Below are 57125 nucleotides of genomic sequence, written 5' to 3' on the forward strand. Positions count from 1 at the left end.
AAAAGGGTTTATGTTGAAGTGAAAAGAAAAAGAATGCCAGAAGAAGAGCACCGAATAATTTATAGAGAAAAGAAATTTTATATTGCAGATGTTTTTCCAAAAGAAGCAGAAGAAGGGTTAAAAAAAATCATAAATGGTTTAATACAGACAAAAATAATTCCCAAATTTAACTCGGTTGGTGCTACAGATAAAAACAGCAGAATTTTAATTTTAGATTACGAAGAAGGTCAAGGAACGGATCTTAAATTTGGTAGAGAAGCTACCTTAAAGGAAATTTTAGGTGAAGAATTCTTTAATAAATTAGAAAATAACTATCGAATTACTATTTGGCCCAGGAGATATTTTTAAGTAAATATTAGTATTTAGTATAAAATATATATTTTTATTAGTTATTCTCGAAAAATTTTTGAGTAAAAATTTTGAAATCTAATTCAAAAATCGGGACGAAGCACGGAGAGTGACCGATTTTCCAAACCACCAAAAGAAAAGTCGAGGAATTAATAAATAAAAATTATGTTATTTGATCCAGAAAACATTTTAAAAGGAAGAATGGCTGAAAGTTTGGTTGAGGAGTTGCTAAAGCAATGTGGTAATAAAGTTTATCGTTTTGGCTATGAAGCGGTTTTACAGAACTTAACACAATTAGAAGATCAATTTGATAGAAAAAGCGAAGTTGGACAAAGAATTAGATCAATTCCTGATTTTATTGTTATAAGACAAAAAAAGATTTTTCTGGTTGAAGTAAAATTCCGTGGCAGTCCTACAATTTATAATGAGGATTTAAAGATGTTGAATCTTATTGAGAAGTTTTGGCGGGCAAAAATAATTTGGGTAACTGTCACTAAACCATATTTTCGAATTTCAGTCGCACCGTATTTTAACAAAAAAGGTGAACTCAACGCGATGCCCTTAGAGGCAGATTCTGATTTAGGAATCATGCCAGAGATTTTAAAACAATTTAACGAATTAGTAGAAAAATATTATTGTTAACTCAAGGGTGGCGGAGAAATTATTTGTTCATGAGTAGAAATAATTTAAATTTCAAATGGGTAAGATACGCTAACATTCTTGAGAATGTGAGAATGTTGTCTTTGGCGAAAATTGAAAATTGGAGAAAATTAAATTAAAATTAACTAACCGTTAATTTTTGATTTTATGGAAAATTTTGAAATTTGCATTAGAGCAATTATTCAAAACAAAGGAAAAATTTTAATTTGCCAATACAAAGAAAAAGGATATTATTTTTTTCCGGGCGGGCATTTGGAATTTGGAGAAAAAATTGAAAAAGCACTTTCAAGAGAAATTAAAGAAGAACTCAATTTAAAGATTAAAAAATTTTCCCTCATTGGGTTAGTGGATAATATATATAAAGAAGATAAACAAAAACATCATGAAATTAATTTAGTATTTGATGTTAAGGTTGATAAAATCAACCTAAAGAGTAGGGAAGATCATATTATTTTTTATTTCTTTGATAAAATTAAATTTAAAAGAGAAAAAATTTTCCCCATTGCTTTACAAAAGGCAATTTTAAAGTGGATTAAAGATAAAAAATTTTTCTGGGCAAGTCAATATTACAAAAAGTCCTTTTTGATGAAAAATAAAACTTGAGGAAATGATTAAAAAACAATAAAATTAAAAGAATTTAATTTATCAAAAAGTCAAAAAAGTTTAAATAAAAATTAAAAAATATGGAACAAGTAAAAAATAATCAGTTTTTAGTTAAACCTGCTTTAATTTTGGGGATTTGTTTTTTGCTTGGTTTTTTTGCTTTATCTTTGGCCCTCTACCAAACCAGACAAGAAAAAGATATGCTTTCTGTTACAGGCTCAGCAAAACAGAAAGTGATTTCAGATGTGGTTAAATGGAAGAGTGAGTTTACTAATCAAGTTTTAATTTCAGAACTTGCTCAGGGATACAATAAAATGAAAAACGATGAAAAAATGGTGGTGGATTTTTTGAAAGAAAACGGGGTTAAGGAAGGGGAAATGACAATTTTACCGGTTTTTGCTACCGAAGTTTGGAGACCTGAGGGAGGAGGGCCTCGGCAATATCTTTTGCGTCAAACAGTAGAAATAAATTCAAATGATGTACAAAAAATTACCGAACTTTCAAAAAATGTACAAAAAATTGTTGACAAAGGAGTAGTGTTTTCCACAATTTCTCTAGAATATTATTATTCAAAACTCCCAGATTTGAGAATTAGTTTACTTTCTTTGGCAGTAGAGGATGCAAAAAAGAGAGCAGAACAGATTGGAAGGGCTAGCGGGAAGAAGGTTGGTTCAATTAAGTCAGCCACCATGGGTGTAGTGCAGGTTTTAGCACCAAATTCAGTAGAAATTTCAGATTATGGAACTTATGATACAGGAAGTATTGAAAAAGAAGTAATGGTAACAGTAAAAGCAACTTTTCAACTAGAGTAAGATTTACTTTTATAATGTTTAAATATTTTGTTTTAGGAATTTTGCAGGGGATTTTTGAGTGGCTTCCTATTTCAAGCGAGGGGATTGTTTCATTATTCGGTAGTTTTTTAATTAAAGGATTCAATCCCGTTGATATAGCTCTTTTTTTACATCTTGGCACATTGTTGGCTTGCATTTTTTATTTTTGGAAAGATTTAAAAGAAATTATTTTTTTAAAAAACAAAACAATGTTTCAATTTTTAGCAATTTCTACTATTGTTTCATTAGCGATTGGCTTTCCTTTATATAAAATAGTGAGAGAGATGGCCTTAGGAAATTTTTTGTTAATATTGGTTGGTTTTGGTTTACTTTTTACGGCCTATTTTCATCAAAAAAAAGTTTTTTTTGAACTTGATTTTAAAAGGTTAGCTCTCTTGTCTGGTATTTTACAAGGATTAGCGGTAATTCCTGGACTTTCAAGGTCTGGGGCAACTATTTTTGCTCTTTCCTTTTCTAAATTAAAACCCGATGAAATTTTAAAAATTTCTTATTTGATGTCTATTCCAGTAGTGCTCCTTTCCAGCCTTTACTTATTTTTAGAAAACAAAAGTATCATTGTAGAATCTTGGCCAGCCTTAATTTCTAGTTTTATAATAGGCCTTTTAACTTTAAAAATTTTAATTTCTTTTTCCAAAAAAATAAATTTTTCTAAATTTGCTCTTCTTTTTGCTATTCTTTGTTTTTTGGGTGCGATCATAAATTTCATCCTTTAATTTTTTAAAAGAAAGAGTGTAAAAAAAATTAAAAGAAAATTTTTATGCGGATTTGGGATGTGCCAATAGATTGTTTGTGTCGTAATCATCTTTTAGGCGAACATAGAGAATTACATGCCATTTGGAATATTTTGATAAAAAAGAAAAAGGGGTTTTCCAAACATCCAGAAACATTAAGGTGGCGAGGAAAATTAAAGGCTCTTTACCTTAAACACGAAGCAATAGTTAGAGAGATGAAAAAACGAGGTTATCAACATCGATCATCTTTAAATAAAAAATTAGCCAAAGGTAAAGCTCAGCAATATGAATTTTGGCAGTCCAAGGAAGCACAAAAGATAATTTTAAAAAGAAAGTGTCGGCAGTGCGGAGTCTAAAAAGTTATCCACAGGGCTAATTTGACAAATAGTTTATTGCGATTAAAATCTAAATAGGAATGATTACTAATAAAAAAGAAAAGTTAACCTCGCAAAAAAAATTGATTTTAGATTACTTGAGATCAGTTAAGACTCACCCTTCGGCTAAAGAGATTTTTAAGACGATAAGAAAAAAATTGCCTCGCATTAGTTTAAGTACCGTCTATCGAATTTTAAATAATTTGAAAGAAAAAAATCAAATTTTTGAAATTCCGATTGAGACAAGCCGTTTTGATGGCGACCTTTCTCCTCATGCACATTTTATTTGCCAAAAGTGTCGGAAAATCTTTGATATTTTTGAAAAATTACCATCTTTAAGAATAAAGAAAATAAAAATTGGTTTCGTAAAAAATTATCAAATTTATTTTTATGGCCTCTGTCAAAAATGTCAAAAATAAAAATTATTGTTGGGACTGTAAAAAAGAAATTAAGTTTAAGGAAAAAGAGATAAAAAATGGGCGAATGCTGACTTATGAAACTGGCAGAGAAAAAGTAACTATTTTTAAATGTAATGATTGTTTTTCAAAAAGCAAGGAATTAAAAAATTTTCAAACCTGCGAAGTTTATTCAAGAGTCGTTGGTTATTTAAGACCAGTCCAACAATGGAATATTGGTAAGCAAAAAGAATTCGAAGAAAGAAAAGAATTCAATCAAAGGTCGAAAATTAAAAATTAAAAATTAAAAATTAAAAATTTATGCCTATGAAAGATCCATTAACTGTTTCTGATCCTAAACCAGTTAAGAAAGGATCAAAAACTTATGAAAATTTATGGAAAGCATTTGCTGGCGAGGCGCAGGCAAGAAATAAATATACTTACTTTGCTAAAATTGCTCGAGAACAGGGGATGCACCATATAGCAGGAATTTTTGAAGAAACCGCCAATCATGAATTAGAGCATGCGAAAATGATCTGGAAATTGTTAGGTGAATGGTCGGAGACAAAGGAAAATTTGAAAAAGGCGATTGAAGGAGAGAATTACGAGCACACGACAATGTATCCGGAATTTAAAAAAGTAGCCAAAGATGAGGGTTTTGAAGATGCAGTCAAATTTTTCACTGAAGTGGCTGAGGTTGAGGAACAACATGAAAAAAGATATAAAAGATTGTTGGAAGAATTAGAAAAAGGAATGGTTTTCAAAAAAGAAGAAAAGGTGATGTGGGTTTGTCGAAATTGTGGCTACCTTCACTGGGGAACCGAGGCGCCAAAAGAATGTCCGAACTGTCGACATCCGCAAAGTTACTTTGAGGTTAGGTGTCAGTATTAAAGTAAAAAATATGGTCCAATTAAAACAGATTTATCGTTGTTCAATTTGCGGCAATGTTGTTGAAGTATTGCATGCTAGTGTTGGCCAATTAGTTTGCTGCGGAAAGCCAATGGAACTATTGATAGAGAAAACGAAAGATATAGGAGCAGAGAAGCACGTGCCGATTATTGAAAAGAAAGAGGGTGGAATAAAGGTCAGAGTTGGTTCTATTCCTCATCCGATGGAAGAGAAGCACTATCTTGAATGGATAGAATTAGTGGTTGACGGAAAGAGTTTTCGTCAGTTTCTCCATCCCGATCAAAAGGCCGAAGCTGAATTTTTAGTAAAAGTTGAAGAAGGAAGTAAAATTTTTGCTAGAGAATATTGTAATCTTCACGGTCTTTGGAAGGGGTTTGAGAGTTAGTCTTGTCTTCAAATTAGCCCAGATAATTTATTTTAGGGTGAAAGTTTGATTACTACACTAATTTTTCCTATTTTTTAAAGATGATTTATTTAATATAAAATGAAAGATAATATGGGAAAGATTAGTAAAAAAAGAAGAAAATTTTTAATCAAACTTAAGCAAGCAAGAAAAAAGAAAATCAGAAAATTACAGGAGAAATATATACTTGCTAAAAATGAAACCGAAAGAGAAAAAATAATTGAAAAAGCATTGAAGATAAACCCTTTTTTGACGAGAGAAGAATTTCTTGCTCAAATCGGGCAGAAAAATTAAGTCGATCTTTCATCAAAGGTTTTATCATAGAAGGCTCCGGCCTTTTTGTTTTTCATATCCAAAAGTTTAATTAAAAATAATATTTTTGATTGACGGATTAAACAAAAAATGATAGAATGATTAAAATGGCAAGTAATAATTTAAAAATTTCTGTTGTTTTGCCTTGTTTGAATGAAGAAAAAACCATCGGTGTTTGTTTGGAAAAAATAAAAAAGGCATTTGAAAAATATCATTTGGATGGCGAGATTATTGTTGTTGACAACGGTTCGACCGATCGGTCAGGAGAGATTGCTAAAAATTTAGGAGCAATTGTTGTTTTTGAGCCGAAAAGGGGATATGGTAATGCCTATCATCGAGGCATCGCCATGGCCAAAGGTGATTTTATTATTATTGGTGATGCTGATAATACTTATGATTTCGGCGAAATTGATAAATTTATTGGACCACTGAAAGAAGGTTATGATTTGGTCATAGGTAATCGTTTTTCCGGGTTAATGAAAAAAAGAGCGATGGGGTTTTGGTCAAGAATTGGTAACCCAATTTTATCTAGCCTTTTGCGTCTATTTTTTCGAACAAAAATTCATGATGCTCACTGTGGAATGAGGGCTTTTACTAGAACAGCCTATGATAAATTGAATTTACAAACTACTGGGATGGAGTATGCTTCAGAAATGATTGTCAAAGCCATTTGGCAAAATTTAAAAATAAAAGAAGTACCGATTACTTATTATCCGCGAGTAGGCGAGTCAAAACTTTCTCCTTGGCGCGATGGTTGGCGTCATTTAAAATTTATGTTAATTTATGCTCCTAATTGGCTTTTTCTTGGGCCCGGGATATTTTTATTTTCCATTGGCCTGTTTCTTTTAATAGCGATGACTTTTGGTGAATTAAGGATTGGCAAAGTAATTTTGCACCTTCATCCGATGTTCTTAGGCGCGCTTTTGGTTTTGCTAGGCTATCAAGTTTTTTCTTTTGGTCTTTTAACTAAACTTTACGCTTATTCACAAAAATTAATGCCGCGCAGTAAATTAGTTGATTTTTATCTAAAATATTTTTCTTTGGAAAAATTAATTTTTATTGGTCTGTTATTTTTTTTTGTCGGCCTAGGTTTAGGCATCTCTGTTTATCTTATTTGGGCGCGCGGTGGTTTTGGGGCTTTGTTTGAAGTGAGAAAATCACTAACCTCGATTACTTTAATGATTCTGGGAATGCAAATTATTTTTACTGGTTTCTTTTATCATATTTTAAGAATCGGTCTGAAGGGACACGAATAAATTCAAAAAAATGATTCCATTATCTTTTATTTTTCTTTTCTTAAAGTTATTATTGGTTGTTTTTGTTATTATTTTACTTCTAACCTTTTCGCTGCCATTTTTTGGTGGCGTACCTTATGTACCAACCCCAGAAAAAAGAGTCAAAAAAATGTTAGAATTGGCTCAATTGAAACAAGGTGAAAAGTTAGTTGATTTAGGTTCGGGCGATGGCCGGATCTTAATTGAGGCGGCGAGAATAGGAGCGGAGGCTGTTGGTTATGAAATTGATCCTTTATTAGTTTTGACAAGTAAGAAACTGATAAAAAAGGAAGGATTAGAAAATAAAATAAAAATTTATCGAAAAAGTTTTTGGCAGGCCGATTTAAAAGATGCTGACGTGGTGACCTTTTATGGTATCACGGGTATTATGGGGCGGATGGAAAAAAAATTATTAAGAGAATTAAAGCCAGGCGCTCGTGTTTGTTCTTATGTTTTTGCTTTTCCGCGATGGGAGCCGGTTCGTTACGAATCAGGAATTTTTTTATATCAAAAATCTTAAATTTTAAAAAAGTTATCCACAAATTAATTTTTTTTGACTTATTTTTTATTTTTTTTATAATTACAAAATGATTAAACAATTTAGCCAAAATTTAGCCAAAGAGAAAAAACTTTCTTGATTTACCAAAAAAATTTTCTGACTTTAAAAAATTAAAAATAGTTATCATCAGTTTTCCTTTTGAAAAAAACGTCAAGTTATCTTAAAGGTTCAAAACTTGGACCGGAAAAAATTATTGAAACTTCTTCACAAGTTGAATTATGGGATGAAGAATTGTAGTTTGCGCCTTATCAAATTGGTATTTCTACTCTCAAAATTCAACCATCTAAAGGCCATTTTCAGGCATTAAAGCAATTAGAAAATATTGTTACTAAAATTATTGATGATTCTAAGTTGCCCATTGTTTTAGGCGGTGAACATTCAATAACTTTAGGTTCGTTAAAGGCATTGATTAAAAAAACAAAAAAATTAACCATCTGTCAATTTGATACTCACGCTGACTTAAGAGAAAGTTGGTTGGGCTCAAAATTATCTCATGCGGCAGTCATGCACCGTTGTTTAGAAGTTGATAAAGAAATTAATTTAGTCCAGATTGGCATCAGAAATATTTCTGAAGAAGAATTGCCGTTTCTTGAAAAGAATAAAAGAAGAATCAAAACTTTTTGGGCTAAAGATAAAAAAATTGGTCAACTAAAGAAATTATAAAATTTTGTCAAGAAAATATTTTTTTAACTTTTGATTTTGATGTTTTAGATCTTTCCATTATGCCAGCAGTTGGTACACCAGAATCAAATGGATTAGAATGGAACGAAGTTTTAAGATTATTTAAATCCTTTTCTCAAAAGAGAAAAGTAGTCGGTATTGATTTCGTTGAATTGTGTTCTATAAACAAATTAGTGGCACCAGATTTCTTAGCCGCTAAATTGATTTATAAATTTATCTCTTATTTAGTTAAATTTCAACGCCTATGAAGGAACTTAAAAAATTTCTTACCAAAAAAGTTAGAGCTATTAAAATTAAAACACCAAAAAAAATTTCTCAGCTTTTAGAAGAAATGAAGAGAACCGGTTTTCAGGGGCGAAAATTAGCCGAAGTGACAGAAATTTGGGAGAAAATGATTAAAGACAAAAACGTAACCATTTTCTTTGGCTATACTGGTTCGCTTTCCACTACCGGACAGTGGAAAATTATTAATTGGTTGATAGAGAATCATTTTATTGATGTCCTTGTTTCTACTGGGGCAAACATTTCTGAGGATATTGTTGGGGCAATGGGAAAGAATTATTGGCAAGGCCATCATTTGGTTCAAGATGATTTACTTTTCAAAGTCGGTCTAAATCGTTATTATGACGTTTATGGTCGCGAAGACGATTATCTGGAAATGACAGAGTTGATTGCTGATTTTATAATGACACTCAAAGAGAAATATAACTATTCCTCTCGAGAATTTTTATTTCTCTTTGGTCAATGGCTTTGGCAAAAAGGAATCAAAAGTATTGTTGCCACCGCCGCCAAGAATAAAGTACCGGTTTTTTGTCCGGCTATTGTTGATAGTCCCTATGGTGATGCTGGCCTGCTGGCTAAAAGTCGAGGCTTTAATCTTATTCTTGACAATATGAAAGATTATTTTGAGTTTATGAAATTAGCTGAGCAGACTAAAGAGACGGCGGTTATCTATATCGGTGGTGGCGTACCTAAGGACTTTATTCAACTTTTAGCCGTGACAAGTGATCTCTTATATAAAGATAAAAATATTCCTGGTAAAAAGGGCAGGAAACGTCTTTTAACTAATGAGAGTTATTATCCTCATAAATATGCTATTCAAATTACTACTGATTCGCCGCAATGGGGAGGGCTTTCAGGGGCGACTTTAGACGAAGGTGTTTCTTGGGGTAAAGAATTACCTGCGGAGGGAAATTATGCCCAATGCTATTGTGACGCAACAATTGCTTTACCAATTATTGCTCAGGCTTTAGCTGAGAGAAAATTAAAAAGGAAAGGAAGAATTTTAACTTTTGAAGACTAATTGTATGGTCTTTATTGTTAAAGCTAATGGCCAGAGACAAGAATTTTCACTAGAAAAAGTGAGAAGAAGTTGCCTCAGGGCCGGTGCTTCTCCAACTTTGGCTCAAGAGATTAGCCGGAAAATTTCTCATCAGGTCAGAAATGGTATGACGACATTGGAAATTAGACGATTAATTTTTCGTTATTTAAATAAAGAAGAACCAAAAACAGCCTCTCTTTATTCTCTAAAGGAAGCAATTTTTCGTTTAGGACCGCAAGGTTTTTATTTTGAAAAAATAGTCGCCGAAATTTTTCAGCGAGAAGGTTACCAAGTAGAAATAGATAAAATTTTTTCGGGAGCCTGTGTTGAACACGAGATTGATATTACGGCAAAAAAAGAACAAGAAAAATTAATGATTGAGTGTAAATTTCATCATCAGCCAGGCCTTTATACAGAATTAAAAGATGTGCTTTATGTCTGGGCAAGGTTTTTAGATTTAAAAGAAGGGGGTTGCGATTTTACTCAACCAGTTTTAGTTTCCAACACAAAATTTTCTGAATCAGTAAAAAAATACGCCCTTTGTAAGAATTTTCCTTTAATTGGCTGGTCCTACCCAGAAGAAAAAAATCTTCAATATTTTATTGAGAAATATCAACTTTACCCAATTACTGTACTCAGACGATTAGAAAAATATTATCAGGAAAAACTTCTGCGCTACGGCATTGTTTCTTGTCAAGATTTATTAAAAATTGAACCAAGAAAACTGCAAAGAGAAACTGGTCTTGATGTGAAAAAAATCAACATCCTCCGGTCAGAAGTTCTGTCACTAATCCGATAATAAGATACGAATTGACGAATATATGCGAATGTTACTGATGGCGAAGGGGTAATATTAACTGGATGCATTGTCTTTTAAAGTAAAATAAAAATAGACAAAAAAGAGTTATAAACTTAATAAAAACTATACTCTTCTTGTCTAATTTTTATTATGATAAGATAATCCTATAGACTTATTTTATTTGTATTTAATTTTAATTTATAAGGAATTTGGGTTATTACGAAAATCTACGAAAATACGAAAGATGCGGCAAGTAATCAAGATTTTTATTATCTTTCTTCTACCCTTTCTTCTCTATTTTCTATTCTTTCTAAGACCATGTTTAGCTTTAGATTCAGATAACGATCGGGTGAGTGATGAAGACGAGACAAAGGTTTATTATACTAATCCATTCAACCATGATACCGATGGCGACGGCTATGATGACTATACGGAAATAAAAAATGGTTATTCGCCACATCAATTAAAATTGAAAATGAGTCAAACAGACCTTGATCAGGATGGTTTAAGTGATAAACAAGAAAGACTATTAGGTACAGATTTAGGCAATGGTGATACTGATAACGATGGTTATCAAGACGGCGAAGAAATTTTTTCCGGCCACGATCCAAAAAATCCAAAAAGAGGAGCACGGATGAGTGGGAAAATTATTGAAATCAGTATTCAAGATCAGTTGCTGCGTTATAGAATCGGTAAAGTTATTTTAGGCGAATACAGGGTTTCAACTGGCTCCGTTCGATATCCTACGCCTTTAGGTGAATTTTTAATCGATAAAAAAGAAAAAAGGGCTTATTCAAAAAAATGGCGACTTTGGATGCCCTATTTTTTATCAATGAAAAATGGTTTGTTTGGTATTCATGAATTACCAGAATGGTCAGACGGAAGAAAAGAAGGTGAAAATCATCTCGGGCAAAGAGTTTCTCATGGCTGTATTCGCTTAGGTGTTGGTCCAGCTAAAAAAATTTATGACTGGGCTGATGTCGGGACAAAAGTTATAATTAAAAAACATTGGCCATAAAGCCTTGCCAATTTTCCAATCATTTGATAATTTAAAGAAAGAGACTGTATTGAAGCAGGTCAACCAGTCATGTTGGTGAAAAATGTTGTTGAGGGTTAAAAAGAGTTCATGCTTGTGAAATGAATTCTTGAGGAAGCGAATATCCTTTTCTGATTTCGTTAAGTTTTATTGCCTTGCTTGCGGTAATAGAATTTGTGATTATCTTAGGAATTCATATAATCGTCCCCAAGACCGCAACAGGTAAGAAGATGAATTTATTAAGTTTATTAATTTAAATTTATGACAAAAGTAACAATTATTATCATTCTCATCTTTCTTATTCTTTTTGGCTTATTTTTTTTAAAACCAGTTTTAGCGCAAGAGATTTTTCCTGAGGAGCTAGAAGTGAAAACACCACTGGTTTTGCCAGACAGCAATATTTATTTTTTCAAAGATTTTTTTCGACAATTGAGATTAGTCTTTACTTTTTCACCCATAAAGAGAGCGGAATTAAGACTGAGAATGGCAAATGAAAAGTTAATAGAGGTTAAAAAATTGACTGAGAAAGAGACAAAACAGGAATTCATTGAAAGGGCCCTAACGAGTTATCAGCAGGAATTAGAAAAATTAAAAAATCAGATTGAGAAATTACCTGAAAGCGAAAAGGAGAAATTTTTAGAAAAATATGTTCGTCAGAGTTTAAAACAACAAATGGTTTTGGAAAACATTGCTTCGCAAGTTAAGGGTGAAGTTTATGAAAAAATTTTAGTCAACCGGGAGAAACACTTAGAGAGGTTTAAAGAAGTGATGGAAAAGATTCAAAACAAAGAGATGGTTCAAGAAAAAATTCGTCAGGCAGTTTTAGATGTCTTTTATGTTTCACCACCTCGAGCGATAAAAATTTTAGAGTCAATCGAAGAAATAAAAGAAAATTTGCCGGAAGAATTGAAAGAAAAAATTGAAGAGATAAAAATAGAAATGATCAAAAAAGCCAAAGAGACATTTCAGGTTTTTCCAACCAAAACTCAAGTGCAAAAAATTGAAGAACAGCTCAGAACCTTTGCCAATCCTTTAATGGCGCAAAAAATTATTGAAGAAATAAAAGAAAAAGATGTGGTCGTACCACCAGAAGAGGTGAGAATTTTGCCCCAAGAGATTCTTCAAGAGAAGTTAACTCCTTTATCCGAAGAAAAACAGATTGAAGTTTTAGAAAAAATAGTTAATCAGAGAATTCAACATTTAGAAAAATTAGAGGAGATTAAAGAAAAGTTAGAAAAATTACCTGAATCAGCCCAAGCTTCAGGGGTGTTAAAAAAAGTTATTGAGAGGCAGATGGAAAAATTAGAAAAAAAGATAGAGAAAATTGAAGGTCTACCCGAGACTATTCGCGATCAATTAAAAGAAGAATTAAAGGCAAGTCCAAAAATCAGAAAAGAAATAATGAAAAGAGTGCCGGGGGTAATGGAAAAACTTGAATCAAAAATAGAATCTAAAGAAATCGAAATAAAACCACCCTTAGAGGCGTCTCGGCAAGCCAGGCTTTCTGGTTTTTGTGGTTGGGCAACTTATGCCTTATGTAAGACTAATGAAGATTGTTTAAGTGGCGGTTGTTCTCATCAAATCTGTCATGGAAAAAATGAGGAGAGGACGATTACTACTTGTGAGTGGCGAGATTGTTATAAAGCTGAGGCTTATGGCCTGAAATGTGGTTGTTTTCAAGGAAAATGTCAGTGGGGAAAATAATTTTAGAAATTAGAGCCTAGAGAATAGAAAAATAGTATTTTCTATTATGTTTCAGCTATCTGAAAAAGAGATCCAAACGAAAATCATTTTGTCTAACGAAAAAATTTTGGCTCAGTTTGGCATAGCCAAAACCTATGTTCATTTTTGGATTGTTTTAGGAGTTTTGATTTTAATTATTTCGATGCTTATATCTTTATTTTTTATTTCTGATTTTTGGCTGGCCATTCTTTTAGGTTTAGCCATCATTGGCTATGCCTTTTATTTGTCGTTGGCTTATTTTTATTTTTTAACCGATCAGAGGATAATTTTTTATTACCGATTTTTCCATACTCATTTAGTTTCAATTAATTACAAAGATATTACAGATCTTAATGTCCGAGAAAGTTTTTTTGAAAAGATATTTTTTGATTCAGGTAATTTAGTCATCAACACAGCTGGCACACCACAGGAAGAAATCATTTTTTTGCATATTGCTCAACCCCACTTGATTAAAAGAAAGATAGAAGAAATAAAATTAAAAGATGAAAAATCTTTCTAAAATTGGGGTCTTAGGTGGGGCCTTCAATCCACCTCATTGTGGTCATTTATTAATTGCCAAAAAGGCAATCAAAGAATTAGGGTTGAAAAAAATCATTTTGATGGTAACTGGCAAGCCCGCCCTCAAAAAGAATGATTTGGCACCAATCAAAGAAAGAATGGCTATGGCCAAAATTTTAACTTCTTATAATCATCGCTTAGAAATTTCAGATCTGGAGGTGAAAAAAGCAAAAAAGGGAAAAACCTCTTATACTACCGAGACGATTCGAGACTTACAGAAAAAATATCCATTAACGGAAATTTATTGGCTGATTGGCGAAGATTCTTTACAAGAAATACTCCAGGGAAAATGGCGGGGGGGTTTGTCAATATTTAATCAGGCAAAGTTTATTGTTTTTCAGAGACCTGGCATTAAAGTTAAAATTCCCAAAAATATTTTCAAAAAAATAAAAAATATTAAATTAAAGGTTTCTATTTCTTCCACTGAAATCAGAGAAAAAATTAAAAATGGTAAAGATGTTTCTAAAATGGTACCAAAAAAAATTTTAGGATACATTAAAAAGAAAAAACTTTATTTATGAAAATTCCAAAACATTTAAAAATTGATAAGCAAAGAGCACGGAAGATGATTAAAGATAAAGTCAAAGAAATAAGGAATTATTTTAAAAAATCTGGTTTTAAAAAGGGGGTGATCGGTCTTTCTGGTGGTCTTGATTCGGCCCTTGCTTGTTATTTAGCTGTCCGGGCATTAGAGGCAAAAAATGTTTATGTGGTGATGATGCCTTATTATGGAATCAGCGATAAAAATTCAATCATTGATGCCTTAAAGTTGATTGAGAATTTAAAGATCCCAAAAAAGAATATTTTACTCTTGCCAGTCAATAAACCAGTCGAAGCATCTTGGCAGATTCTTAAAAAATATAAAGGGAAAGAAAAAATCAGAAAAGGTAATTTAATGGCCCGTGAAAGAATGAAAATTTTATTTGACTTGTCACAAGTTTTCAATGCTATGGTCGTTGGTACCGAAGATAGAACTGAAGAAGAACTAGGTTATTATACTTTATGGGGGGACGAGGCTTCGGGCATTGAACCAATTAGGAATTTGTGGAAAACACAAGTTTCTCAATTAGCCAGTCATTGCAAAGAGATTCCTAAAGAAATTTTAAACAAAGAACCTTCGCCAGGACTTTGGAAAAATCATTCGGCTAAAAACGAACTAGGCTTTTCTCACCTCGAAGCTGATATTGTTTTATCAGCCTTCAAAGACTTAAAAATGAAGCCGATAGAGATTAATAGAAAATTTGAAATTTCAAAGAAAAAAATTGATTTAATTTTGAAACGCACAGAGGTGGGTCAAATAAAAAAAACAATACCATATATTTTAAAAAAATAATCTCCAATACCAATTCTACGGATGACATTTAAATAGTACGAATCGAAATTTGAAAAAGATGAATGAAAATAAAGAAGAACAAAGAGAGAAAATGATAAGACAAATTCGAGATCAAGAAGTGGAGAAAATTTTAGCTATGACAAAAGAAGAGAGAAAGGGTTTAATTGATGCTTGTTTAGAATATCAAAAAAAAGAAGCAGTAGGAGCTAGTTTAGGAAGAATAGAAGTCTTAGCAGTTGATTCTAGCCATCCAAGTTTATACAGAGTCAAAGGTGGATTTGGAGAACATGGTTTAGGGGGATTAGAAGTTCAACAAGCAATTATTCGGAAAGAAGGGTGGAGGGGATACGAGGAAGAGGGTTGAAGAATTTTACACGGCATAGTTAATAAGATTGAAGGATTTCAATCGAAAATTATTAGAATGAATATTCGGCCAACAGTTTTAAAAGACGAAAGAGAAAAAAAGATTGTATAGAAAGGATAAAAAAAGTTTGGTTATGCCTTAAAGAAAAAGAACTAGACTGGATTTTAATTGACTCTGATGGGAATCCTTTTGAAGAATATCTCAGAGAAAAATAGAATTTTAACATCACATTATGAAGAAAATTCCTTACTCAGAAGCAAAAAAAAGAATTGAAAAATTAAAAAAAGAAATTCAACATCATGATTATTTATATTATGTTTTAGATCAGCCAGAAATTTCTGATGCCGCTTATGATTCGTTAAAAAGAGAATTGCTTGAATTGGAAAAGCAGTTTCCAGATTTAGTTACACCTGATTCACCAAGCCAAAGAGTAGGTGGACAACCGTTAGAAAAATTTGAAAAATTTAAACACAAAATTCCGATGCTTTCTCTTCAAGATGCAATGGACAAAAAGGAATTGGAGGATTGGGAGAAGAGAATTAAAAAATTATTAACCCCAAGCGAAAGGTTAGATTATTTTGCCGAATTAAAAATGGATGGTCTAGCCGTGACTTTGATTTATAAAGACGGTGTTTTTTATAAAGGAGCAACGAGAGGAGATGGTTATATCGGTGAAGATGTAACTCAGAATTTAAAAACCATTAAGACTATCCCTTTGAAATTAAGAATAGAAGATTTAGAGAAATTTTTAAAGAAAAAAATTAAAGATAAAGAGATCGAAATCAGGGGTGAAGTTTTTATGAGCAAAGGGGCATTTTTAGAACTTAACGAAGAGCAGAGAAAAAGACAAGACCCTCTTTTTGCTAATCCGAGAAATGCGGCCGCTGGTTCAGTCAGACAACTAGATCCAAAAATTACTGCTTCAAGAAGACTAGATTTTTATGGTTATCAAATTGTTACGGAAATTGGACAAAAGACTCATCAGGAAGTTCATCAATTTTTAAAAATTTTAGGCTTTAAAGAAAATCCTTATAATCAATTTTGTCGCAATCTTACAGAAGTGATAAACTTTCATCAAAAAATTTCTAGATTAAGAGAAAGACTTCCTTACGAAATTGATGGTGTAGTAGTGACGGTTAATGATGATAAAATTTTTAAGAAATTAGGCATTGTTGGTCGTACACCCCGCGCTTCGATTGCTTTTAAATTTCCCGGTTTAGAGGCAACAACTAAGGTGAAAAACATTATTGTTCAAGTTGGTCGAACTGGTAAATTGACGCCAGTTGCACTTTTAGAACCAGTTAAAGTTGGTGGAGTGACTATTTCTCGAGCTACTTTACATAACGAAGATGAAATTAAGAGATTAGATGTAAGAATAGGTGATACCGTTATTGTTCAAAGGGCAGGGGATGTTATTCCAGATATAAAAGGGGTGATAAAAAATTTGAGAACAGGTCAGGAAAAAAAATTTCAAATGCCAGTCAGATGTCCAATTTGTGGTTCAAAAATTTACAAAAAACCAAACGAGATTGATTACTATTGCTCAAACAAAAAATGTTTTGCTTTACAGCGAAGATATTTATATCATTTTGTCTCGAAAAAAGCATTTGATATTGAACATTTAGGACCAAAAATTATCGATCAATTAGTCAATGAAGGTTTAATTAAAGATGCGGCTGATATTTTTTCTTTAACCCAAGGAGATTTAGAACCATTAGAGAGATTTGCGGAAAAGTCAGCCCAGAATTTAATTGAGGCGATTAATAAAGCAAAAAAAATTCCGTTGGCTCGATTTATTTATGCTTTGGGAATTAGACATGTGGGAGAAGAAACAGCCAACTTGCTAGCGCAACAAATTACAAATTACAAATTACAAATTACAAAAATTAGAGATTTAATTGAAATCTTTAAAAATATTTCAATTAATGACTTACAAAAAATTCCTGATATTGGGCCGATTGTTGGCAAAAGTATCTATGATTGGTTTCGTCAGGTAAAGAATATCAATTTTTTGGCGAAGTTAGAAAGGGTGGGGATAAAAATAGAAAGTCAAGGGTCAAAAATCAAAAGTCAAAAGTTAAGAGGATTGACTTTTGTCTTAACTGGCACCTTAAAATCAATGACTCGCGACGAGGCCAAAGAAAAAATCCGCCTTTTAGGCGGCAATGTTTCCTCTTCGGTTTCAAAAAATACTGACTATCTTGTCGTCGGTGAAGGGCTAGGATCAAAGTATGAAAAGGCAAAGAGATTGGGGATAAAGATAGTTGATGAGAAAGGATTTCTCAAAATACTTGAATAGTTAATGTTTCCTAAAGACCTCAGACAGAATTCGCTTTATACCTCTCCCCCCTTTCTCTCTCTTTCCTTCTAACTCTTTTACCTTTCTCCAAAATTCGCTTAAACCTCTCATCTCTTTGGGCGGAATAATTTTGACACTCCACTTGCCTCTTTCCAAGCTTCGATGATAAGAAGAATCTGTTTCTCCTTCACTTCTTATCAACGGAATTTCTTCTATCTGAATATTAAATTCTTTTCCTACTTCTCTCAGAATATCTAACATATATCTTCGAGTCTTATCATATGTAATTTTAACCTCTTTTGGCTTAAGATTTTCATCACGAAGTGCTTCATATGGGAAGAATCGTTCTCCTCTGTTCATAATATTTTGTATTAAAGATAAATTTATAATTGAAATTTTCGACCTTTATCACTTTCATTTTACTACTACTTCTTCTTGTCAAGATAGGGGGCGTGAATAAATTTTTCTTGGAATTCAAAATAGATTTTTGTAGGCCGAAGGTACCCAATCATTGGTACCTTTAGTTCATAAATAAGAAAAATTCCCTTGTTTTTTTATTTTAAAATTCTATAATTAAATCGTATGGCCATTTCAAACAAACAAGTTGAACACATTGCTTATTTGGCGAGACTAAAATTGAATGAAAAAGAGAAAAAGAAATTTTCCAAAGAACTTTCACAGATTTTGGATTTTATCGAAAAATTAAAAGAAGCTGAAACTTCACAGATTGAGCCATTTTCTTCTGATTTAAAAAATGTTTTCAGAAAAGACGAAATAAAGGGGCAAAAATCTGAAGACCTACTTGAACAAGTGCCAGAAAAAGAGGGAAATTTTATTAAAACCAAACCTATATTTTAATTTTAGAATCTAGAATCTATAGTCTATGATTTAGCAATATGTCCTTTAACCAACTGACAATTAAAGAGGCAATTAATGGATTAAAAAAGAAAAAATTTTCTTGTCAAGAATTGGCTAAAGATTGTTTGAAAGAAATTGAAAAAAGAGATAAAGAGATTAACGCTTTTATTAGCTTAAATGAAAAAATTATTGAGGAAGCAAGAGAAATTGATAAAAAAATGATGCGAGGCGAGAAATTAGGTGAGTTGGCTGGTATACCTTTAGCTATTAAAGATAATATTTTGGTGAAGGGTTTAAGATGTACAGCTGGTTCAAAAATGTTAGAGAATTATTTTGCCTCTTATAATGCGACAGTGATTGAAAAATTAAAAAAAGAAGATGCTCTAATTATTGGTAAGACAAACCTTGATGAATTTGCCATGGGTTCATCAGGCGAATATTCGGCTTTTGGTTTTACAAGAAATCCTTATGATTTAAAGCGAGTAGCTGGTGGTTCTTCTTCTGGCTCAGCGGCTGCTGTGGCAGCAAATTTCTGTTTAGGCGCTTTAGGCTCTGATACAGGCGGTTCAATTCGTCAACCAGCAGCTTTTTGTGGTCTGGTTGGCTTGAAGCCAACTTATGGAAGTGTTTCACGATACGGATTGATTGCTACGGCTTCTTCTTTAGACCAAATTGGACCAATAACTAAAACAGTTGAAGATTGCCAGCTTATTTTTGAGATTATTAGAGGGAGGGATGAATTTGATTCAACCAGTATGGAGATAAATTCTAAAGTTCAGCGTCAAAAATTGACAGTGGGTTTACCCCGAGAATATTTTGCGGAAGGACCGGAGAGGGAAATAAAAGACAAAATTAAAGAGATAGTTAAGAAATTAGAAGATCAAAGAATTGAGATAAAAGAAGTTTCCTTGCCTCATACAGACTATGCCCTATCTTGCTATTATGTTATTATGCCTTCAGAAGTGAGTGCTAATTTGGCGAGATACGATGGCATAAGATATGGACGATTAAATTTCCAATCTCAAATGTCAAGCCTCAAATCTGTATTTGATTTATATTTAAAAAATAGAAGTGAGGGGTTTGGTGATGAAGTGAAAAGGAGAATTATGTTAGGAACATATTCTCTTTCAGCCGGCTATTTTGAAGCTTACTATTTAAAAGCTATGAAGGTGAGAAATCTAATTAAAGATGATTTTGAAAAAGTGTTTAAACAAGTTGATTTGATCATTACTCCAACCACACCAACCACTGCCTTTAAAATTGGCGAAAAACAAAAACCTTTAGAAATGTATCTTTCTGATATTTTTACTGTTCCGACTAATTTGGCTGGCTTACCTGCCCTTTCTTTGCCCATTGGCTTCTCGTCAGAAAAATTACCATTAGCAATGCAAATTATCGGACCATCTTTTTCAGAATCTGAAATTTTCAGATTGGCTAAACTGGTTGAAGGGTTAAAGTAGCCTTTGACCATTTTTTTTAATTTGATATTATTTTAATAATTAAAATATTTAATTTTTTATTATGTTTGACAAAATTTTTAGTCATTTTAGCAAGGATGTCGGCCTTGATTTAGGAACAACCAATACCAGGATTTATCTTAAGGGGAGGGGTTTAGTTATCAACCAACCATCGCTTGTAGCGATTAATACAAGAGTTGATCAATTGATTGCTATTGGTTTCGGAGCAAAAAAAATGTTGGGTAAGGCGCCAACCTATGTTTCTTTAGTTAAACCGATTGAAAACGGGGTGGTTACGGATTTTGAAGTGACGGAAAAAATGCTGCGCCACGCTTTTAATAAAATTTATACAGGTTTTTTTTCTCTTACTAGACCACGAGCCATTGTTGCCGTGCCTCTTGATATTACTGAGGTAGAAAAAAAGTCCTTTGAAGACGTTATTATCCAAGCTGGGGCGAGAGAAGTTTTTTTGGTTGAAAGACCGGTTGCTGCTGCCATTGGCATGAGACTACCAGTTAACGAATCGGTTGGTAATTTAGTGGCGGAAATTGGTGGTGGTCTAACGGAAGTGGCGGTCATTGCTTTAAATGGCATTGTTGCCTGGAAATCTTTAAAAATTGGTGGTGAAACTTGGAGTAGAAATATCTGGCAATATGTCAAAGAGAAGTTTAATCTTTTACTTGGTGAACAAACAATTGAAGAAATCAAAATTAAAATTGGTTCAGCTTTTCCTCAAAAAGAAAAAAGAGAAATGAAAGTAAAGGGTAGAGATTTGATTACTGGTTTACCAAAAGAAATTTCTTTGACTGATGAAGAAATCAGGGAGGCAATTTCACCGTCAGTCAACTTAATTGTCGAAGCTATTTCTGACACGATTGAAAAAACGCCACCTGAATTAGTAGCGGACATTCTTAATCGGGGCATCCTTCTTTCTGGTGGTGGAGCAATGCTTAAAGGTTTAGATCAATTGGTTAATAAAAAAGTTAAAATTCCGACCCATCTTACCGACGATCCATTAACTTCGGTGGTAAGAGGATTAGGTTTCATTTTAGAAGATTTTGAAAACTTAAAAACAGTTTTACTTCCTTCGTCAAGAGAATGAAATTATTAGATTATGGTTTCCAGGAAAATTAAGTATTTTGTTTTTTTCATTCTTGTTTTATTATTGATTGTTTTCTATAGACTTGGTTGGCTTTTTTTTATTGGCCAAATAATGCTACCTTTCCAGAAATTGTTTTTTCAATCAGAAAGCAAATCTTGGCAACAAAAAATAGTTAGAGAAGAAGAAAAATTAAAAAATGAAATTGAAAGGTTAACCTTGGAAAATATTAAACTTAAACTTTTAGAAAAAGAAAATGAAGAATTAAAGAAAGAATTAGGATATCAAAAAAATAGTTCTTATCGAAGAAAAGTATGCCGTCTTATTGGCCGTCAGACAGAGGCAGGTGTCACTTGGTTTATTTTAGATCAGGGAGAGGAAGAAGGTATAAAAATTGGTCAGGCAGTTGTCAGTGGCGATGTTGTCGTTGGTAAGATAGCTAAAGTAACAAAATATTTTTCCTATCTTTTACCGCTGACCGATGAAAGAACAACTTTCTCTGCCTTAACTATATCTTCGGAAGGAAAGATTAAAGAAGAAAACAAGGTCAGTGGATTGGTGAGGGGAAAATGGGGGCTGTCTTTAGAAATGGACTGGATTCCTTTGGCAAAGAAAATAAATGTTGGTGATTATGTTATTACCGCTGGCCTTGAAGAAAATATTCCTCAAGGATTGTTGATTGGTCGGATTGGAAGCATTGAAAATAAAGTCGGGGCGATTTTTCAAAAAGCCGTTGTTTTACCAGAGAAAAAAATTGAAGATCTTAATATCGTGAGTGTTATTGTTATGAACAGTCGTCAGTAAGTGGCGAGTTTTCACAAATTTTACTTCTATGATTACAATCATCTTCAATGTCATACTCGCATTTTTACTCGCGATGGTTCAATTAGCGATTATTCCTACTAATGAAATTTTTCTTAACCTTACTCTCTGTTTAATTATTTATTTTACTCTTTACAATTTTTCTTTTGCTTTAATTCTGTCAATTCTGACCGGTCTTTTTCTGGATATTTTTTCAATTTTTGACTTCCCTCTTTTTACCCTTTCTTTTTTATCGACGCTCTTGATAACTTATTTTTTAGTTCATCGCTTTTTTACCCTAGAGAATTTTTGGTCGTTTTTGATTGTCTCCTTCGTTGGGATAATAGCCTATCATCTTAGTTTTTTGATTTTAAATCGTTTCTTCTCTCTTTTCAAAACTACCGAAATGATAATTTTTTTCAATAAAAAATACTTTTTTTATTTAATTTCTACGACTTTAATTAATTTAGGTTTTATTTCTCTACTCTTAATTATAACGAATAGAAAAAAAGAAAAATTTTTAATAAAATGAATATCGATTTTAACTTTCCTGAAGAAAAAATAAAAGAGAGGGTAATAAAAAATTTTTCTCATCGTGATTTTGCCGGCGAAGAATATTCCCCGTCTTTAGACGGCGAGGCACGACGAATTGCAATTAATAAAAAAATATTTGATCTTATCCTTATTCTGTTATTTTTCTTTATTTTTTTAAATATAATTCAATTATTCAATCTTCAAATTGTCAAAGGTAATTATTATCTAAAAGTTGCCAGAGAAAATTCTGTGCGGATTGAGCCAATTAAAGCCGGACGTGGAATTATTTACGACCGTCAGTTAAGACCATTAGTTAGAAATATTCCAAAATTTTCTCTTTTTTGGGTTCCGACAAAAATTTCTCAACAAAGAAAAGAGGAAATGATTGAAAAACTGGCTGGTATTTTGAATCAAGAAAAGGAAGAGTTATCTTTCCTACTTCAAAAAACAACTTCCCATCAACCCGTTTTAGTCAAAGAAAGTTTAAATTACGAAGCAGCACTTCTTTTTGAGATAGAAAAGGAAAACTTTCCGGGTTTAATCCTACAAATTGAACAAGGTCGTCAATATTTAATGGGCCCTGAATTTTCCCACCTCTTGGGTTATACGGGTAAGATTTCTCCAGTGGAATTGGAAAGAGAAATAGGTTATTCGTATACTGACGAAATTGGTAAAGATGGGATAGAAAAATATTATGAAAAAAAACTCCGTGGTCGAGATGGTCGAAAAAGAGTTGAAACCGATCTTAAGGGGAGAGAGGTGGTCGTTGCTCAAGAACCAGCCAAAAATGGCGAAGACGTTATTTTAACCATTGATCTTGATTGGCAAAAGAAATTAGCCGAAATTCTTGCCAGACAAATTAAAAGTGCTGGTGCTAATAGAGGAGCGGCTATTATTTTAAATCCAAAGAATGGAGAAATTTTAGCTTTGATCAGTTATCCTTACTTTGACAATAATCTTTTTAGTCAAGGTCTTTCAAAAAAAGAATTTGAAAAGATCAGACAGGATCCTAATCAGCCACTTTTTTTCCGGAGTATTGCTGGCGAATACATGTCTGGCTCAACAATAAAACCAGTTCTAGCCTTAGGAGCTTTAGAAGAGGGGATTATTGATGAACAAACAACGATCATAAGTACTGGCGCCCTTCAAGTCGGTAACCAATTTTATTCTGATTGGAAGAAGGGTGGACATGGACCTACTCAAGTTAAAAAGGCTTTAGCCGAATCGGTTAATACTTTTTTCTATTTGATCGGTGGCGGTGATAAAAAATTTTTAGGCTTAGGACCAGAAAAAATGAATTTTTATCTCAACCAGTTTGGCTTGGGTAAAAAAACTAACATTGATCTCCCAGGAGAAAGAGATGGTTTTTTGCCTTCGCCGGCATGGAAAAAAACAGCAAAAAATGAGGATTGGTACATTGGCGATTCTTATAATTTATCCATTGGTCATGGCGAAATTAGGACCACCCCTCTACAGATTGCTTATTTGACGGGTCTGATTGCTAACGAAGGCCAACTATTTCAACCTCATCTTCTCAAGGAAAATTCTCTAAATCAAGAATTTTCTACTCTCCCGTTTAAAAAAGAAAACTTTAAAATTGTTAAAGAAGGAATGAGAGAGGCGGTGATTTACGGTACCGCTAAGGCTCTAAATAATTTATCCATCAAGGTGGCTGGTAAAACCGGAACTGTTGAGACAAATGATGGTCGACCCCATTCTTGGTTTACTTGTTTTTTTCCTTACGATGATCCGAGAGTCGTTATGACAGTTTTAATCGAAAACGGTGGCGAGGGGAGTGGTCCGGCTTTGAGAACGGTCAAAGAATTTTTAGAATGGTATATTAAAAATGAAAATTCAAGATCAAAATTTTAAAATTTAAGATTAATTTTTTTATGAAAAAAATTGTTATCAGTTTAGGCGGTTCCTTAATTGTGCCAAAGGTTGGTTTTTTAGATTTAAATTTTATTAAAAAATTTAAAAATTTAATTTTAAAATTTGCCCGAAAATATAGAATTTTTATTGTTGTAGGTGGAGGGAAATTGGCTCGTTTTTATCAGCAAGAGGCCAGACATTTAAAAATTAAAAGAACCGATTTAGATTGGTTAGGTATTTTCGCTTCGCGATTGAATACTCAGTTTGTTAAAAGCTTTTTTGACCAGCAATCATTTTCGGAAATTGTTACCTCTCCTTTAAAGAAAATAAAAACAAAAAAAATCGTTTTCTTGAGTGGCTGGAAGCCGGGTTGGACCACTGATTTTGTTGCCACGAAGATTTGTCAAGTCTATAAAGTAAAAGAGATTCTTAATTTGACTAATGTTGATTATATTTACGACCGAGATCCAAGAAAAAATAAAAAAGCAAAACCATTAAAAAAAATTTCTTGGTCTGATTACCTAAAAATTATTGGTCGAAGATTTAAACCCGGCGGAAACTATCCTTTTGATCCGGTGGCAAGTTTATTGGCCAAAAAACTAAAAATTAAGTTAATCAGCCTGAATGGTAAAAATTTAAAGGCTGTGGATAACTATTTGACAGGAAAAAAATTTATTGGTAGTATTATAAAATAGCCGTAGACAAGAGGTTTCGCCACGAAAGCGGATTAAAATCCTCTCGAGGCTTTGAAGATTTTATTCTTGTCTACGGTTCAGGTAGACAAATTTTCTTTATGGCCAAAACAAGGGAACAAAAAAAAGAGATTTTAAAGAAATTGGAAGAAAAAATTTCTCAAGCCAAATCTTTGGTTTTAGTTGGCTATCAAAAAATCAAGAGTAAAGATCAGGAAAGGTTAAGAAAGATGGCCAAGGAAAGAGGTGGTGAGTTTATGGTTGTCAAAAAAAACCTTTTCAAATTAGCCTGGCAAAGATTAAATTTAGAAAAAGAATGGTTGGAAAAAATTGATCAAGAAATAGGCTTAGTTCTTGGTTATCAAGATGAAATTCTCCCGGCTAAAATTTGTGTTGATTTTAATCGAGAGAATGAAAATTTAAAAATTAAAGCTGGTTTTTTTAATCGTCGCCTTATCGATCTCTCGGAAATTAAATTTTTAGCCATCCTGCCTTCAAAAGAAGTTCTTTTGCGACAATTATTATTTTCAATTAGAGCCCCTTTAGATAAATTTATCAACGTTTTAAGAGGTAATCTAAAATCTTTTGTCTATCTTCTACATTTAATCTCTCAAAAAAGTTAAATTTTTTCTTATGAGCGAAGAAAAAAAACAAAAAGAAGTAAAAACTCCTGAAAAATTCAAAGATTTGGTGGAGAAAATTGAAAAGCTCTCTGTTCTAGAATTGGCTGAATTGGTAAAAATTTTAGAAGAAAAATTTGGTGTCTCGACTCAAGCCGCCGTTGTGGCGCCAGCCAGTGCCGTTACGCCAACTGAAGTTAAAAAAGAAGAAGAAAAAAATTCTTTTGACATTGAATTAACTGAAGTTGGAGCGAATAAAATCGCCGTTATCAAAATTGTTCGCGATCTGAGTGGTAAAGGTCTAAAAGAAGCAAAAGATCTAGTAGATACGGCACCAAAAATTATCAAAGAAAAAGCAAGTAAAGAAGAGGCAGAGGAAATAAAGAAAAAATTAGAAGAGGTAGGGGCTAAAGTGACTTTAAAGTAGTTTGCCCCTTTCATCAAGAAACAATGGATTGTATGAATTATAAAAACCGCCAATTGCGGAGGCAGTTTTTGATTTAATTGCCTTTTACATTTCTATCTTCACAATTTATAATTCTATCTCAACAATCTGTGACCTATTAAGCAGCCAGATCTTTGTTTCTTTTTCGTCAACAAAAAGATCTTTTAGATCAGTAAATTTTTCCGAAGTGATTTGTTTGATCAATTTTCCGTTTTTATCTAAAAGAACAATTCTTTTATTTTCCGGTTCTAAGAGATAAATATATTTAAAATCTGGCTGAGTAAGAATCTTCGTCACTTTTTTTATTTCTGGATAAACCCTTTCTTGATCAAATTTTGATTTTCTACCTAAATAAAATTTTAAAATTTCACCATTCTCTTTTAAAAGATAAATTGAACCATCAATAGTCAATGAAACGATGTTTTTTAAATCTACTTTTTCTTTTAACCAATTTGATTCTTGACCAAAACCTTCTTCTAATTTTAAATATTTAAAAATTTGATTATTTTTTTGATCTAGAATATAAAGTTTATGGTCGTAGATTTCTAAATCACTGATTGATAACTCTTTTTGTTTGGTTTCTAATTTTAAGGGAGAGATTTTTTTATTTCTTTGATTAAAAAGATAAATTTTATTCCCTGCCAATAAAATCAATTCGTCTGTTGTATAATTTAAAAATTTTTGTAGAGACAAATCTAATTTGACCAGCGAAGAGGCCCTTCCTATTTTTTGATCAAAGTCATAAATTTCTTTTAATCTTTTATTAAAAACAAAAAATTTATTATTTTGGAAAGAAAAATTTTCAAACTGACCATTTTTATCCAGAGAAGAAAGGCTAGTGACTATTTTTGGCTCAGCAATTTTTTCAATTTTATAAAGTTTCTCTAAACTTTCTTCAAAATTATTTTTTAGATTGTTAAAAATTTCTTTTTCCCAGACTGATTTGGGTTTCAGAAAAATAATTTTATCTTCTATCTCCTTGGCGAGAGTTAAAGCATTTTTTTGGTCAGCATAAATAAGGCTGGCCTTAAGAAGAGTAATTTTTTCTTGAACCTCCTGAAAGGTTTGGAAAAACTTGGGATTAATTCGGTCTCTATTAACTAAATGAAGGAAATTAAGAATCATCATAACGATTAGAATGGTCAATAGAAAAGAGGTAAATTTAATTTTAGGGCGTGGCATTTGCTTGAAAAGGGAGAGAAAAGCATTGAAAATTGGAGGGAAAAAAGAGAGAGAGATTTTCGGAAGTTTTAGGCTTGGTTTTTTTTCTGGTTTTTTAAAGGGCTCTTCTTTCTTATTGCCATGAATAAAAATTTCTTTTACTTCTTCCTTGGTCGACTGAACGATGATTTTTGTTGGTACACTAACTGGTTTTATTTCTTCGGTCAAAATTTTTGGCTTTTCTTTTTCTTCGGTGACAAGAGTGGCGATTTCCTTTGTTTTTCTCTCTTTCTCTTTTTTAATTAAAAAAACACCGATAGAAATTTCTTCTTTTAAATTTTCTAACGATCTTTCTAAATTTTTCATAGCCATCGCCATAGGCGATTTAAATAAACAGTCCCTCAATTTTTCAAAATTAAAATAATCTAAAAAATTGTCCGTAGCAAAAATGAGGAGATCATTTTTTTCTAAACTGCCACTGATGATTTGGGTGAAGGTTTTAAATGATGTCTGATAACTCTTCTCAGCTGGCTGATAGAGAGGAAGCATTTTATCTTTTCTTAAAATAAAAGCTTGCATCAGACCAACGGGTGAGAAATAAATTTTTTCTTCTTTGATGACAGCGACGATGGCATTAAGATTTCTAACTAATTTTTCAAAAATTTTTGAACCGATAATTTCTTGAGAAATGAGACGGTTAACTTTTTGTAAAGCATTTTCTAAAACTATTTCGACATTATCTGACTCTTTTAAATTTTCAGGTGTGTAATAGTTAGTTTTTAAACCATTAATAATAATTTCGGAAACCTCTTTGGTTAAAGAATGAATATTTTTTTCTAGATTAGGCGGAATAGCTAATTGAATTAAAAAAATAGTTTCTCCTAAAAGTTTTTTATGAAGAGTTGGTGGGACAAAATGCTGTGATTCGACAACGAGATTATTTTTTTTAGGATTAGACAAACAAAATTTTGAAATTTCTAGCATAACTATTGCTTTATTTTCATTATTTATATATTATTATAAATAATTATAAATAAAAATATTTTTCCAGTCAATTATGATTTTAGTTATTAATACTTCGATAAAACCGTATTTTATTGCCTCAGCGACAAAGAGAAAGATAAAAATTTTTTATCTTAAAGATGAAGATCTCAACATTTTAGTTCAATTAGAACAATTTTTAAAGAAAAACCAAATTAAATGGAATCAAATTTCTGGTCTTGTTATAGTTCCCGATTATCTTTCTTTTACTCGACAAAGAATTATAATTACAGTGGCTAATATTTTGGGTATTTTTTTAAATTTAGCCGTGGGTTTAGTCAATCAAAACGAATTTCAAAATATGGAAGAATTAATCAAGATCGGACAGAAGAGGTTGAGAAGAGGAACGATTCCTTTAGTTTATCATAAAGAGCCAAACATTACTACCAGTCGTTAGGTTTTTGCCTTAATAATTTTATTTTGATTTTTAACCCGAAAAGGGTTAATTTTTTATCCCCAAATTATCCACAACCCAAAATTGACTAGTGGAAAAAAATGGGGTATTGTGTATTCGATGAATATAATTGTGGATAAATGTGGGGATAAGTCAGCGAAATTGTGAATAAGTGCCGATTTTGTCTGAACGTTAGTGAAGATACAGAATCGAGCACCCCGCCCTTATTCCAACAATAAACTTACAAAATATAGAAAGTAAAAGGCGAAGCCGCCTTACAGTTTTCATCTTTGTAAATCACAAGTTTTTCGAGAGAATAAGTGCGGGGTACGGAATTTTGTCCTAAAATTTCCATCGCTCTGCTCTGCGCGCTCGTAAATTTTAACCAAATTCGTATGTTTATTGGCGAATACCACTATAAACTTGATGAAAAGGGAAGGTTAGCTATTCCTCCTAAATTTCGTTTAAGCTTTAAAAAGGGAACGGTTGTGACACGGGGCCTTGATAATTGTCTTTTTCTCTACCCAAAACCAGAATGGCAAAAATTGGCTTTAAAGCTTTCTCAATTGCCTATTAGTAAAGCAAAAACAAGAGCTTTTGGTCGCTTAATGTTAGCCGGAGCAATGGATGTGATTTTAGATCGTCAGGGGAGAATTATTTTACCTGACTATTTAAGAAACTATGCCAAAATCAAAAAAAATGTTGTCATTGCTGGTCTCTATAACCGATTAGAAATTTGGGATGAAAAAGAATGGGAGGAGTATAAAAGACAGTCAGAAAGAGAAAGTAGGGATATTGCCGAAACTCTAGGTGAATTAGGTGTCTAACGAAAATTTATGTCTCATCAACCCGTTCTTTTACAAGAGGTAATTGCCTATCTCTCGCCCCAACCGAATCAAAATTTTATTGATTGTACAATTGGTGGTGGTGGGCATGCTTTCGCTATTTTAGAAAAGACAACACCCTTAGGAAAAGTTTTGGGTATTGATTTAAATTCTGAAACTATTCAACAATTAAATTGCAAAATTCAAACCTCAAATTTCAAATCGAGATTGATATTAGTGAATGATAATTTCATCAATTTATCAAAGATCGTTGAAAAATATAATTTTTATCCGGTTCATGGAATTTTACTTGATTTAGGACTTTCAACCGATCTATTAGAAAAAAGTGGCAGAGGTTTTAGTTTTCAAGAAGATGAATTTTTAGATATGAGATATGGTCAAAAAGGCAAGACTGCTTACGAGATTATTAATCAATGGCCAGAGGAGGAATTAAAAAAAATTTTAAAAGAATATGGGGAAGAAAAACTCGCTTGGCCAATCGCTAGAAATATTTTTAAGAGACGCCAAAAAGAAAAAATCAGGACAACCAGAGAGTTAGTAGAGGTAATTAACGATGTCTTAAAAAAATTTAAAGTTTATAACCAGAAATTTAAAATTAAAACTTTAGCCAGAGTTTTTCAAGCTTTCAGGATTGCTGTCAATGATGAATTAGAAAATTTAAAAAAAGTTCTACCGTCAGCAATAAAAATTTTAGAAAAAGATGGATGTCTTTTAGTCATTTCTTATCACTCTTTAGAAGACAAAATTGTCAAAGATTTTTTCAAAACCCAAGAAAAAGAAAAACTTTTAAAAATTTTAACCAAAAAACCCGTTCAGCCAACCGACGAAGAAATAAAATTAAATCCGCGCAGTCGTTCAGCCAAACTGCGCGCCGGACTCAAACTATAAAACCAATAAAATAACCAATAACTAATTAAAAATATGTCTCCCTACGCCAAAAATTTTATCCAAACCCACTCCTTGCCTCTTTCTGTGAAAGAAAATAAATTTTTTTCTCTGAAGGTCTTTAAAAAACCATTTGTCTTAAATGTCGTTTTACTTTCTTTTATTTTATTGCTTATTATCTTTCAGTTTATTCTTGTCAATAGAATGGTGGTTTATAGCTTTAAGAGAAATGAGCTAGAAGAAGAAAAAAGAATGTTAGAACAAGAAAAGAGGAATCTAGAATTAGAAATAATAAAAATAAAATCAACCGAGGGAACAAAAGATTCTTTTAAAAATTTTAATCTTGTTCAGGTAGAAGAAATAGAATATTTAAAACCAATCAGTGGCACAATGGCTGAAAAATAGTTTAATTTTTTATATATGTTTGTTAAAAAAACTCGACAGAGATCGAAAACGAGTTTTTTCCGTTTTTATTTTTTAGCTATTATTTTTTTTATTTTTGGCAGCTTGATTATTTTAAGATTGATTCAACTTCAAATTTTAGATTATCGGTATTATCAAAACAAAGCCCTAGAAATTAGAACTTTTGAGAAGGAGGTTCAACCAAAGAGGGGAGAAATTTTTATCGAAGAAGAGGGAGGGAAGAGACCTGTGGCGATTAATATTGACTCTTATAATCTTTATGCTGTGCCGAAAGAAATCGATGAGCCAATAAAAACGGCTGAAAAAATTGCCCCTTTGATTGGTATTTCATTATCAAATAAAAATGATGAATTAACTAATTTAATTAAAAAACTTTCTAAAGAAAACGACTGGTATGAAATTTTAAAAAAAGATATTAGTCAAGAAGAGGTAGATGCTATTAACAAACTCTCTCTCAAAGGGATAAAAATTGAGACGGTAACTAAAAGGTTTTATCCCGAGAAAAAATATTTTGCTCATCTTCTTGGTTTTGTCGGCTTTAGCGGCGATCAACAGGTTGGTCGCTACGGTTTAGAAAATTATTACGAAAATATTCTTTCTGGAAAAGAGGGGTTATTAAAAGGAGAAAAAACGCAAGGTGGCGTTCTTATTGCTACTGCTCAAACAACAACCATCAAACCGAAGGATGGAGCAGACCTTATTTTAACGATTGATCGAAATATTCAAATTAAAACTTGTCAAATTTTAGAAGAGGCGATTAAAAAATATCAGGCTGAAAAAGGAAATATTATTGTTTTGGAACCAAAAAGTGGACAAATTTTAGCTCTTTGTAATTGGCCATCTTTTGACCCTAATCAATACAACGAAGTCAAAGATAGTCGTCTTTTTCTTAACGAAGCCGTCTCTTCGCAATATGAGCCTGGCTCTATTTTTAAAACTATCACCTTTGCCGCCGCTTTGGAAGAAGGAAAAATCACACCTGAGACTACCTATGAAGATAAAGGTTTAGTAAAAATCGGCGGTTATACAATTAAAAACGCTGGTAAAAAGGTCTATGGTTTTAGGACAATGAAAGAAGTTTTAGAAAAGTCAATTAATACTGGCGCCATTTTCGCTGCTCAAAAATTAGGTTTAGAAAAATTTCGCCAGTATGTCGAAAAATTTGGTTTCGGTTCTCTAACTGGCGTAGATTTGCCAACTGAAGCAAAAGGCAATATTAAGAATTTATCAGAAAAAAAAGAAATCTATTTAGCTACTGCCTCATTTGGTCAGGGTTTATCTGTGACACCACTACAAATGGTCACTGCTTTTGCTGCTCTAGCCAATCATGGTAAATTAATGAAGCCTTATTTAGTCAAAAAAATAATTTCTGACGGTTTTGTGACTGAAATTAAACCGGAAGAAAGAGCTCAAGTGATTTCTCCAACGAGCGCAGAAATTTTGAAAGAAATGCTTATTTCGGTGGTAAAAAATGGTTGGGGGAAAAGAGCGGCTGTTAAAGGTTATCTAGTGGCTGGTAAAACTGGAACAGCCCAGGTTGCTTATTTGAAAGGTTATTCCGAAAAGACAATCCACTCTTTTGCTGGCTTTGCTCCGGCCAATGATCCAAGGTTTGTCGCTTTAGTCAAATTAGATAATCCGAAGTTAGAAAGATTTAGTGATCGAACGGCTGCTCCAGTTTTTGGTCAACTAGCCGACTTTTTGCTTAAATATTTTGCCATTCCACCAACAGAAATAGAATGAATATTATGAAAAATGAATATTATGAAAAAAGTTATTGAAAGAATATTAGGATTCTTAGCCAAAGCCATTATTAGAAAGTATAAACCATTTATTATTGGTCTTACTGGTAGTTTTGGCAAAACTTCGACTAAAGAAGCGATAGCTTTAGTCTTAAAAAAGAAATTTTTTCTTCGTGCCTCACCAAAAAATTATAATAATGAAATTGGTCTTCCTTTAACCATTATTAATGCCCTGGCTCCAGGTAAATCTTTATTTGGCTGGTTGAGAATTTTTCTGAAAGGAATTTTTCAAATTGTTTTTCCAGTCAAATTTCCAAAAGTTTTAGTTCTAGAAATGGCAGCTGATAAGCCGGGCGATATCAGATATTTGACTAAAATTGCTCCTTGTCAAATCGGTCTTATTACAGCCATTGGCCCTGTCCATCTAGAAAAATTTAAAAGTTTAGAAAATATCTTTAATGAGAAAAAAATTATCCTGACCCATCTTTCTTCCCATGACTTGGCTATTTTTAATGCCGACGACCAATATCTTTCAAGGTTAAAAAATCAATTAAAAGCAAAGACTCTAACCTTTGGCTTTTCCAGCCAGGCTGACCTGCGGGCTCTAGAAGCCAAAATTGACCAAGAAATTACAGAAAAGGGTGAATTGAAAATTTATGGTCTAAAGTTCAAAGTAGCCTATCAAGGTAATGTCGTGCCAATTTGTCTGCCTAAAATTTTAGCTAAACATCAGATTTACTCTGTCCTGGCCGCACTGAGCGTTGGGTTGGTCAAAGGATTAAATTTGATTGAGATGGCAGAAATTTTAAAAGAATTTGAAGCACCGCCAGGAAGAATGAAGCTAATCAATGGTTTAAAAGAAAGCTATATCATTGATGATTCATATAATTCGTCACCTCGGGCTGTTTTGGCGGCTTTAGAAACTCTGAATGAGATTTTAACTATTCCTGGTCGAAGAAAAATTTTAGTCTTGGGCGAGATGCTAGAACTTGGTTCAATAGCCCAGCAATCCCATTATGAGATTGGTCAAAAGATTGCCGATTTTAACTTTGATCTTTTGATCACCGTCGGTCAATTGGCCCAAAAAATTGCCCAAGGAGCAAGAGAAAACGGTTTTCGGGATGAAATGATTTTTGAGTTTCAAAAATCAGAAGAGGCGGCTCAGTTTCTGAAAGAAAAAATTAATTATGGTGATTTAATTTTAATTAAAGGTTCGCAGGGCGTGAGAATGGAAAAAATTGTTAAAGAAATTATGGCTGAACCAGAAAGAGCCAAAGAACTTCTAGTACGACAGGATAAAAGATGGAAAGAAATGGTGTAGAATCTAGAAGACAGGAGAAAGCAGCTCATTGTCAAAAAGAAAGGATTGATTAAAATAAAAAATGGCCCTGTCATCTAGTGGTTTAGGATACATGGTTCTCAACCATGTCACACGGGTTCGAATCCCGTCAGGGCTAAATTGATTTCTGGTGAAAAATTATTTTTAAAAAGAACATTAAAGAAAGACCAAGTACAATAAAAACAAATTGGATGAATGATTTCTTGAGAGAAGTTTCTTTTTTTAATTCCGGAATTAAATCTGAACCAGCCAAGTAAAGAAAACCGCCAGCGGCAAAAGGCAGCAGATAATTAACTAAAAAACCTAAGGCGTTGCTCAATAATAAAGTGATGACTGCCCCTAAAAAGGCACTTAAGGCAGAGAGAAAATTGAAAAATAAAGCCCGCCATTTAGAAAATCCACCATAGATTAAAACACCAAAATCACCAATTTCTTGAGGAATTTCGTGAAAAATTACAGCCAAGGTTGTACTAAGACCCAAAGGAAAACTTATTAAATAAGCTCCAGCCATAATACTGCCATCAATAAAATTGTGAACGGCATCACCAATAATATTGAGATAGGTAAGAGGGTGTGGATGACTAGCGGTAGTAGGCAGGTGACAATGTCGCCAGCCAATAAATTTTTCTAAAATAAAAAAACCCAAAAGACCAATCAAAAGTAAAAAGGCCGTTCTTTTGCCAAAACCAAATTCTTCAACTGCTTCAGGGATTAAATGGAAAAAGGCACTGCCAAATAAACTACCGACTGAAAAACTGACTAAAAAAAGTAAAATTTTTTTTAATTTCTCCTCACTGATGGCAAAGGTAAAAACACCAATTAGTGAGACGAGACTGATAATTAAAACGGAGATAAAAACTGTTAACCAAATCATATAAATTAAAACCATTTTAGAAGAAGACCGAGGGCTAAAATTAACAAGATTAAACCTGAGGCAAGACGCATATATTTTTTAAACTTGGCTCGCCAAACTTCCATTTGATCAGCCTTTTCAATAGCCACTGATACCAAGGCCATCATCAGTAACAGTGGCACGATAAAGAAAAAATTATACCAAAAGAGATATGGAAAAATATATTTTGTTCTTTCCGCTAAGATTGTCACATAGACCAGCGGAATACCTGAAGAACAGGGTAATTCTACCAGCGAGCTAAAGAAAGCCAAAATAATAGCACTTGGCATTGTCCCTTTTTGAATTAATTTTTGAATAACAAAACGAGACTTAGTCGGAATTTCTAAAGAAACAAATTTATTATAAAAAAAGAAATCTTTCAGCATTAATAAAGCCACAATCAGAGCCAAGAAACCAATAATCATTTTAACAGTTGAAATTAAACCAATAAAATGGAATAAGTTAAAGATACCATACATAAAAAGGAAATAAACTATAAAGACCGTCAGGACAAAAACCAAACCAAGACCTATCGCCCTTTTTTTTGAGCCAATGGCTAAGAGATAGGTTAATAAAAATAAAAAGACCATCAACAGACAAGGGTTGATACCGTCAATCAAGCCGAGAATCATACCTAAAAAAAGTGTTGATTTTTTTAAACTAAAAGTAATTTCTTTGCCCAAAAAATTAATTTTTGTTTGATCGCTTTTAACTGGAACAATCTCTTTTGGTTTAGGCATTTGTAACAATGTCTGCTCAATTTGATGAACCGGACAGGTATAATTTGGGTCCTTGAGACACTCTTGAATAGTCTTTTCTAAATTGTTTCGAATGGCGGTTGAACCAATAAAATATTGATGACCGACAAAGAGAACCGGGACAACGGCCATTTTAATTTTGTATAATTCCCTCAATTTATCATAAAGTTTGACACTCAATTCTTCTGTTAAAGAATGTTCCTCAAAGATGATATTATATTTTTCTGCCATGGCTTTAACAAAAGGTTTAATCTCTTGACAATGAGGACAGCTGGGCAAGGTAAAGAGATGAATAAAAATTGGTTCATTAGCTTGACTATAAAAAGGAAGAAAAAAGGAAAACAGAAAAGAGGAAAGAGAAATAACAAAAAGTATTTTCTTCATAACCTTCTATTTTAAAGAAAAATAAAAATTTGACAAGAGAAGAATGGTTGATTAAAATATTAAGATGACCTTTACTCTTAAAAAATATCCTGATCCAATTCTTAGAAAAAAAGCCGAGGCTATCAAAGAAATCAACGAAGAAATAAAAAAAATTGCTCAGCTCATGATCGAAGTAAAAGAAAACAGTCAAGGCCTTGGTTTAGCCGGCCCTCAAATAGGTATTTTAAAGAGAATTATTGCTGTAACGACAGAAAAGGGTCCTCAAATTTTTCTTAATCCGGAGATTTTAGCCAAAAGTAAGAGACAAGAAATAATGGAAGAAGGTTGCTTGAGCTTTCCTGGTTTATATTTAAAAATAAAAAGACCGATTGAAGTTGAAATTAAAGCCCTCAACTTAAATGGTCGAGAATTAAAGTTTAAGGTCCAAGGCTTAACGGCTAGAATTTTCCAGCATGAAATAGATCATTTAAACGGGGTGCTTTTTATCGACCGATTGCCTTGGTGGCAAAGAGCAAAACTAAAAATAAAAAGACTGCGGGATTAGTATAGTGGCAGTACGCTTGCTTCCCAAGCAAGAGGCGCCAGTTCGATTCTGGTATCCCGCTTTTTGTTTTCTTTTATCGCGTGATGGAAATATTCGTCGCTGGTGCCTCGGCTCCACAGGCCCCAACCGTTACTCGACCACCTTCTACTTTTACCGCATAATAGCTAGTATTAGCTGTGCCATTAACTGGATCTGACGGTCGGGTGGAAAGGTAGGTGGGGACAAGGGCACTGATAAAATCTTGACCGGTACATCCTTTATTGATAGTGCCAAGATCACCTTTACTACAATCAATGTTGCATTCAGCGGCAGAGGTAGCATTGCCAATGACTTTTGCGTCTGAGGTTAAACCAGATGGCCAGGAACCGTTATTGTCAATATAATACTGAAAAATGGCATTGAGGATAGCCAAGATATCATTTCTTCGAGCAGCATTTCTTGCTTGAGCTAATTGCCTGGTCGGATTAACAGCGACAATGACAATGCCGGTCAAAATTGAAATAATGCCAATGACAACCAGAAGTTCGATAAGAGTAAAACCCTTTTTCTTTTTCATACTCATAATTTTTATTTCTTCAATAGATTTATCTCGACTTTTTGAAAATCTTTTTCTAAGGCTCTCAGAGCCAAACCGATAACATTAGCCGATAAAATTCTTTTTTCTTCTTGAGCCAAAAAATCACCCTTGATATTTGTTAATGGTTCGCCCCTCGTTGTCTCCAAACCAAGTTTTTTTTGAAAATAAGCACTAATGCCTGGCAGTAAACTTGAACCACCAGCCAGAATAATTTTTTTAACTTGATGGTAGGTCGTCTGCTGGTAAAAGATTAAAATCCTTCTTGCTTCATCAATAATTGGTAGCGCTTCCTTTTTCAAAACTTGTTCTACCTTGGGATATTTCTGAGGACGAAAGCCTTCTGCCACTTTTATTTTTTCTGCCTCTTCAAAAGATAAACCAAGAGCTTCTGAGACTTTTTTAGTAAAAAGATTACCAGCGACACGAAGATAATGGTTGAAAACTAATCCTCTTTCGTCAAAAAGACTAAAAACACTTGTTCTCTGACCAATATCAATAATCAATATACCTTCATCCTTTGGAATCTCTTTGATTAAAGCTCGTCTCAAAGAAAGCGGTTCTAAATCAAAAACTATTGGTGTTAAATGAGCAATTTTCAAGGTTTCTTGCCAGTCATCAATTAACTCTTTTCGACAACCAGCAAAAAAGACTTGTTGGATTTTATTTATTTTACCAATAATTTGAAAATCTGTGTAGAGTTGGGATGTGGATAAAGGAAAAACTTGTTCGGCTTCATAGATTAAGGCTTCGGAAAGCTCTTTCTGAGTTAAATTGGCGGGTAGTTGAAAAAGATAAGTAAAAACCTGAGAGCTGGGTAAAGAAAGCAAACAAAATTTTTCTTTAATTGGCCTTGGTTTCGCTTGATCGAGAACCTCTCTAATGTTTTTCGCTAACTCATTTTTTTCTTTAATTAAACCATTTTCTACTAACTGAGCTGATGGTAATTCTTTATGACCATAACTTTCAATTTCTATTTTACTTCCTTTTCTTTTTAAAATTAAAGCTTCAATCGAGGTATCAGAAACATCTAAACCAAAAGCTTGTTTTTTTTGGAAACCAAATAACATAAATTAGCAATGGGAATTTGAATATTGTCTTATCTTATTGTCCTATTTGCCCAATAAATTGATAAATTGGCAGAATAATGGAAACGGCTAAGAGACCAACACCCAGACCAATAATAATCAGTAAAATTGGTTCAAGGACACTGGTTAAATTTTTAATCGTTCGATCAACCTCAGTTTCATAGAAATCAGCTAAATAATGAAAAGAATCTTCAAGGTTACCAGTTTTTTCCCCGACATTCAAAATTTTTGCTACTGATAAAGGAAATTCTTGGGGAAAGTTTTCTAAATTTGAGGCAAGGGTTTCGCCGCGTCGAAGAGCGGGAATAATTTTTTCTAAAGTTTTTTTATAAACTTCGTTACCGATTGTTTCAGCGACAACTTCAAGAGATTTCGGTAGAGTCAGTCCACTTTTTAAAAGCGTCTCACTCGTTCGGGCAAATTGAGCCAAATTATTATTTTTTGTCAATCGACCAAAAATGGGTAGTTTAAGATAAAGAATGTGCAAAATCGATTTTATTCTCCTCAGTTGAGAGAGAAACCGAAAAACAATGACTAAGAGGATTAGACCAATAAGAATAAAAAGTGTATTTTTAGCGAGAAAGTTCATAATAGAGAGAAAAATTTTAGTAATCAGAGGAATAGAAACATCAAGTTTCGCAAAAAGACTAAGAATTTTTGGTAAAAGAAACTGAGAAAGTGCCAAAGAAAGAAGAATAGCCACGATCACCACAATCGTTGGGTAGGTGAGACTGGCTTTGACCTTTTTTTTCAATTCATATGATTTTTCTAATTGTTCAGCCAGATAGACAAGAGAAGATTCTAAAGTACCACTTGACTCAGCTGTTTTAATGACACCAATAAAAAGAGGAGAGAAGTATTTTGGATAAAGAGCAAAAGAAGAGGATAAAACTTCTCCTTGCTCAACCCTTTTTTGAATTTCCGCCAGAATAGTTTTTAATTTTAAATTTACAGTTTGTTCAGAAAGAGTTTTTAAAGATTCGCTCAAAGAGAGGCCACTCTTAATCATCATCTGTAAATTTCTGACTAAATTGATTTTTTCTAATTCTGAAATGCGACCAAAACTGAAAAGAGGTTGTCTTTTCACCCTCTTTGGTATTAAAGAAATAATAATCAAGTCTTGGACTAAAAGCATTTTGGCGGCTTCATCTTTATTAGCTGCCTCAATTTCTCCTTTTTTTATTTGTCCGGCTTTAGTGGAAACAGTGTATTGAAAAAGCATACCAATTTTCTTATCTCTTAAAAATTTTAAGATATCATTGAAAAAATTTTTACTAGAAAATTGAGTACCCGCGTACAGGGCCGTTAGGCGGTTTCGCCTTTAGTCTTTCTCTGTCGGAAGTTTATCGCTGGAATAAGTGCGGGGTAAGGGTTTTCTGGATAAATTTTCTACAACTTTTGTCTTGAAAATTTATATAAAATTCTTTATTTAGTTACTCTTAAAACCTCTTCAACTGTTGTTAAACCCAAAAAGACTTTTTCTAATCCATCTTCAATCATCGTCGTCATTCCTTTTTGACAAGCCAGAGTTCTTATTTCGTCGGTATTTGCCTTTTGCATAATTCTTTCTTTAATTTCTTCTTCTGGTTCCAACACTTCAAAGATACCAGTTCGTCCTGCATAACCAGTTTGATGACAAGCTTCACAACCAAGACCATGGTAAATTCTTATTTTTTCCTTATTTTGAATTGATTTTAAAAAGCGAGTTGGTAAATTACCAACACCGCTGAGTAAACTAAGAAATTCTTTCTGACTAATTTCTTCACTGACAATACACTTTCGACAGATAAGCCTGACTAGTCTTTGGGCAATGATGACATTGACTGTCGAAGCAATTAAAAACGGCTCAATGCCCATATCCATTAGCCTAACTATGGTTGTCGGCGCATCATTGGTGTGCATCGTCGAAAGAACAAGATGGCCGGTCAAGGCGGCATTAACAGCAATGCCAGCTGTTTCTTGATCTCGAATTTCACCAACCATTAGAATATCGGGGTCTTGTCTAACTAAAGCCCTTAACCCTTGAGCAAAGGTTAAATTTGTTTTTGGATTAACTTGAATCTGATTAACGCCCTCAATGTCATATTCAACCGGATCTTCAATAGTGGCAATATTAATATCTCTTTTATTGAGAATTTTTAAAATGGCGTAAAGGGTAGTGGTTTTACCACAACCAGTTGGTCCGGTAGCTAAAATCATTCCCCACGGCTTTTCAATATTAGCTCGGACAACTTTTTCATCTTTTGCTAAAAAACCAAGATCTTCTAAATTAAAACGTCTGATCTTTTCGGAAAGCAATCTTAAAACTGCCTTTTCTCCTTTAGTCACCGGAACAATCGAAACACGGATATCAACTTTTTCATTTTCGAATGTTTCTGAAAATCGACCGTCTTGAGCGGCAAAATGCTCATCAGTTCTGAGTTTAGCCAAAAGTTTAATTCGGGAAATAATATAATCATGAATATCTTTTGGCAATTCTAAAACATCATGAAGAATTCCGTCAATTCTGAATCGGACAACTGTTTTTTTCTCAAATGGTTCGAAGTGAATATCTGAAACTCGATTTTGATAAGCGTAATTAATAATTGTGTCTAAAATTTTAATGATCGGCAACTCTTTTTCCTCCTCTTCTGCTTTTTTAGTATATTCTTCAATCAGATTTTGAAATTCTTGCTTTAATCCCTTTTTGTATCGGACTAGATTTTCTTTTAAATCTTTTTCGGTCGCATAATAAGGGATAACTTTAAAACCAGTCTTTTTTTCGATTAAAGAAATAATCTCTAAATCTCCCGGATTATTCATTGCTAGCTTAATTTTCATTCCTTTTAGATCTTGACCGAAGGCCATTACCTTTTGTTTTTTAGCCACCACTTCTGGAATTATATTTAAATCATCTTCTTTAATAATTTCTTTTTTTAAATTGACAAAAGGATAGCCAAGAAATTCTGCTTTGAGTTGTCCTAACTGTTCATCGCTCATTTTGCCTGAGCTGATAATTAACTCCTCTAAATTTTTGTTTTCTTCTTGAGCTTGTTTCTCTAAATTTTGAAAATCTTCAGGACTTAAAAATCCCGGCTCAACTAGAATTTTCTTCAATTGTTCACTTGTTAGTTCCATATTAAAGGTGTTTTTTTATTCTTTCCACTACTTCCGGCAGTGATTGTTGAGATTTAACAAGATAATCAACGGCGCCAAATTTCAAAGCTTTTTCCCGATCTTGTTCTTGACCCAAACAGGAAAGAATGATAATTTTTGTTTCTTTTATCTTATCACTTTTTTGTTTTTCGGCCAAAAATTCAAAACCATCCTTTTGGGGCAAAATCAAATCAAGGACAATCAAATCATATTTTTTTTCTTGAATTTTTTTTAGGGCCTCTTCACCATTAAAAGCTGTTTCAACCTCTAAATTAGTCTCAGAACTAGCTAACTTTGAGGCCAAAAGTTTGGCCAAAAATTGATCATCCTCAACAATAAGAATTTTTTTCATATTGCGATACTAATACACCTGAGAGAAGCTAATGATGCGAATTTTTATCATCAATATTCATTTATTTGTTGGTATCGATTTGGTCTTTTAATTTCGTCTTTTCGTAGGGGAGGGTAAAATAGAAAGTTGAGCCCTTATTTTCTTCTGATTCAAACCAAATTTTGCCTTTTAAATCATCGATAAGTTTTTTAACAATATAAAGGCCCAAACCAGTACCGTCGGGTTGATAACGAAGAGCATTGGGTGCCCGAAAGAATTTTTGAAAAATATCTTTTTGTTTATCTTTAGGAATACCAATCCCTTCATCTTTGATAGAAATTATAATTTCTGTATCAGTTTTTCCGGCAGTAATTTTAATTTTTCCGCCTGGTCGAGAATAATTGATGGCATTTGAAAGAATATTATTAAAAATAATCTCTAAGAATTTCTGGTCCAAGAAAACTTTAGGTAAAAACTGCTTTTCAAAAATAATTTTTAATCCCTTTCCCTCGATTAAAAAATTAAACTGTTTAATTTTTTCTTCTAAAAAGAGATTAAGGTCTGTCTCTTGACTTCTGGTTTTAATTGGTTTTCCATCTAAATCAGTAATGGCTAAAAGATCGTTCACTGATTTCATCATTTTTATCTGGGCGCGCTTAATTTCTTCCAGATATTCTCTTTTTTCTACGTCAACTTTTTTATTCTCAAGTAATTCGTCGGTGATCCAACCAATTGAAGAAATCGGCCCACGTAACTGATGACTGGCAATGGTAATAAACTCACTCTTTTTTTCGTCAAGTTCTTTCAAAAAATCAATTTCTTTTTTAGCTTGAAGGGCAAGAAGAAAACTTAAATAACTAATAATCGCCACCGAAGAAAGACTTAAAAAAACGAAATCAAGAAAAAACGAAATTTTTAACCAGATACTTAAACCAAACATTAAAAGATAATAAAAAACAATAATGATTAATAAACCAATGAGAGCTGGAATATGGGCAGTGGAAGCGGCGGCTAATAAAGGTAAAAAAATAAAAGGAAAAAGCGGGCTTTGGAAAGAACCGCTGAAGTGGATAAATAAAAGGATAAAAAGGGTATAAAAACCTAAATCAATAAAAAATTTTTCATAACGCCAATATCTTTTTGAGATGAAAAATAAACTGATGAACGAATAAAAAGTCATGGCAACGATGATAGATAGAAACCAGAGAGATTCTTTAGGTGGGAAAAAATAAAACCAAACGAGGAGAATCAAAATTAAAATTGGCACTACTAAACGAAAAATTTTATGATACTGTTCGTACATATTTAAATTTAAAGTTCAGAATCAACTCGCCAAAGTATCAATGTCTTTGATAAACATTATATCATAGAATTTCTTTAATGTCTAATTTTATCCACAGGACGGCAATTAAAAACGATGGTAAAATGAAATATCAATAAAAAAATTCCACCAGTTATTCTATGAGTATATTCTCATACTTTCGTAAAATTTTCATATTTCGCAAAAGCCTCTCTTTTTCCTTTCTCGAAGGTCTTCTGGTTATTGCCATTTTAGGTATTATTTTTTCCTTAAGCACCATTGCTTTCATTCGTTTCCAAAAAACTTACGAATTGAAAACAACAGCTAATGAATTGTTTCAGAATTTAAAAAGGGCGCAGGCTAAAGCCATGTCCCAAGAACAAGATAAAAATTGGGGGATAAAATTTGAGCCAGAAAACAAAAAATATTATCTTTGTTCGGATAATTGCACGACTAATCTTGAAACGTTTACTTATTCAACGAACATCAATCTGACTTCTTCTCTCAATCCAATTATTTTCCAAAAACTTTCGGGTACACTGACGACGGCTGGCACCATCAATCTTAATCTTGATTCTCAGACTAAAACGATTACTATTACGACAGCTGGTTTGATTATTCTTAATTAAAGTTTTCCACAACTAAATTCTAGATTGTCAAAAAAATAATTTGTTCTATAATTAAACCGAAGGTAAGAATATGAAAAAGACTAATCTAAAAAAGACTAATGTAAAAAAGACTAAGAAATATACCACCGATGAGGTCAAAAGATATATGAAGATTTTGGCTGAGGATTTTGAGGTCAAGGTGAAGGTTATTGCTGAGCAATATTTGAATATCAAAAAGACCCTTGATCAACACACCAAAATTCTTGATTCTCATAGCGCCATTTTAGCTTCTCATACTGAAACATTAGAAATTATGAAAATTGATATCCAATTCATCAAAAACTCTCTTAAAGAAAAAGAAAAAGTTGATCTGCAAGAATTTAAAGCCCTGGAAAGGCGAGTGGCTCTTCTTGAAGCAAAGATAAGAGTTTTAAAATAAAAAAATAATTATGAAAAGATCTTTTTCTCTCATTGAATTAATGGTTGCTTTGGGCGTTTTTGTTTTGGTGGCGAGCGCCATCATTTTTTTAGTCATTGGTAGTCAGCAATGGCAAAAGGTTTCTCAAGAAAGAGCAGTTGCTATCCAACTGGCTCAAGAGGCGATGGAAGCAGTTCGTTCGATTCGTGACCGCGATTGGAACGAATTAAAAACAGATTCGCGGTGTAGTGAGCAAAATCTAAGAACACGAACTTATGGTTTAAAAATTGTCAATAATGCTTGGACTTTAAGTACGCTTGAAATTGATAAAAAAGTGACCCTTAACAACAAAGAATATACCCGCCTCATTAAAGTAGATTGTGTTTTTGAAAATGGCATTGCCAATCCAGACAAGAAAAAAATTACCGTTGAAGTTTCCTGGGGTGTCCTACCTGGTCGGTCAATTAGTTTAGTTTCTTATTTGACCAACTGGCGATCTGCTGATTTTGCCACTAAAACCAAAGGCGATTTTGAAGCCGGCGTTTTTGAAAACACTAAATTAATTGATGGCAACAATCCGATTATCAAACTTGATGATTTGGCTGGTGCCACCATCCGAGCTAATGAGTTTTTTATTGATGGTTTTACCAACACTTCAGAAATTACCACTAACAAAAAAATCTCCTTCCGTTTTACCGCCCAAAACAACAAGACTCCTAATCAGGTCAAATTTTATATTAATCAAGTTTCTCAGCCTGGTACTTTTCGGGCTGGTTTACAGAACAATGCTAATGGTCAGCCATCCGGCACTTGGCTTTGTTCAAATATCTTTTCGGTCCAACAAAATTTCATCGGTTGGCAAACAGTTAATCTTTCCGGTTGCCCAGCAATCGGTCCTAATACCGATTATAAAATTGTCCATCTCGTCATTGAGCCACAATAAAAGCCCTTTCTCAGCATTTAAAAATTAAAAATTTTAAAGTATGCCTCAAGATAAAATTATTTTAAAATTATTAGAGCATGATGAACGATTAGAGAGAATCGAGGAGAAAATGGCAACAAAAGACGATATGAGAGAAATTATGGAAATGCTGGAGGGAATTACCACCATTGCTCAGCGCCTTGATCAAGAAAGAATTTTTACGGCTGAATGGGTTAAGCGCATCGAGAAAGAAGTTGAAGAACATCGCCAGGAAATTATCAAAATTAAAAAAGTTTTAAAAATTACTTAAAATCTCAATCAATCTCTTTTGTAATTTATGAGGAAAAAAATTTTTAAAATTTTGTTGCCGGGTTTGGTTACTTTAACCCTCATTTTTTCTTTTTTTGAATTTAACCTTCACTCTTTTTTTCTTCAGGCTCAAGAGGCAATGAAAATTGAAGTACCAATTGAAATGGTTGACTATGGCTTGGCTTCGTCAAGAGAAGCGACTCTTTTTAATCGGACAAAAATCTTTCTTGACCCCAATGATTATCAAGCTGATTCAACCAATTACTTTTTTGAAATCGTGGCTATAAATACAGATGAAAGAGAGGGAAGAGTTGTCTTGGTTGATTCTAAGAAGCAACCAGTCGCCGAGATTACTGTACCACCCCAGACCAATCAACCAGCCCGTTTTAGAACAAAAGAGCCTTTTAGTTTATCTCAGGATGAATATCTTATTATACTGGAAGGAACCTCAGCAGAGAATCAACTTCAGGTTTATGCCGCCAGAATTATTATTCAACAAACGAATCCTCAAGTAACAAGAATCCAAATTCCCTTAACCAGCGGTCCAGATGATAGTTATTCTTTTAAAGAGACAGCAATTGATCAAGTAGAAAGTGGAAATTATATTCAGCCACAACCTCAATTTTACCATCTCTGGTCCTATCGTTCTCTTGATTGGGTGAGTTTAGCTGAGAGTAATCCTTTTACCTTAGAAGCTGTTTTAGCCGGCGATATTAGTGCTGCACTTTTTGATCAAAATAATCAAATAGTTAGTGGTTCAGAAATTTCTGTCTCCAGCCAAACTCCTCTTTTGATGCAAAAAGATTTTACTGATTTAGTTGATGCTACTTATCAGTTAAAAATTAGAGGTAGAGAAGGCTTAATTTATCGGGCTGCTCTTTATCTGAGATTAACCAATCCAATAGCTTTAGAAATTTATTATCGTTATCAAAGAATGAGACAGTCTCAGACAGCTGAAATTAGAAGCTATCAAAGAGTGCTTTATGATGCCAGCCAATTTCCTGAGCATCAGATTTATCATGAAGCAACCGGTCAAGGGCAAAACCTAATGGCTGTCATTTACGACCATAGTCAAAATGAGAGCGGTACTACCAATGGCAACAACATTGAATCTTCAGCTATTAATTTTAACTCATCAGAGAAAATATTAATGCGGACTTCTCCTTTTTCTCTAACCTCTGGCAACCGCTTTATTTATTCTGTTCTTGGCGAAAGTGGCGATTTAATTTTAACCAGCGCCTCAATAGTCATTAAAATTGGTCAGCCAAAAATTGACCAGACCCACTATCGCTGGCGCAATGATAATGGTGGAGAATTGGGCGGTAATTTTGAGGTAGTTACACTTTTGCCCAATGGTAATGGTGACGAAATTACTTGGACCCCTTATCCTAATACTCCCAATCATTATACTTTAGTCGCTGACGAAAGTGATAACTCATACGTTTATAAAACCATTCAGACCGATCTGGCCATTTTCCGTTTCGGTCTTAAAGAAAGTAATGGTTCTGTCTCTAGTTTTTCTGTTACTTTGACAGGAGATTATGCTGAGTATTCTTATCAATGGAGTGTTAAACCATCAAATGGTCAGCCTTGGACACCTAGCGCGATTAATGATTTACAGATTGGGGTGGCCTATAATATACTTGAAGAAATACCAATACCAGGTAAAGGAGAGATACCTGAAGAAAAAGAAGAATTAGAAGAGTCGTTTCATATTGCAGACCTTTCTTTACCTACTGGTGTTGTCATTGATTATGTTAAAGTCTTTGTCCGGGCTAAAAGGGTCTGTCGTGTAGGTCCTGAATGGCCTCCAACTTATAATTGTACTGCTTTTACGGCGAAAATGTGGGCAGAGGTTAAGTATTATCCCGGCGCGACCTATAAAGCTGACGAGGATACGCCCGTGACCAATCAAGTAAAAAATAAAAATGTCCGTTTAAGATTTTCTTTGAAGAATACCGGCTCAGCTCCAGCGGTTAATTATCAATATCGCCTCCAAGTGGCTCCAAAAGGTACGGCTAGTAGTTGCCTAGAAGTGCCGCCTGAAAATTATACGGATGTGCCAACAGCTGGGAACTGTGGTTCAGCTGTTGCTTGTATGGCTGATTCTTCATATCTTGATGATGGCCAAGCAACAACCTGGCAACTGAGTGGGCCGGGTGAAGATTGGACTTGGGCAGACGGTAAAATAGTTGAAAGGCCTTCTAATCAGACATCTCAATTTACTTTAGAAACGAAATCTTTTACGGAATTTGAATATAATTTTCAATTCACTAATAATGCTATTGGCGGCGCTACCTACTGTTTTCGGTTATCAAATGCTGGTGAAGGTTTGGATAATTATAATCAAATCGCGGCTATTACCTTATTACAAACACTACCATCTTTCCGTCTTAGAGTCTCCACACCCTTAAATTATAAACAGCCCTATAATCATTCTGAGCCGGCTAAAAATTTTAATGACTCCGCTTCTAATGTGCTTTATTGGAACGGCTCGTCTTGGCTGGTTCAAAACCAACAACCGATTTATCTTATTGGTTTTAGCGATGGTAGTTTTGAGGGAAATCCGTATGATGAAGAGAATCAAACCGATAACCAGATTAATAGTTCTTCAATAAAAATTGGTCAACAATTTACCGTGCCAGCTGGAGCAGCAACTCAAAAAGTCATTCAGACTAGCTTTTATCTTAAAAAGACAGGCAACCCACCAGATCTTCTTCTTACTTTAGAAAAAGTTGGTGGTAGTTCGGTTACAAAAACTATTTCTGCCAATACCGTCTCTAATCAATATGCTTGGGTCGAAGCACCAGCTTTTGATGAAGCCTTTAATTTAGAAGCCAATGCCACTTACCGCCTTTATCTTTCTTGTGCTGGCTGTAGTGCAAACAATTATTATCAAGTCAAAAGATTAAAAACAATGAGTGGAATCAATAGTCTGACTTATGATGGTGGCATTGATTCAGGATTAATTTATACTACCACAGGTACCTTTGGCAACCCTATAAATAACGAAGATACTCTTTTCCGTCTTAAAGAATTTGCTGGCTTTCCAACTACTGGCAATTATATTTCTGCCCAAACATCTACCGGTAGCACAGCTACTACTTATTCTCATCTTGATTGGAAACAAGAAATTCCGAGCGGTGAAGTTTGTCCCACCGATCCAGTTCGTTTTCAAATTGGCACCGCTAACTTAGTCAGTGGTAGTTGTCCAGCCAGTCCGAATGCCTATTCCTATTATGGCCCAAATGGTATCGGTGGTCCAATGTGGTGGTATGAAGAAAACGGTGTTCGTTGGAAAAAACGGCGTTCGATTACTATCAATAATCCCAGTGGTCAGGAATTAAAAAATTATCAAATTCTGTTGACTATAAATACCGCCGAATTAATCTCGGCTGGCGAATTACAAAGTGATTGCGATGATCTTCGATTTACCAGTTTATCTGGTGCCAGTCTAAATTATTGGCTCGAATCTGGTTGTAATACCTCTCAAACAAAAATCTGGGTGAAAATTCCTTATCTTCCTGCTACTCCCACCTCTAACACTACTAAAATTTATCTTTATTACGGCAACGCCAATGCCTCCTCTGCCAGCAACGGCGATGCGACGTTTATTTTCTTTGATGATTTCAACGGCACGAGTTTGGATACGAGCAAATGGACAGAGCAAAAAGGTGGGACAACGAGTTTAAGTGTTAATAATGGTCAGATTACTTTTCATCATCCAGCCGTCCAGGGTAATTATATTTGGATCTATTCTAATAATAAATTTTCTTACCCAGTTTGGCAGGAGGTGAGATGGATTTCTTTTGACATCAGCGATGCCACGCCTCGATTTGGACAATCAACGACTACCAATTTAAGGACGAATGGTAATTATTATAATAATTATTCTGCTGATGTGGGTTTCAACTCGGCATATAGAATTGTCGGCGACAATTCAAATAGTGGTTGGACTGTTTCTTCTACTTCAGTGAGTGGCCAGCGGCCTGAGATTTGGAGTTTTGCCTGGCCAGCCACTGGTTCGCAAATTTTTAGAAAAAATTACTCTTTACTATTGACCGGCAGTGATAATATAAACACTATCGCCGATTATTATCTTTATTTAGGCATAGCAGAGCGGACGGCAAATCAGACAGCTGTTGCTGATTGGGTACGTGTCCGTAAGTACGTCTCAGTAGAGCCAACACAGGGAGGATGGGGTGAAGTAGAAACATATAGTCCAGAAGATTATTACGCCGGCGACCTAAATACCTACTGCCAAAATGTGACCGGTGGTCAATTCTGTTCCCGCGAAATTTGTCCGGATCGACTGGCTGGCTTTCAATATCGCAAAAAAATTAACTTAACCGGTGCTCAAGGCGCTGGTAATGGCTATCAAGTGAAATTAAAAATTGGCAAAACTTCAGCTGCCATCGGTGAAGATTTTGACCTCAATGGTAATGTTCAAGATTCTTTCAATGATATTAGGTTTACTGATGACGATGGTGTGACTTTATTGAATTACTGGATAGAATCAGTGGCTGATAGTGGCGGAACGAAATTAGCGACAGTTTGGGTAAAAGTGAATGATAATTTAGATAATAATCAGTCGATTTATATCTATTATGGCAATGCCAATACCTCTTCAGCCAGCAATGGTGAAGGTACTTTCGTTCATTTTCAAGATTGGAATAATTCAAATGGCTGGACTTTAAGCAAATCTTCAGTTTCTAATAGTGAACTTTTTCTTGACCCCGATGGTTTTCAGCCAGCAGCTTCAGCAAGGCGAACCGAGTTGTTGGGGGCAGGCTATGCTTTGCGAAGTCGACTTGACTGGGCTGATGAAGGCGGGCCATGGAAAGAACAAGGGTTTGGTTGGGGTGATTTTGATCACTCATACGAATACGGCAATCATCAGGTTCGAAATGGTATTTGGGTAAGATGTTTCTATGGGTCACCTTATCCAACTCAGTTTATTACTAAAAAAGACGGCATTGAAACATACACTCAGGTGACTTCTTTTCGGACAGGAGGATACAACACAGTCGAACTTCGTTGGCCATCTAATACACGAGCAGAGTTTTCTTTAAATGATGATGCGCCGGTTGTTCATACTACTAATATTCCTACTGGTAGTTATTATCAACATCATTGGTATCAGTATTTCGGTACCGCTATTCAAAAAGTAGATTGGACTTTAATTCGTAAATATGTTTATCCGGAGCCAGCTATTCAATCAATCGATGCCCAGGAAATAGTCTATCCTCATCAGAACCAGCCCTGCCTACGCTACCGATTTTTACTTCTCAACTGTCAAAACAACTCACCAAAAGTTAAGGAAGTCAAAGTCAATTATACACCATAAAATAAAATTTTTAATTTCTAATTTTGAATTTTGAATAAATTTTTAATGGTCTAATTTTGAAAGATGAAGAAATATGATTTAGAAGAGAGAACGGCAAATTTCGGTGAAAAGGTAATTAAATTCTGTAAAAATTTAAAACAAGATGCTATTTCTAAACCGATTATCAGTCAATTAATTCGCTCAAGCACGAGTATCGGTGCCAATTATATGGAAGCTAACGCTGCCAGTTCAAAGAGAGATTTCAAAAATAAAATTTTTATCTGTAAAAAAGAAACTCAAGAAACAAAACACTGGTTACGGATGTTGGCTCAATATTTCTCAGAGAGAAGCAGTGAAATCAAAAACTTTGGCAAGAGGCACAAGAGTTGACTTTAATTTTCGGCAAAATTATTGGCTCACTCAATAAAAAATGATTTTTAAAATTCAAAAATTCAAAATTGATTCAAAATTAAAAATTCAGAATTCAGAATTGACAAATAAAGGTTTTACTCTCATTGAAATTCTCTTATACTTGGCCATTGTTTCGGTAGTGCTGGTTGTCGGCACTATTTTTATTTGGCAGGTCATTGAGGGTGGCGAGCGGGCGAATCAATTAGAAGAACTGCGCGAAGCCAGCCGTTTTGTTTTAGAAAAAATCAGTCAAGAGGTAAAAAAAGCTAGAAATGTTTTAGATCCACCGAGTTGTCAGAAATTTACCAATCAAACAGATTGTCAAAGTTATTGGGCTTGTCTCTGGCAGAATAACAAATGTTTTGTTACTTGCACTAGATACAACAATCAGCCTGATTGCGAAAATCATAATTGTATCTGGAGTAACGGTGTCTGCAGTGGCAGTGAGCCAAAAAATCTCTGCCCAGTCGATCCGGAAAACAATAAAGAAACTTGTTTAACGATTGCCAAACCTGATGGAACTATGGTTAAATTTTATCGCCAAACTTATACAAATGTGAAAAGGATTGTTCAAAAAACAGGAAACAACGAGCCAGTAGGTTTGACCTCTGGCTTAGTTGACATTACTTCGTTGAAAATTGCTAATCTTTCACCCGACAAAGGATCAGGCATCATTAGAATCGAAATGACCTTAAAACACAAAAATAATCCACGTCTAACCTTTACTGCCCAATCTTCTATTTCTTTACGCGATAATTAAATCATAGCAATTTTTAATTTTATCAACGCTTGACTGATTCTTTTTAAAATTATAAAATTAAAAATTAGAAATTTTTCTTCTATGAATAAAAATATTTTTTCTGAAGCGGTCAAGATTATTCTTTTTCTTTTATCATTGCTTTTTCTTTATTTTATTCGTGATATTATTTTGATTTTTATTGTTTCTTTGATTATTGCTGCCATTTTTAATCCCTTAGTTGATTGGTTGGAGAAGAAAAAAATTTCACGCGGGGCAGCAACCATCCTTATTTATTTTATTTTTCTTTTTCTTCTGGTCGGCCTTTTAATTTTAATTGTCCCGAGTTTAACGAAAGATTTAGAATTTTTAGGAACAAAAATTTCTTCCTATTATTCAATCTTGAGGTCGTTGTTTGGTCGGGCTCAAGAAATTTTACCTAAAGACTTGTCTTTATTCTCGAGCTGGCAGACAGGTCTTTCTTCTTTAACGCGTGGTGTTTTTTCTTTACTTGGTGATGTGGCCAATGCGATTTTGGCTATTTTTTTGATACTTATTATCTCTTTTTATCTTGTCGTAGAAAAAGAGGCCATTGCCAAATTCTTTCTTTCTTTTATTCCGGAAAAACGTCATCAATTTGTTTCTCGTCTCATTTCTCTTTCGCAAAAGAATTTAAGTAATTGGGGTTGGGGAATGTTGATTTTAATGCTTTTTATCGGTGTCTTGACTTATCTTGGCCTTTTGATCCTTGAGGTTCGTTATGCTTTATTTTTCGCCATCATCGCTGGTTTGACCGAAGTTATTCCCCGAATCGGCCCTTTTCTTGGCGCTGTACCAGCCGTTGTTTTAACCTTTTTTCAAGCACCGATTAAAGCCATTTTTGTCGCTCTCCTTTATTTTCTCATTCAACAAATTGAAGGTTCAATTGTCGTCCCTCAGGTGATGAAAAAAGCTGTTGGGTTAAATCCGATTGTTGTCATTCTTGTTCTTCTAATTGGTGCTAAAATTGGTGGTATTTTAGGCGCGATAATTGCTGTACCGGTGACGGCTGTCATTGATATTGTCATCAGAGAATATCGGGAATTAAAAAAACAGGAAAGTAACCTAGTTCATTATTAAAAGAAGAAAGGTTGGTTATGACTAAAAAGAAGAAATCCTTTTTTCAAATCCTCTTTACTTCTTCTTTTTTGTCTTTGGTCCTATTAATCATTCTAGGCGTAACCCTTACTTTTTCCTTTAAGACCTTTCGTCAGGAAAGAGAGGTGAGGGGACAAATTTTGGCTTTAGAAAATGAAATTGAAAAGGTTGAAGGCGAAAAATCAAAACTTCTCGAAACATTAGAATATCTCAAATCTGATTTTTATAAAGAAAAAGAAGCGCGGGAGAAATTTGGTATGCAGCAACCTGGCGAAAAGGTGATCGTCATTTTGCCACCCATTGAAAATCAAGAGAAAAATATGGTCAAAGAAGAGGAAAATTTACCCATTTTTAAAAAATGGTGGTATTATTTATTTAAAAAATAAAAATATGAAATTTTATCCAGAAGAAAATGAAGAAGCAGCAAAAATCATTGAAAGAAGAAAACAGGAAATACTAAAATTAATTAATTGGTTCTCTCAGCAGATTAAAGATAAAGAATGGAGAATTTTTTTTCAAGAACGTCTTAAGTTTCAAAGAGATCAATCTCCTTCACTTTTTTTAGCAATCAGCGCCTCAGATTCAGAACAAACCGTTAAATTTGCCTTTGCTAAGACAGAGCAAGAGGCGAGAGAATTGCTTATTCATCGATTATCTTCAACAGAAAAGAATTTTCCTATTTTTACAGGTAAAGTGATTGAACCACCGCCAAGTTTTTTACCACCATTTCCTCTTGAATTTCCTTTTCGTATCGTTTCTTTACCGGTCAACCTAGAAGATGCTAGATCAGCACCAGCGGATCCAGTGGAAAGAGAAGAATATATTAAGGCCATTGAACGAGTCGCTCGTTATTTTCGTGGAAACTATTTTTCTGAGATACCAAACAGTCCGGAAAGAACTCATAATTTGCTAATTCTTGACTCAAACCTTCATCCTCTTAAAGTGAGTTACGAAAAATTTTAGTTTTTATGATTACCGGTCTCCTAGCCATTGGGCTTGGCTATTTGCTTGGCTCAATTTCGCCATCATATTTCTTGACTAAATGGCTTAAAGGGGTTGATATTCGCAAACTTGGCGATGGTAATGCTGGCGCAAGAAATGTTTATCACAGTGTCGGACTGGTGCCAGCCATAATCACCGGATTAATTGATCTTTCAAAAGGGGTGGGAGTTATTTTGATTTCTTCTTTGTTCGCGCCTTTAATTTTCTCTTATCTGGCTGGCTTAGCAGCAGTCGTTGGTCATATTTTTCCTTTTTATTTAAAATTTCGTGGTGGTCAGGGTGGAGCGACTTTAAGTGGAATTCTACTTTTTTTATTTTTCAACTTCGTTTTCAAGGCCAAATCTCTTGGTCTTTATTTTTTATTCTCTTAGTGGCGGGTCTAATTTTTATTTATATCACTAAATTAGGTCCCTTTGCCGGACTAGTCTGTCTGCCATTTCTTATTTTTGGCATTTTAATGGAAACCTCTCTTAATTTAACTACCGGTTTTGTGATATTTTTATTAGCGATAAGCCTCTTTCAACTCATTCGTTATTTTTTCTCTCAAGGAAAGATCAGACAATGGATTTTTAAAAAGGAATTAACGATTGAAGAAAAGACAGAGCTCCTTCGTTGGCGAACCTTAATGAGACCTTTGGGCGTCTTCATTATTATTTTTTATTTTTTATTTGGTAAGACGATCATTCTCTTTTTAATTGGTTTGGTCAGTGTAATTTTTATCCTCGTTGACGTTTCTCGTCTTAGTTTTCAAAAATTTAATATCTTTCTCTTGAAAAATTTATTTATTAAACAAAAAGAAATAAAAATATTTTCCTCAATGAGTCTTTTTACGAGCGCCTCCTTTATTTTCCTCCTGATTTTTGAAAAAAGAATTGCTTTCTTGGCTATTCTTTATCTTGTTTTCGGTGATCTTTTTGCTAAAGTGATTGGTACTTTCTTCGGTCGACAAAAATTTTTTACTAAAACTCTAGAAGGAACACTGGCTTATTTCACCTCTTGTCTACTTTTTGGCTTCTTTTTCAGTTATTTTTTTGAAATTTCATCTTTGACAATGATAGTTGGTGCTTTCACTGCTGCTTTTTCCGAAGCTCTGCCTTTGGGTATTGATGATAATTTCAGCGTTGACCTTCTCTCTGCTACCACCATGTATTTAGTTAATCTGATCTTCGTATAAACCGTCTTATTTTTTAATGCGGTCGTTGGTAAATTTAAGACGGAGAATGGCTAAAGATTGATAAAAATGAGGTGAAAAAATGAAAAAATAAGTGAATTGACCATTTCTAAAATTCATTTATAATAGAAAAAATTCAATTTTGATTTGTAATAAAATAAAAGCAAGAGACGGAAACTTAACATTCTCATGTTTTTAAGAATGCTAGAATATTGAGAAAGTATAAAAATAAAATTGGAAATTAAATAATTTAATCAAATTTTAAGTAAAATCATATGATCAAAGAAGCAATGAAGAAAATTTTATCCTGGTTTTTATCAGGAGTTCTGATTTTTTCAGGATTCTTTGTTGTTTTGGAAAAACCAGTCAGAGCGGAATGGGCGAATTATGTGGTTATTAGTGAGTTTGCGACCCGCGGTTCAACTAGTGCCTATGATGAGTTTGTTGAATTATATAATCCGACTGAAAATATTGTTGATATCAGTGGTTGGAAATTACAATATTGGGGCGGCAGTACCTGGACCACCAAATTAACAATTCCGTCTGGAACAAAAATTTTACCCCACCGGTATTATTTAATGTCTTCTTCGTCTCAATATTTTACTACCACAGTTTCTGATCTAACCCATAATTCATATTTGGCTCTGGCTGATGGCACAGCAGGAGATCCGCGAGGGATCAGAATAATTACTGCTGATAATATGGTAATAGATACAATAATATACGAAGCGGACGGCGGAACTGATAATTCCCTTGCGGAGGGTGGGAAGACAGCTCCTGCCCCTAATTATCGTGCCAACACTTATAACAGAAGCGTAGAAAGAAAGCCTGGTGGAGAAAGTGGCAACGGACAAGATACAAATATCAATGGTCATGATTTTTTTGTAAGAGATCAAAGGGACCCAACGAACTCTCAAGCCTTACCTCGACCACCAATTGAGCAACCACCGTCGTCGCAACCGCAATGCGGAAACGGTACCTGTGAAACAGGAGAAAGTTCAGAAAACTGTCCCCAAGATTGTCAGTTAAATCAACCAGTTTGCGGTAATAATCTTAAAGAAGAAAAGGAAGAATGTGACAAGACTGATTTGGCCGGCCAAACTTGTATGACGCTCGGCTTTGTGAGTGGCACTTTAAGCTGTAATAATAATTGTACTTTTAATACCTCTCAATGTACTTCTGGCGGTAGCTATCCACCGCCGATAGTTGAACAAGTCAAGCCAGGCGATATTGCTATTAATGAATTTGTTTCTGATCCGGTTGATGGTGAAGAGGAGTGGATTGAGCTCTATAATAACACTGACAAAGAAATTGATTTAACAAATTGGCAAATTGAAGAAGGATCGGGGGTACGAACAACTTTGTCCGGCACAATTAGTTCAAAGAGTTTTTTTGTTGTTGAAAAAATTAAAGGTTATTTAAACAACTCAGGTGACATTATTATTTTAAGAGGGGCCAATGGTCGAATTATTGATCAAGTTGTTTATGGCAGTTGGGATGATGGCAATAGAGAAGATAATGCGCCAGCAACCAAAGACCCAAATTCGGTAGCGCGAGTGGTCGATGGTCAAGATACGGATCGTGACTATTTAGATTTCAAAATTTCCACTTTACCAACAAAAAATGCACCTAATAAATTTGAAGAAGAGAAAGAATATCCTTTTGGTGTAATTTTTAACGAACTTTTACCAAATCCTAAGGGCGATGATTCGGAAAATGAATTTATTGAATTAAAAAATCTCAATGATTTTGAAGTTAATTTAGAAAATTGGCGATTAGAAGACGCCAGTGGGACAAAATTTGTTATTTCTTCACAAAAATTATCTTCGACGAAAATTCCAGGACGTGGCTTTTTTATCCTTTGGCGTCGGGATTCAAAAATCGCTTTAAATAATTCTGGCAGTGAAAGAGTAAAACTCTATCAACCAAATGATAATTTAGTTGATGAAATCAGCTACAGCGGGACAGTTGCTGAAGACATTGCCTATGCCAAAGAGGAAACAAAAAATTGGTTTTTGACTACACAACCAACACCAGGACAAGAGAATATTATTAAGAAGGTTAATCAGAAACCAAAGGCGGTAATCTCGGCACCGAATAAAGCCTTGGTCAACGAAGAAATAATTTTTGATGCTTCTGATTCTTACGATCCAGATGGTGATGGTTTAACTTATCTTTGGGATTTTGGTGACCAGACAAGGAGTAACGAGGTGGTGGCTAAACATTTTTATAAAAAAACAGGCAAATTTAATGTCAAACTTGAAGTTAAGGACAGTCTTGGCGAAAGCGAGGTGGTGAAATTAAGTCTTGAAATTTTA

At 33.7% G+C, this 57125-nt stretch carries 63 protein-coding genes and 2 tRNA genes (1 of these 65 running past the window's edge); 55 read left to right on the top strand and 10 right to left on the bottom strand.

From position 1 onward, the window contains the following. The 24 genes from N2259_02205 to ligA form a co-directional block, all read left to right on the top strand. A partial coding sequence (locus tag N2259_02205; GenBank protein ID MCX7779032.1) for a hypothetical protein occupies positions 1 to 348 on the top strand: 348 nt, incomplete at its 5' end. A gap of 165 nt (positions 349 to 513) precedes the next feature. Beyond that, positions 514 to 990 (top strand): hypothetical protein, encoded by a 477-nt coding sequence (locus N2259_02210; GenBank protein MCX7779033.1) that lies wholly within the window; start codon positions 514 to 516, stop codon positions 988 to 990. 165 nt (positions 991 to 1155) lie between these two features. Then, entirely contained in the window at positions 1156 to 1611 is a 456-nt protein-coding gene (locus N2259_02215) for an NUDIX domain-containing protein (protein ID MCX7779034.1), read from the top strand. A gap of 80 nt (positions 1612 to 1691) precedes the next feature. Beyond that, on the top strand, positions 1692 to 2423 hold the full coding sequence (locus tag N2259_02220) for an SIMPL domain-containing protein (protein MCX7779035.1): 732 nt from the start codon (positions 1692 to 1694) through the stop codon (positions 2421 to 2423). Between the two features lie 14 nt (positions 2424 to 2437). Further along, a complete protein-coding gene (locus N2259_02225) occupies positions 2438 to 3175 on the top strand; it encodes an undecaprenyl-diphosphate phosphatase (protein ID MCX7779036.1) in 738 nt (245 codons plus the stop codon). Between the two features lie 44 nt (positions 3176 to 3219). Beyond that, positions 3220 to 3549, top strand: a complete 330-nt coding sequence (locus N2259_02230) for a pyrimidine dimer DNA glycosylase/endonuclease V (protein MCX7779037.1) — start codon at positions 3220 to 3222, stop codon at positions 3547 to 3549. A 59-nt stretch (positions 3550 to 3608) separates the two neighbouring features. Continuing rightward, on the top strand, positions 3609 to 3986 hold the full coding sequence (locus N2259_02235; GenBank protein MCX7779038.1) for a transcriptional repressor: 378 nt from the start codon (positions 3609 to 3611) through the stop codon (positions 3984 to 3986). After that, the gene (locus N2259_02240) at positions 3958 to 4263 is read left to right on the top strand and encodes an anaerobic ribonucleoside-triphosphate reductase (GenBank protein MCX7779039.1); all 306 of its coding nucleotides are present in this window, start codon (positions 3958 to 3960) and stop codon (positions 4261 to 4263) included. The genes N2259_02235 and N2259_02240 overlap by 29 nt, the downstream gene beginning before the upstream one ends. A gap of 26 nt (positions 4264 to 4289) precedes the next feature. Then, positions 4290 to 4853 (top strand): rubrerythrin family protein, encoded by a 564-nt coding sequence (locus N2259_02245; GenBank protein ID MCX7779040.1) that lies wholly within the window; start codon positions 4290 to 4292, stop codon positions 4851 to 4853. A 10-nt stretch (positions 4854 to 4863) separates the two neighbouring features. Then, positions 4864 to 5256, top strand: a complete 393-nt coding sequence (locus tag N2259_02250) for a desulfoferrodoxin (protein MCX7779041.1) — start codon at positions 4864 to 4866, stop codon at positions 5254 to 5256. Positions 5257 to 5367: 111 nt separating this feature from the next. After that, positions 5368 to 5568 (top strand): hypothetical protein, encoded by a 201-nt coding sequence (locus tag N2259_02255; protein ID MCX7779042.1) that lies wholly within the window; start codon positions 5368 to 5370, stop codon positions 5566 to 5568. Positions 5569 to 5693: 125 nt separating this feature from the next. Next, entirely contained in the window at positions 5694 to 6842 is a 1149-nt protein-coding gene (locus tag N2259_02260) for a glycosyltransferase family 2 protein (GenBank protein MCX7779043.1), read from the top strand. A gap of 10 nt (positions 6843 to 6852) precedes the next feature. Continuing rightward, positions 6853 to 7380 carry a 50S ribosomal protein L11 methyltransferase gene (locus tag N2259_02265; protein MCX7779044.1) on the top strand — a complete coding sequence of 176 codons (528 nt, stop codon included), beginning with the start codon at positions 6853 to 6855 and terminating at the stop codon, positions 7378 to 7380. Between the two features lie 312 nt (positions 7381 to 7692). Next, positions 7693 to 8082 carry an arginase family protein gene (locus N2259_02270; protein MCX7779045.1) on the top strand — a complete coding sequence of 130 codons (390 nt, stop codon included), beginning with the start codon at positions 7693 to 7695 and terminating at the stop codon, positions 8080 to 8082. A 17-nt stretch (positions 8083 to 8099) separates the two neighbouring features. Next, positions 8100 to 8348 (top strand): arginase family protein, encoded by a 249-nt coding sequence (locus N2259_02275; protein ID MCX7779046.1) that lies wholly within the window; start codon positions 8100 to 8102, stop codon positions 8346 to 8348. After that, on the top strand, positions 8345 to 9403 hold the full coding sequence (locus N2259_02280; protein ID MCX7779047.1) for a deoxyhypusine synthase family protein: 1059 nt from the start codon (positions 8345 to 8347) through the stop codon (positions 9401 to 9403). Before N2259_02275 ends, N2259_02280 begins: the two co-directional genes overlap by 4 nt. 4 nt (positions 9404 to 9407) lie before the next feature. Then, entirely contained in the window at positions 9408 to 10220 is an 813-nt protein-coding gene (locus N2259_02285; GenBank protein ID MCX7779048.1) for an ATP cone domain-containing protein, read from the top strand. A gap of 244 nt (positions 10221 to 10464) precedes the next feature. Then, on the top strand, positions 10465 to 11238 hold the full coding sequence (locus N2259_02290) for a L,D-transpeptidase (protein ID MCX7779049.1): 774 nt from the start codon (positions 10465 to 10467) through the stop codon (positions 11236 to 11238). 279 nt (positions 11239 to 11517) lie between these two features. Beyond that, the gene (locus tag N2259_02295) at positions 11518 to 12960 is read left to right on the top strand and encodes an eight-cysteine-cluster domain-containing protein (protein MCX7779050.1); all 1443 of its coding nucleotides are present in this window, start codon (positions 11518 to 11520) and stop codon (positions 12958 to 12960) included. 46 nt (positions 12961 to 13006) lie between these two features. Then, a complete protein-coding gene (locus N2259_02300) occupies positions 13007 to 13498 on the top strand; it encodes a PH domain-containing protein (protein ID MCX7779051.1) in 492 nt (163 codons plus the stop codon). Continuing rightward, complete coding sequence (gene nadD / locus N2259_02305; GenBank protein MCX7779052.1) at positions 13482 to 14078, top strand: nicotinate-nucleotide adenylyltransferase; 597 nt, start codon at positions 13482 to 13484, stop codon at positions 14076 to 14078. The genes N2259_02300 and nadD overlap by 17 nt, the downstream gene beginning before the upstream one ends. Beyond that, positions 14075 to 14890, top strand: coding sequence for an NAD(+) synthase (gene nadE / locus N2259_02310; GenBank protein MCX7779053.1), 816 nt, complete (start codon positions 14075 to 14077; stop codon positions 14888 to 14890). Before nadD ends, nadE begins: the two co-directional genes overlap by 4 nt. A gap of 58 nt (positions 14891 to 14948) precedes the next feature. Further along, positions 14949 to 15254, top strand: coding sequence for a hypothetical protein (locus N2259_02315; protein ID MCX7779054.1), 306 nt, complete (start codon positions 14949 to 14951; stop codon positions 15252 to 15254). A 232-nt stretch (positions 15255 to 15486) separates the two neighbouring features. Then, on the top strand, positions 15487 to 17553 hold the full coding sequence (gene ligA / locus N2259_02320) for an NAD-dependent DNA ligase LigA (protein MCX7779055.1): 2067 nt from the start codon (positions 15487 to 15489) through the stop codon (positions 17551 to 17553). Here the strand turns inward: ligA and N2259_02325 are convergent, their stop codons facing one another. Continuing rightward, positions 17554 to 17913: a hypothetical protein gene (locus N2259_02325; GenBank protein ID MCX7779056.1), complete on the bottom strand. Its 360-nt coding sequence runs from the start codon at positions 17911 to 17913 to the stop codon at positions 17554 to 17556. A gap of 222 nt (positions 17914 to 18135) precedes the next feature. Here N2259_02325 and gatC point away from each other — a divergent pair, with 222 nt between their 5' ends. The 9 genes from gatC (at position 18136) to rplL (ending at position 25913) form a co-directional block, all read left to right on the top strand. Beyond that, complete coding sequence (gatC, locus tag N2259_02330; GenBank protein MCX7779057.1) at positions 18136 to 18411, top strand: Asp-tRNA(Asn)/Glu-tRNA(Gln) amidotransferase subunit GatC; 276 nt, start codon at positions 18136 to 18138, stop codon at positions 18409 to 18411. Between the two features lie 38 nt (positions 18412 to 18449). Then, on the top strand, positions 18450 to 19871 hold the full coding sequence (gene gatA / locus N2259_02335) for an Asp-tRNA(Asn)/Glu-tRNA(Gln) amidotransferase subunit GatA (GenBank protein ID MCX7779058.1): 1422 nt from the start codon (positions 18450 to 18452) through the stop codon (positions 19869 to 19871). A 61-nt stretch (positions 19872 to 19932) separates the two neighbouring features. Continuing rightward, positions 19933 to 20970, top strand: a complete 1038-nt coding sequence (locus N2259_02340) for a rod shape-determining protein (GenBank protein MCX7779059.1) — start codon at positions 19933 to 19935, stop codon at positions 20968 to 20970. 12 nt (positions 20971 to 20982) lie between these two features. Then, positions 20983 to 21771 (top strand): rod shape-determining protein MreC, encoded by a 789-nt coding sequence (mreC, locus tag N2259_02345; protein MCX7779060.1) that lies wholly within the window; start codon positions 20983 to 20985, stop codon positions 21769 to 21771. A 28-nt stretch (positions 21772 to 21799) separates the two neighbouring features. Continuing rightward, positions 21800 to 22300: a hypothetical protein gene (locus N2259_02350; protein MCX7779061.1), complete on the top strand. Its 501-nt coding sequence runs from the start codon at positions 21800 to 21802 to the stop codon at positions 22298 to 22300. Next, positions 22297 to 24174 (top strand): penicillin-binding protein 2, encoded by a 1878-nt coding sequence (gene mrdA / locus N2259_02355; GenBank protein ID MCX7779062.1) that lies wholly within the window; start codon positions 22297 to 22299, stop codon positions 24172 to 24174. Before N2259_02350 ends, mrdA begins: the two co-directional genes overlap by 4 nt. Before the next feature lie 20 nt (positions 24175 to 24194). Further along, positions 24195 to 24869 carry a UMP kinase gene (gene pyrH / locus N2259_02360; GenBank protein ID MCX7779063.1) on the top strand — a complete coding sequence of 225 codons (675 nt, stop codon included), beginning with the start codon at positions 24195 to 24197 and terminating at the stop codon, positions 24867 to 24869. Positions 24870 to 24967: 98 nt separating this feature from the next. Further along, entirely contained in the window at positions 24968 to 25489 is a 522-nt protein-coding gene (rplJ, locus tag N2259_02365; GenBank protein MCX7779064.1) for a 50S ribosomal protein L10, read from the top strand. A gap of 10 nt (positions 25490 to 25499) precedes the next feature. Next, positions 25500 to 25913, top strand: a complete 414-nt coding sequence (gene rplL / locus N2259_02370) for a 50S ribosomal protein L7/L12 (GenBank protein MCX7779065.1) — start codon at positions 25500 to 25502, stop codon at positions 25911 to 25913. 105 nt (positions 25914 to 26018) lie between these two features. On the opposite strand, the gene N2259_02375 is transcribed toward rplL, so the two are convergent. Further along, positions 26019 to 28076, bottom strand: coding sequence for a hypothetical protein (locus N2259_02375; GenBank protein ID MCX7779066.1), 2058 nt, complete (start codon positions 28074 to 28076; stop codon positions 26019 to 26021). Between the two features lie 73 nt (positions 28077 to 28149). On the opposite strand from N2259_02375, the gene N2259_02380 reads away from it, so the two are divergent. From N2259_02380 to N2259_02410, 7 genes are all read left to right on the top strand, one after another. Next, entirely contained in the window at positions 28150 to 28530 is a 381-nt protein-coding gene (locus tag N2259_02380; protein MCX7779067.1) for a hypothetical protein, read from the top strand. A 392-nt stretch (positions 28531 to 28922) separates the two neighbouring features. Next, positions 28923 to 29354: a division/cell wall cluster transcriptional repressor MraZ gene (mraZ, locus tag N2259_02385; GenBank protein ID MCX7779068.1), complete on the top strand. Its 432-nt coding sequence runs from the start codon at positions 28923 to 28925 to the stop codon at positions 29352 to 29354. A gap of 9 nt (positions 29355 to 29363) precedes the next feature. Beyond that, entirely contained in the window at positions 29364 to 30260 is an 897-nt protein-coding gene (rsmH, locus tag N2259_02390) for a 16S rRNA (cytosine(1402)-N(4))-methyltransferase RsmH (GenBank protein ID MCX7779069.1), read from the top strand. A 33-nt stretch (positions 30261 to 30293) separates the two neighbouring features. Next, the gene (locus N2259_02395) at positions 30294 to 30662 is read left to right on the top strand and encodes a hypothetical protein (protein MCX7779070.1); all 369 of its coding nucleotides are present in this window, start codon (positions 30294 to 30296) and stop codon (positions 30660 to 30662) included. Positions 30663 to 30677: 15 nt separating this feature from the next. Further along, positions 30678 to 32423 carry a penicillin-binding protein 2 gene (locus N2259_02400; GenBank protein MCX7779071.1) on the top strand — a complete coding sequence of 582 codons (1746 nt, stop codon included), beginning with the start codon at positions 30678 to 30680 and terminating at the stop codon, positions 32421 to 32423. Between the two features lie 21 nt (positions 32424 to 32444). After that, positions 32445 to 33743 (top strand): UDP-N-acetylmuramoyl-tripeptide--D-alanyl-D-alanine ligase, encoded by a 1299-nt coding sequence (locus N2259_02405; protein MCX7779072.1) that lies wholly within the window; start codon positions 32445 to 32447, stop codon positions 33741 to 33743. A gap of 63 nt (positions 33744 to 33806) precedes the next feature. Continuing rightward, a tRNA-Glu gene (locus tag N2259_02410) sits at positions 33807 to 33879 on the top strand. On the opposite strand, the gene N2259_02415 is transcribed toward N2259_02410, so the two are convergent. Further along, complete coding sequence (locus N2259_02415; protein ID MCX7779073.1) at positions 33877 to 34635, bottom strand: ZIP family metal transporter; 759 nt, start codon at positions 34633 to 34635, stop codon at positions 33877 to 33879. The two genes, N2259_02410 and N2259_02415, sit on opposite strands and share 3 nt — an antisense overlap. Before the next feature lie 5 nt (positions 34636 to 34640). Further along, positions 34641 to 35795, bottom strand: a complete 1155-nt coding sequence (locus N2259_02420; protein ID MCX7779074.1) for a hypothetical protein — start codon at positions 35793 to 35795, stop codon at positions 34641 to 34643. A 64-nt stretch (positions 35796 to 35859) separates the two neighbouring features. On the opposite strand from N2259_02420, the gene def reads away from it, so the two are divergent. Together def and N2259_02430 are read left to right on the top strand one after the other, a co-directional pair. Next, on the top strand, positions 35860 to 36339 hold the full coding sequence (def, locus tag N2259_02425; protein MCX7779075.1) for a peptide deformylase: 480 nt from the start codon (positions 35860 to 35862) through the stop codon (positions 36337 to 36339). Further along, positions 36330 to 36400: transfer RNA gene (locus N2259_02430), tRNA-Gly, on the top strand. Before def ends, N2259_02430 begins: the two co-directional genes overlap by 10 nt. Before the next feature lie 12 nt (positions 36401 to 36412). Here the strand turns inward: N2259_02430 and N2259_02435 are convergent. From N2259_02435 to N2259_02460, 6 genes are all read right to left on the bottom strand, one after another. Further along, positions 36413 to 36901: a prepilin-type N-terminal cleavage/methylation domain-containing protein gene (locus N2259_02435; protein MCX7779076.1), complete on the bottom strand. Its 489-nt coding sequence runs from the start codon at positions 36899 to 36901 to the stop codon at positions 36413 to 36415. 5 nt (positions 36902 to 36906) lie between these two features. After that, entirely contained in the window at positions 36907 to 37983 is a 1077-nt protein-coding gene (locus N2259_02440; protein ID MCX7779077.1) for a pilus assembly protein PilM, read from the bottom strand. 34 nt (positions 37984 to 38017) lie between these two features. Beyond that, positions 38018 to 39223: a type II secretion system F family protein gene (locus tag N2259_02445; protein MCX7779078.1), complete on the bottom strand. Its 1206-nt coding sequence runs from the start codon at positions 39221 to 39223 to the stop codon at positions 38018 to 38020. Between the two features lie 203 nt (positions 39224 to 39426). Beyond that, a complete protein-coding gene (locus N2259_02450; protein ID MCX7779079.1) occupies positions 39427 to 41118 on the bottom strand; it encodes a type II/IV secretion system protein in 1692 nt (563 codons plus the stop codon). 1 nt (position 41119) lies between these two features. Continuing rightward, positions 41120 to 41488 (bottom strand): response regulator, encoded by a 369-nt coding sequence (locus tag N2259_02455; protein ID MCX7779080.1) that lies wholly within the window; start codon positions 41486 to 41488, stop codon positions 41120 to 41122. Between the two features lie 61 nt (positions 41489 to 41549). After that, on the bottom strand, positions 41550 to 42770 hold the full coding sequence (locus N2259_02460) for a HAMP domain-containing histidine kinase (protein ID MCX7779081.1): 1221 nt from the start codon (positions 42768 to 42770) through the stop codon (positions 41550 to 41552). Between the two features lie 158 nt (positions 42771 to 42928). Between N2259_02460 and N2259_02465 the strand changes: the two genes are divergently transcribed. The 13 genes from N2259_02465 to N2259_02525 all read left to right on the top strand — a co-directional run. Then, positions 42929 to 43396, top strand: a complete 468-nt coding sequence (locus N2259_02465) for a hypothetical protein (protein MCX7779082.1) — start codon at positions 42929 to 42931, stop codon at positions 43394 to 43396. A gap of 70 nt (positions 43397 to 43466) precedes the next feature. Beyond that, positions 43467 to 43814 (top strand): hypothetical protein, encoded by a 348-nt coding sequence (locus N2259_02470; protein MCX7779083.1) that lies wholly within the window; start codon positions 43467 to 43469, stop codon positions 43812 to 43814. Positions 43815 to 43824: 10 nt separating this feature from the next. Continuing rightward, positions 43825 to 44736, top strand: coding sequence for a type II secretion system GspH family protein (locus tag N2259_02475; protein MCX7779084.1), 912 nt, complete (start codon positions 43825 to 43827; stop codon positions 44734 to 44736). A 40-nt stretch (positions 44737 to 44776) separates the two neighbouring features. Further along, complete coding sequence (locus N2259_02480) at positions 44777 to 45025, top strand: hypothetical protein (protein MCX7779085.1); 249 nt, start codon at positions 44777 to 44779, stop codon at positions 45023 to 45025. A gap of 27 nt (positions 45026 to 45052) precedes the next feature. Continuing rightward, positions 45053 to 50371 (top strand): DUF2341 domain-containing protein, encoded by a 5319-nt coding sequence (locus N2259_02485; protein ID MCX7779086.1) that lies wholly within the window; start codon positions 45053 to 45055, stop codon positions 50369 to 50371. 63 nt (positions 50372 to 50434) lie between these two features. After that, positions 50435 to 50740 carry a four helix bundle protein gene (locus tag N2259_02490; GenBank protein MCX7779087.1) on the top strand — a complete coding sequence of 102 codons (306 nt, stop codon included), beginning with the start codon at positions 50435 to 50437 and terminating at the stop codon, positions 50738 to 50740. 40 nt (positions 50741 to 50780) lie between these two features. Beyond that, positions 50781 to 51521 carry a prepilin-type N-terminal cleavage/methylation domain-containing protein gene (locus tag N2259_02495; protein MCX7779088.1) on the top strand — a complete coding sequence of 247 codons (741 nt, stop codon included), beginning with the start codon at positions 50781 to 50783 and terminating at the stop codon, positions 51519 to 51521. Between the two features lie 81 nt (positions 51522 to 51602). Beyond that, positions 51603 to 52616, top strand: coding sequence for an AI-2E family transporter (locus N2259_02500; GenBank protein MCX7779089.1), 1014 nt, complete (start codon positions 51603 to 51605; stop codon positions 52614 to 52616). Between the two features lie 17 nt (positions 52617 to 52633). Continuing rightward, positions 52634 to 53020 (top strand): septum formation initiator family protein, encoded by a 387-nt coding sequence (locus N2259_02505; GenBank protein ID MCX7779090.1) that lies wholly within the window; start codon positions 52634 to 52636, stop codon positions 53018 to 53020. Between the two features lie 4 nt (positions 53021 to 53024). Next, entirely contained in the window at positions 53025 to 53597 is a 573-nt protein-coding gene (locus N2259_02510) for a hypothetical protein (GenBank protein ID MCX7779091.1), read from the top strand. 5 nt (positions 53598 to 53602) lie between these two features. After that, a complete protein-coding gene (locus tag N2259_02515) occupies positions 53603 to 54007 on the top strand; it encodes a glycerol-3-phosphate acyltransferase (protein MCX7779092.1) in 405 nt (134 codons plus the stop codon). Positions 54008 to 54093: 86 nt separating this feature from the next. Further along, positions 54094 to 54810: a hypothetical protein gene (locus N2259_02520; protein MCX7779093.1), complete on the top strand. Its 717-nt coding sequence runs from the start codon at positions 54094 to 54096 to the stop codon at positions 54808 to 54810. Positions 54811 to 55082: 272 nt separating this feature from the next. After that, positions 55083 to 57125: the 5' portion of a lamin tail domain-containing protein gene (locus N2259_02525; protein ID MCX7779094.1), read on the top strand. Its footprint extends 1212 nt past the window's final position; the window shows 2043 of its 3255 coding nt (coding positions 1-2043); it begins with the start codon at positions 55083 to 55085; its stop codon lies off the right edge, out of view.

The organism is Patescibacteria group bacterium (assembly GCA_026417895.1).
Classification (GTDB): Bacteria; Patescibacteriota; Patescibacteriia; order UBA2591; family CALHIP01; genus CALHIP01.

What these genes read in the sequence shown, in the direction of transcription:
- N2259_02210 (MCX7779033.1), top strand. Translation starts at nt 514, where the DNA reads ATGTTATTTGATCCAGAAAACATTTTAAAAGGAAGAATGGCTGAAAGT.
- N2259_02215 (MCX7779034.1), top strand. Translation starts at nt 1,156, where the DNA reads ATGGAAAATTTTGAAATTTGCATTAGAGCAATTATTCAAAACAAAGGA.
- N2259_02220 (MCX7779035.1), top strand. Translation starts at nt 1,692, where the DNA reads ATGGAACAAGTAAAAAATAATCAGTTTTTAGTTAAACCTGCTTTAATT.
- N2259_02225 (MCX7779036.1), top strand. Translation starts at nt 2,438, where the DNA reads ATGTTTAAATATTTTGTTTTAGGAATTTTGCAGGGGATTTTTGAGTGG.
- N2259_02230 (MCX7779037.1), top strand. Translation starts at nt 3,220, where the DNA reads ATGCGGATTTGGGATGTGCCAATAGATTGTTTGTGTCGTAATCATCTT.
- N2259_02235 (MCX7779038.1), top strand. Translation starts at nt 3,609, where the DNA reads ATGATTACTAATAAAAAAGAAAAGTTAACCTCGCAAAAAAAATTGATT.
- N2259_02240 (MCX7779039.1), top strand. Translation starts at nt 3,958, where the DNA reads ATGGCCTCTGTCAAAAATGTCAAAAATAAAAATTATTGTTGGGACTGT.
- N2259_02245 (MCX7779040.1), top strand. Translation starts at nt 4,290, where the DNA reads ATGAAAGATCCATTAACTGTTTCTGATCCTAAACCAGTTAAGAAAGGA.
- N2259_02250 (MCX7779041.1), top strand. Translation starts at nt 4,864, where the DNA reads ATGGTCCAATTAAAACAGATTTATCGTTGTTCAATTTGCGGCAATGTT.
- N2259_02255 (MCX7779042.1), top strand. Translation starts at nt 5,368, where the DNA reads ATGGGAAAGATTAGTAAAAAAAGAAGAAAATTTTTAATCAAACTTAAG.
- N2259_02260 (MCX7779043.1), top strand. Translation starts at nt 5,694, where the DNA reads ATGGCAAGTAATAATTTAAAAATTTCTGTTGTTTTGCCTTGTTTGAAT.
- N2259_02265 (MCX7779044.1), top strand. Translation starts at nt 6,853, where the DNA reads ATGATTCCATTATCTTTTATTTTTCTTTTCTTAAAGTTATTATTGGTT.
- N2259_02280 (MCX7779047.1), top strand. Translation starts at nt 8,345, where the DNA reads ATGAAGGAACTTAAAAAATTTCTTACCAAAAAAGTTAGAGCTATTAAA.
- N2259_02285 (MCX7779048.1), top strand. Translation starts at nt 9,408, where the DNA reads ATGGTCTTTATTGTTAAAGCTAATGGCCAGAGACAAGAATTTTCACTA.
- N2259_02290 (MCX7779049.1), top strand. Translation starts at nt 10,465, where the DNA reads ATGCGGCAAGTAATCAAGATTTTTATTATCTTTCTTCTACCCTTTCTT.
- N2259_02295 (MCX7779050.1), top strand. Translation starts at nt 11,518, where the DNA reads ATGACAAAAGTAACAATTATTATCATTCTCATCTTTCTTATTCTTTTT.
- N2259_02300 (MCX7779051.1), top strand. Translation starts at nt 13,007, where the DNA reads ATGTTTCAGCTATCTGAAAAAGAGATCCAAACGAAAATCATTTTGTCT.
- nadD (MCX7779052.1), top strand. Translation starts at nt 13,482, where the DNA reads ATGAAAAATCTTTCTAAAATTGGGGTCTTAGGTGGGGCCTTCAATCCA.
- nadE (MCX7779053.1), top strand. Translation starts at nt 14,075, where the DNA reads ATGAAAATTCCAAAACATTTAAAAATTGATAAGCAAAGAGCACGGAAG.
- N2259_02315 (MCX7779054.1), top strand. Translation starts at nt 14,949, where the DNA reads ATGAATGAAAATAAAGAAGAACAAAGAGAGAAAATGATAAGACAAATT.
- ligA (MCX7779055.1), top strand. Translation starts at nt 15,487, where the DNA reads ATGAAGAAAATTCCTTACTCAGAAGCAAAAAAAAGAATTGAAAAATTA.
- N2259_02325 (MCX7779056.1), bottom strand. Translation starts at nt 17,913, where the DNA reads ATGAACAGAGGAGAACGATTCTTCCCATATGAAGCACTTCGTGATGAA.
- gatC (MCX7779057.1), top strand. Translation starts at nt 18,136, where the DNA reads ATGGCCATTTCAAACAAACAAGTTGAACACATTGCTTATTTGGCGAGA.
- gatA (MCX7779058.1), top strand. Translation starts at nt 18,450, where the DNA reads ATGTCCTTTAACCAACTGACAATTAAAGAGGCAATTAATGGATTAAAA.
- N2259_02340 (MCX7779059.1), top strand. Translation starts at nt 19,933, where the DNA reads ATGTTTGACAAAATTTTTAGTCATTTTAGCAAGGATGTCGGCCTTGAT.
- mreC (MCX7779060.1), top strand. Translation starts at nt 20,983, where the DNA reads ATGGTTTCCAGGAAAATTAAGTATTTTGTTTTTTTCATTCTTGTTTTA.
- N2259_02350 (MCX7779061.1), top strand. Translation starts at nt 21,800, where the DNA reads ATGATTACAATCATCTTCAATGTCATACTCGCATTTTTACTCGCGATG.
- mrdA (MCX7779062.1), top strand. Translation starts at nt 22,297, where the DNA reads ATGAATATCGATTTTAACTTTCCTGAAGAAAAAATAAAAGAGAGGGTA.
- pyrH (MCX7779063.1), top strand. Translation starts at nt 24,195, where the DNA reads ATGAAAAAAATTGTTATCAGTTTAGGCGGTTCCTTAATTGTGCCAAAG.
- rplJ (MCX7779064.1), top strand. Translation starts at nt 24,968, where the DNA reads ATGGCCAAAACAAGGGAACAAAAAAAAGAGATTTTAAAGAAATTGGAA.
- rplL (MCX7779065.1), top strand. Translation starts at nt 25,500, where the DNA reads ATGAGCGAAGAAAAAAAACAAAAAGAAGTAAAAACTCCTGAAAAATTC.
- N2259_02375 (MCX7779066.1), bottom strand. Translation starts at nt 28,076, where the DNA reads ATGCTAGAAATTTCAAAATTTTGTTTGTCTAATCCTAAAAAAAATAAT.
- N2259_02380 (MCX7779067.1), top strand. Translation starts at nt 28,150, where the DNA reads ATGATTTTAGTTATTAATACTTCGATAAAACCGTATTTTATTGCCTCA.
- mraZ (MCX7779068.1), top strand. Translation starts at nt 28,923, where the DNA reads ATGTTTATTGGCGAATACCACTATAAACTTGATGAAAAGGGAAGGTTA.
- rsmH (MCX7779069.1), top strand. Translation starts at nt 29,364, where the DNA reads ATGTCTCATCAACCCGTTCTTTTACAAGAGGTAATTGCCTATCTCTCG.
- N2259_02395 (MCX7779070.1), top strand. Translation starts at nt 30,294, where the DNA reads ATGTCTCCCTACGCCAAAAATTTTATCCAAACCCACTCCTTGCCTCTT.
- N2259_02400 (MCX7779071.1), top strand. Translation starts at nt 30,678, where the DNA reads ATGTTTGTTAAAAAAACTCGACAGAGATCGAAAACGAGTTTTTTCCGT.
- N2259_02405 (MCX7779072.1), top strand. Translation starts at nt 32,445, where the DNA reads ATGAAAAAAGTTATTGAAAGAATATTAGGATTCTTAGCCAAAGCCATT.
- N2259_02415 (MCX7779073.1), bottom strand. Translation starts at nt 34,635, where the DNA reads ATGATTTGGTTAACAGTTTTTATCTCCGTTTTAATTATCAGTCTCGTC.
- N2259_02420 (MCX7779074.1), bottom strand. Translation starts at nt 35,795, where the DNA reads ATGAAGAAAATACTTTTTGTTATTTCTCTTTCCTCTTTTCTGTTTTCC.
- def (MCX7779075.1), top strand. Translation starts at nt 35,860, where the DNA reads ATGACCTTTACTCTTAAAAAATATCCTGATCCAATTCTTAGAAAAAAA.
- N2259_02435 (MCX7779076.1), bottom strand. Translation starts at nt 36,901, where the DNA reads ATGAGTATGAAAAAGAAAAAGGGTTTTACTCTTATCGAACTTCTGGTT.
- N2259_02440 (MCX7779077.1), bottom strand. Translation starts at nt 37,983, where the DNA reads ATGTTATTTGGTTTCCAAAAAAAACAAGCTTTTGGTTTAGATGTTTCT.
- N2259_02445 (MCX7779078.1), bottom strand. Translation starts at nt 39,223, where the DNA reads ATGCTTTTTCAATACACTGTTTCCACTAAAGCCGGACAAATAAAAAAA.
- N2259_02450 (MCX7779079.1), bottom strand. Translation starts at nt 41,118, where the DNA reads ATGGAACTAACAAGTGAACAATTGAAGAAAATTCTAGTTGAGCCGGGA.
- N2259_02455 (MCX7779080.1), bottom strand. Translation starts at nt 41,488, where the DNA reads ATGAAAAAAATTCTTATTGTTGAGGATGATCAATTTTTGGCCAAACTT.
- N2259_02460 (MCX7779081.1), bottom strand. Translation starts at nt 42,770, where the DNA reads ATGTACGAACAGTATCATAAAATTTTTCGTTTAGTAGTGCCAATTTTA.
- N2259_02465 (MCX7779082.1), top strand. Translation starts at nt 42,929, where the DNA reads ATGAGTATATTCTCATACTTTCGTAAAATTTTCATATTTCGCAAAAGC.
- N2259_02470 (MCX7779083.1), top strand. Translation starts at nt 43,467, where the DNA reads ATGAAAAAGACTAATCTAAAAAAGACTAATGTAAAAAAGACTAAGAAA.
- N2259_02475 (MCX7779084.1), top strand. Translation starts at nt 43,825, where the DNA reads ATGAAAAGATCTTTTTCTCTCATTGAATTAATGGTTGCTTTGGGCGTT.
- N2259_02480 (MCX7779085.1), top strand. Translation starts at nt 44,777, where the DNA reads ATGCCTCAAGATAAAATTATTTTAAAATTATTAGAGCATGATGAACGA.
- N2259_02485 (MCX7779086.1), top strand. Translation starts at nt 45,053, where the DNA reads ATGAGGAAAAAAATTTTTAAAATTTTGTTGCCGGGTTTGGTTACTTTA.
- N2259_02490 (MCX7779087.1), top strand. Translation starts at nt 50,435, where the DNA reads ATGAAGAAATATGATTTAGAAGAGAGAACGGCAAATTTCGGTGAAAAG.
- N2259_02495 (MCX7779088.1), top strand. Translation starts at nt 50,781, where the DNA reads ATGATTTTTAAAATTCAAAAATTCAAAATTGATTCAAAATTAAAAATT.
- N2259_02500 (MCX7779089.1), top strand. Translation starts at nt 51,603, where the DNA reads ATGAATAAAAATATTTTTTCTGAAGCGGTCAAGATTATTCTTTTTCTT.
- N2259_02505 (MCX7779090.1), top strand. Translation starts at nt 52,634, where the DNA reads ATGACTAAAAAGAAGAAATCCTTTTTTCAAATCCTCTTTACTTCTTCT.
- N2259_02510 (MCX7779091.1), top strand. Translation starts at nt 53,025, where the DNA reads ATGAAATTTTATCCAGAAGAAAATGAAGAAGCAGCAAAAATCATTGAA.
- N2259_02515 (MCX7779092.1), top strand. Translation starts at nt 53,603, where the DNA reads ATGATTACCGGTCTCCTAGCCATTGGGCTTGGCTATTTGCTTGGCTCA.
- N2259_02520 (MCX7779093.1), top strand. Translation starts at nt 54,094, where the DNA reads ATGGAAACCTCTCTTAATTTAACTACCGGTTTTGTGATATTTTTATTA.